Genomic DNA, 56374 nt, shown 5'->3' with positions numbered 1-56374 from the left:
TACGCGCGGACCAGCCGACAGGACGAGCTTGGGACCGAGCGGCTGGAACAGGTCAGCGCCGAAATCGGCCACAAATCCGTAGCTCGTGCGCAGGTCTTGTCGCGCTTCGACGCGCAGCCGGAACCGGTCGGCGACCGGCCAGTATTGCGCGAAAACGCCGGCGTCGGCGCTCCAGTCTATTTCATGCGTTCCCGCTAGACCCGGATCGTCGGATACCGAGCGGCGGCCGCGAATGCCGGCAACCGGCCCCATCTCGATGCCGCCCAGTTCGACCAGCGAGAAGTCGATGTTGTCGTCCGGGGCGCTGAGGCCCGCCGGCTCGCCAACGCGACGAATGTCGAAGGAAGGAATGAAGGTGAAGTCGTCGTGCCTGGCGCCTTCATAAGACGGACCATATTCGGCACCGCCCCCAAGTGTTACGATCCAACCCGTCGCAGGCGTTGCGGCGCCAATTTTCGGTGCGTCGTTTGTGTTACTCTGGGCGAGTGCCGGAACAGTCAGCAACAAGCAGCAAAGCGCGCCTTTTGCGAGGGCCGAAGGGCGAAATGCTGATGAGACCGAACCCCGTCGCATAGTGGACAGAACCGTCCGCAATCCGAGTGCCGGTCGTTGCATGTCGGATCTTGGTTTCCCGCGCCTTCGGCTACAGTACATGACTAACATCAAGCCCGTCTCATTGAGCAGCATCGAGCATCATTTTAATGACGGAAATATGCTCATTCTTATCAGCAACTGTTGCGATCATCAGCGCATGCACAAATGCCTGCGCCGACACCAGATTTTCGTTTGCGAAACGCGCCCGAATTGAACACTGACTTGGCACAAGAACCTGACGGGCGCATTGCCACAAACATACAGAATAGTAAGTATGGCTCACTTACGCCGAGTTGTCGCGCGACCTTGTCACCACCAGCCAAGTCGATCCCTTCACATGCGCTCATCGATGTGAAGAACTGGATCAGACAACCGAACCTGCCGCCATTCTCTGCGCGACACGTATTGGGCTTCGGACCTGACGATCATCCTACTTCATGAGCTTGAGCAATTCTTTTGCGGCCGCTTCCGACGATGCGGGATTTTGGCCGGTCACGAGCTTGCCGTCGACAACGACATAAGAGCCCCAGTCGCCACCTTTCTCGTAAAGTCCACCATTGGCCTTGAGCATGTCTTCGACGAGAAAGGGAACCACGTCAGTCAGGCCAACCGCTGCTTCTTCGGTATTGGTGAAGCCGGTTACACGTTTGCCTGAAACGAGCGGCTTGCCATCGGCACCCTTGGTGTGACGAAAGACGGCTGGCGCATGGCACACGGCGCCGACAGGACGGCCGCTGGCGGCGAAGGTTTCGATCAAGCGTTTGCTGTCGGCACTTTCCGCCAGATCCCACAGAGGACCATGGCCGCCAGGATAGAAGATCGCGTCGAAGCCGTCGGCTTTCACCTCAGACAGTTTTGCGGTCGCGGCCAGCGCCCGTTGCGCCGCCTCGTCCTTCTTGAATCGCCTGGTTGCCTCTGTTTGGGCATCTTCAGCATCGCTCTTTGGGTCGATCGGCGGCTGACCGCCGTTGGGAGAAGCCAGTGTGATGAGGGCGCCCGCATCGCGCAGAACGTAGTAGGGCGCAGCGAATTCCTCGAGCCAGAAACCGGTTTTCTCGCCCGTATTTCCAAGCTTGTCATGCGACGTCAGGACCATGAGGATTTTCACGTGATGACTCCTTGCCTTGATTATTTGGTGTTGCCCACGCGAATGACGCGTTTGCCGAAATTCTCGCCCCTCAGCAGGCCGACAAATGCCTGTGGGGCTTGCTCCAGCCCATCGATGATTTCTTCACGATAGAGAATTTTTCCGGCTTCGACCCATGCTGCCATCTCCTTGGCAAACTCGGGATAGAGGTGGCCGAAATCGTTGAAGATGATGAAGCCGCGAATGGTGATCTGCTTGCGCAGGAGCTGGCCCAGGAACCAATTCATCCGATCCGGGCCGTCGGGCAGGCTTGTGGCATTGTATTGCGAGACGAGACCGCAAAGTGGAATGCGCGCACCCCTGTTGAGCAGCGGCAGTACCGCGTCGAAGACCTTGCCACCGACATTTTCGAAATAGATGTCGATACCTTCGGGTGTTGCGGCCTTCAATTGTTGGGCAAGATCCTCGGATTTGTGGTCGATACAGGCGTCAAATCCAAGCGTTTCGACAGCGTAGGCGCATTTTTCAGCACCCCCGGCAATGCCGACAACACGGCAGCCCAAAAGCTTGCCGATCTGTCCCACTGTTGCTCCGACTGGGCCAGTCGCTGCGGCGACCACGATCGTTTCGCCCTTCTTGGGTGCCCCGATCTGCTTGAGCCCGGCCCAGGCGGTGAATCCAGGCATTCCCATGATGCCGAGTGCCCATGAGGGATGCTTGGGCGCACGCCCCAACGGCAAGACCCCAGTGCCGTCCGACAGCGCATAATCCTGCCAGCCGTTGAAGCTGAGCACCCAGTCGCCTTTGTCGAAACCCTTCAGTTTCGACTCTACGACCTGGGCGACGGTCCCTCCGACCATGACGCCGCCGATTTCGACTGAGGCAGCGTAAGACGGGGCATCGCTCATGCGGCCGCGCATATAGGGGTCCAGCGACAGAAACTCAGTGCGCAGCAGCATCTGGCCGTCCTGCGGTTCGGGGACCTCCACGGACACGAGCTTCAGCGTGTTTTCGTTCGGCTCGCCCTTCGGACGTTCGGCGAGCAAAAAGCGGCGGTTCTTGGTTTCGGACTGTGCCATGATGTTCTTCCTCTTGGGGATGGAAGTGAACTAGTTTGTCTGGGTTCGCCGGTTCATCGCGGAGACGATCTGGGCTGTGAGCCCCTGGTAGTCGCCGTCGAAATGGTGGTCGCCTCCGACCTTCAATTTCTCGACAGCGGTGAGACGCGGATCCTCGCAAGCCGACTCGGTTTCCTCATCGCCATAGACACAGAACACACGATCCTGCGGCAGCGCAGCGATGGCCTGCGCCACATCGCGGTCGCCGCCGAGACCGAGCCAGTTCTCCATCGTCACCTGGAAAGGCGTCGTCTTTTCCGTACCGAGAAGACCTATGAAATCGATACGGCTGCGAATGTCGTCAGGTAGGTGCGGCCAGGCAAAGGGCGTTACATCGGCGCCAAAGGAATAGCCCAGCAGCGCCACCGGCAGCTTGCCGGAGGGATCAGCGTCATGAATGATCGAAGCCATGTCCTTTGCAACCTTGTCGGGCTGACGCTCCGACCAGAAATAGCGCAGCGAATCCACTCCGACGACCTGAATGCCTTGCGCTGCAAGCTGTTCGCCGACACTTTTGTCGATATCTCGCCAGCCGCCGTCACCAGAATAGAACAGCGCGAGGCGTGTCGGGGTTCCCACGGTCGGGATATCGACCACCGGCAGCGACTTGTCGCCGGCGTCGACGGCAGCGATTTCGGCGACCGCATCCACGGCAAGCGACAACCGCTCTTCCGCGGTCGCTGCGGTTTTTGTCTCAAGCCGGAAGCTGCCGGCCGGAGCGCTCGCGGCAGGTGCTGCCATCGTCGGCGCGTCTGCCATGATCATCACCCCCGGAGAGGGCAACGGCGCGTCGAGTGCGTAGCTGAACCCCCCGCCGGCCACGGCCGTCGGCTCCGCGCCCTTGCATACCGGCACTGCCGTCTTCAGCCCCTCTGCGGGATCGATCGACACGGCACCCGCCACGGTCGCGGCCGGCGCGTCAGCCAGTGCCGCGTAAGCAAGTGTCGCACCTTCGCCGACGCCGAGAACGACGGGATGGAGATAATGGTGGCTGTCGAGCAGCCGCTGGGCTTCCTTGGACAGGCCTTCCAGATCGGACCCGAGATAGATGCACTCGCCGGGGTCAGTATTGAGAAGTGGCCGCCAGGCATCGATACCGACCGGCAGGACGGCGATGTCGCGACGTTCCAGCTCACGGGCGAGCTTGGCGGCATGGCCATCGCGGTCGCCGGACCCGGATACGAGGATTGCCAGTCCTTGCAGCTTTCCCAGCGGCGGCTGCATGGGGACATTGTTCAGCCGGCCGTAGCTTACGCTGATGGTCGGCGGCAGATAGCCAGCCTCACGCCGGATTTGCGGCCAAAACCACGCTGCTGCGGCCGCACAGCCGAGAGCGGCAATGCCCGCGATGCCAATCAGGATCAGACGCTTTTTCATAACAAAGCCCCGCATGAAATGAACATTTTGCCGCCTATTTGCGCTTGCCTATGAGAGGCCGGCCACTGATCAGGGTGGTGACGTCGAGAAGTGCCTTGGGTGTATCAAGCGCTGGCGGGCAGATGAGGTAGTTGGCGGTCCACACCGGATCGAACTTGTCCTTGAAGGCACGCAGGCCGTCGAAACGATAGAGGTTCTGGCCCTTCTGGTACATCAGCGACCCGAAACGGTTCCAGCGCGAGGCGACGCGGTGGTCGGTCAGCCCGGACAAGGGCGCGACCCCGAGATTGAACCAGCGATAGCCCTCGGCCTTCGCCACCATCATGATCTTGGTGAAAAGGGCATCCATCATGACCTTGCAGTCGTCCTGCCGGTAGCGCATCAGATCAACGGCAACCTCGTTGCGCTCGCCGCTCCGCCACAAATTGGCGAAGGCGACAATGCGATCGCCGCGCTTCAGCACCGCGACGTCGAACTGGCTCAGATACTCGGCATCGAAAAAGCCGAGCGAAAAGCGTTTTTCGCTACCAGATTTCAGCCGCAGCCATTCGTCGGAGACCGCCCGCAACTGATCAATAATGCCAGGCACGTCCGCCTTCGCAACGATCTCGAAAGTCAGGCCATCCTTCTCCGCGCGGCGGTCGGCATAGCGCAGCGGCTGACGCTTGGCGCCTTCAAGCGTGAACTCGGCGAGATCGACGCGCGCCACCTCGCCAAGCTTCAAGGCGACCAGCCCCATGTCGAGGAACATCGGCAGGCGCTGCGGGCCTACTTCGTAGAACACTGTGCGCAGGCCCGAGCGGTCGGCGAGTTCGTGGAAGTCCCATGCCAGCGCGGTCACCGCCTCTTCGGTGCCGATGGGCTCTCCCATCGAGATCAGGCTGCCGCCCGAGCGCTGGTACATCACGAAGCCCTCGCCACCGGGTGCGACGAGAAAGCGCTTGTCGCCGAGCAGGGCCAATGCCGCCGCCGTCGACGGGGCCCCGGCGACCAGCGCCGGCACGCTTTCGGGCACTCCTCCCAGTGGCGCGAGCGTCAGCACACGGCGGTTGATGAGCGTGTCGGCAAGCACAACAAGAAGCAGCGTGACAAGGACCACGCTGGCACGCAGCATGCGAGGGGCATCGCCGTTGAAGGCGAACTCCCACCAGAGCTGACTACTGTATTCGACGTGGCGGAAGGCGAAAAAGCCGAGCCATATGCAGGCGCAGATCGTCGTGCCGACACTGGCCAGCCAGCCCCAGGAGAGATGCAAGTCACTGCGCAGCGGGCGCCGGTAGAAGGAGTCGCGGAAGACAAACAGTGTCAACGTCATGAGCGACAGCACCAATGCTTCTTCCCAGTCGAGGCCCTTGGCCAGGGAAAAGATGGCACCGCTGATGAAGAGCACCATTGCCGCTAGCCAGGCGCGTCGCAGCCTTTTGACAAGTCCACGGGCAACGATCAGCAACGCCACGGCAACGAAGCTCGCGCCGAGATGGGACATTTCGACGAAGGGCAGCGGGATGAATTCGGACAATGTGTCGATGCGCTCGGCAAGGCTTGGCGTCAGTGCTGAAATCAGGATCACCATCGCGCCGATGAAGGCGATGCCGGCCGAAAGCGGCGGAATCAGCGGCTCGAGCAGCAACGAGGCGGCACCGACAGGACCGGCGAGGCGGTGACGGTGGCGGTGGATTTCGGAGATGACCAGGCCGAGCACCGCAACGGCAAAGGGCAGCAGCGTGTAGACGATACGGTAGGCAACCAGTCCAGCAAGGGCTTCGGAATTGTTGCCCAGACCGAGGCCCGCGATGATTGTAGCTTCAAAGGCGCCGATGCCGCCCGGCGCATGGCTGACGATGCCGAGGATAACGGCAACGACATAGACGAGGATGAAGGCCGAGAAACTTCCCACACTGCCCGCCGGAAGCAGCACATAGAGGCAGGCAGCAGCAGCGGCCAGATCGATAAGCCCGGCTGCGATCTGCACCAGTGCGCCGCGCGAGGACGGCAGCCGGAGCGAAATCCGGCCGAACCCCAGGGTTCGCTCGCCACGCGATAGCCAGACGACGAGCACGGCGATGCCAAGCAGGACGACGACGCCGATGGCGAGATCCAGTTCGGGCCCGAGCGTCGCGAGCCATGGGATCTGGCCCGGTTCGGCGACCATCGCGATCGCTGCCATGATGGCGAAGGCAAACCAGATCGCAAACCACGAGGTGCCCACGATGCGGCCGATATCGGCAAGTTCGATGCCTTGGGCGGCATAGACGCGGTAGCGCAGCGCACCGCCCGTCAGCAGCGAAAAACCAAGCGCGTTGGAGATCGCGTAGCCGGCGGCACCAGCAAGCACGGACACGCGACGCGGGATGCGGCCAGGGGCAATCGTTTCGACGGCCACGACGTCATAGAACGCGACAGCAGCGAAGCTGATGATGGTGAACAAGACCGCCAGCAACAGCGGTTCAAGCGGGAAGCTGCGCAGATCATCCTGAATTTCCGCGAGCGAAATCGCATTGATGTGCTGGCTCAGCACCCAAAATGCAAAGATCGCGACGGCGACGCCAGCAAGCGGCAGGGCGACGGCCGATCGACGTTGCCAAGAGAACAGCTTGCCGCGCTCCGGCTGCATGTCGAGATCTTCGGTCGTAAGCTTGTCCATGCTGTCGCCATTCAATTCGCTGCGCGGAACGCGTCGGCGAGGCGCGAAGAGGCGACGCGATAAGGGCAATTCTGCGGCGGATTTCACCCTGCAATCAACCGCGAACCTTAACTCTTCGTCATGTTCCGCTGCGAGGTAATGGGGCGGGTTTCTGGCTGGTGCATGGCGCCCTCCAGAAGGTTTGCAATTCTACTCGTATCGCTGAAGAATTTTCTATAAATATTTTTAAGTCACCTTTATCGTGATGAAATCAACTTTTTCATACCTGTTTATCTTTGCATGATTTCTCAGAAAAATAACGCGCTCCTCTTTTTTTGAATACTTCAATGCAGCGCAGAATTATTTTTAGCACTCCTGTTATTCGAGTGCCAAAAGGTGTACACAGGGAATGCGGTCCCCTACGCGCCGACTGCAGAAAGAATCCCCATGAAATTCCGACCACTTCACGACCGCGTCGTTATCCGACGCGCCGAAGGCGATCTCAAATCCAAAGGTGGCATCATCATTCCCGACAATGCCAAGGAAAAGCCCCAGCAGGGCGAAGTGGTTGCAGTAGGACCGGGCTCGCGCGACGAAAGCGGCAAGCTGATCCCGCTTGACGTCAAGGCAGGCGACACCGTGCTGTTCGGCAAATGGTCGGGCATCGAGGTCAAGATCGACGGCGCCGATCTCCTGATCATGAAGGAGACCGACATCATGGGCATCGTCGACAATAGCGAAGCGGCCAAAAAAGCGGCCTGATCAGGCTCCGCGGTCTCAAGAACGAACTGGACGAAAAATCATGTCTGCCAAGGAAATCAAATTCTCCACCGATGCCCGCGACCGCATGCTGCGCGGCGTCGAACTCCTCAACAACGCCGTCAAGGTGACGCTCGGCCCGAAAGGCCGCAATGTCATCATCGATCGCGCCTATGGCCCGCCGCGCATCACCAAAGACGGCGTCACCGTCGCCAAGGAGATCGAGCTTTCAGACAAATTCGAGAACATGGGCGCGCAGATGGTGCGCGAAGTGGCCTCGAAGACCAACGACCTCGCCGGTGACGGCACCACCACCGCAACCGTGCTCGCCGCCTCCATCCTGCGTGAGGGCGCCAAGCTGGTTGCAGCCGGCATGAACCCGATGGATCTCAAGCGCGGCATCGACCTTGCGGTCGCGGCCGTCGTCAAGGACGTCCAAGCGCGCTCCAAGAAGGTCAAGTCGTCCGACGAGATCGCCCAGGTCGGCACGATCGCCGCCAACGGCGACGCCACCGTCGGTGACATGATCGCCAAGGCGATGGAAAAGGTCGGCAATGAAGGCGTCATCACTGTCGAGGAAGCCAAGACCGCCGAGACCGAACTCGACGTCGTAGAGGGAATGCAGTTCGACCGTGGCTACCTCAGCCCCTATTTCGTCACCAACACCGACAAGATGCGTGCCGAGCTGGAGGACCCCTACATCCTCATTCACGAAAAGAAGCTCGGCAATCTCCAGGCGATACTGCCGATCCTGGAGGCCGTGGTGCAAAGCGGCAAGCCGCTTTTGATCATTGCCGAGGACGTCGAAGGCGAAGCGCTTGCAACGCTTGTCGTCAACAAGCTGCGTGGCGGTCTGAAGGTCGCCGCCGTCAAGGCGCCAGGCTTCGGCGACCGCCGCAAGGCGATGCTGGAAGACATCGCGATCCTGACCGCCGGCCAAATGGTCTCGGAGGATCTCGGTATCAAGCTCGAAAATGTCACCATCGACATGCTCGGCCGGGCAAAGCGCGTGCTCATCGACAAGGACACGACCACGATCATCGACGGCTCCGGCGACAAGGCGGGCATTGCCGCGCGGGTCGCGCAGTTGAAGATGCAGATCGAAGAAACCACTTCCGACTACGACAAGGAAAAGCTGCAGGAACGCCTGGCCAAGCTCGCCGGCGGCGTTGCCGTCATCCGTGTCGGCGGCGCGACCGAGACCGAGGTCAAGGAAAAGAAGGACCGCATCGACGACGCGCTGAACGCCACCCGGGCTGCCGTTGAAGAAGGCATTGTTGCCGGCGGCGGCGTGGCCCTGCTGCGCGCCAAGACCGTGCTGAAAACGCTTGTCGGCGCCAATGCCGATGTGACCGCTGGCATTTCGATTGTGCTCAAGGCGCTCGAGGCGCCGATCCGGCAAATCGCCGAGAATGCCGGTGTCGAAGGCTCCGTCGTCGTCGGCAAACTGATGGACAGCGAGGATGCCGATCTGGGCTTCAATGCGCAGACCGAAACCTATGTCGATATGATCAAGGCCGGCATCGTCGATCCGGCCAAGGTCGTACGCACGGCCCTGCAGGACGCCGGCTCGATCGCCGCACTGCTAATCACCGCCGAAGCCATGATCTCCGACATTCCGGCGAAGGAAGCATCCAACGGCGGCAACCCAGCTGGAATGGGTTACTGAGCAACGCCTGAACCATCTGGCCGCCATGCGGCTGGATGGTGACTCCCCACCATCAACCAGGAGCGTTACATGGCCATGCAGACCAACCAGAAGCAGTCCGTCGCCGCACGATGGGAGAACTACCAGCCGTCCAAATCGACGCTCGTCTGGACATGCGTCGGCACCGCCGTCGCAACGATGATCATCGGCTTCAGCTGGGGCGGCTGGGTCACCGGCGGCACCTCGCAGACGCTTGCAACGACAGCCGGCGACGTGGCGCGTGGTCAACTCGCCTCGACAATATGCGTCGAGCGGTTCAATGCAGCACCCGATGCTGCGGCAAAGCTGACCGAACTGAAAGCCAAGACAGTCGGCTACGATAGGCAGAAGTTCGTCGAGGCCGGCGGCTGGGCTACCATGCCGGGAGAAACCGCTCCTGACCGGCGCGCCTCGATTGGCTGCGCCACCGCACTCGCGGCCTAAGCGATTCCATCTCGCGCCGGAACGGCCAGTTCCGGCGCGAGTGTCCTCGTTTCCAGTGCCGCGTTTGACCGCCACTCCAACCCGCCGACGGTGCGCTTTTCCTCTCGAACGACATGCTGCCGCCGCCTGGAAATATCCTGGCGGGCGTCTCGGCTTCAGCAGAGAAGGATTTCGACCATGATCAAATTCTCAAAGAAGAACGACCCATTGCCGGCAGAAAGCGATGAAAACCGCTTCGACTTCATCCGCAGGGCCGCAGCCGAGAAACACAGAAGAATCAAGAGCGACGACGACCGCCGCAATGAGCAAGCGATCGAAGACGAGCAACCACAATGAGCTTGAGCTGCTGACAGTCCGCAACCGGTTGCCCGGCAATGGTGGACTCAGATCGCCTTGGTCAGCACGCCGTCGCCAACCAGCCGCTCTTTCAGCATGGCGATGAACATCAGCATCGGCCTGGACAGCGGGGCGTCGCGCAGCGTAGCTACGCCGTAGTCGCTCCACAAAGGGGGCGAGAATGGGCGCATCACGACGCGATCTGATTTCAGCAGGCTGCCGATCAGCGCGGGGATGATCGAAACGCCGATGCCTTCGGCGACCAGCGCGACGCTGGCCTCGACCGAATGGGCTTCGACCCGGCAGCGCACCGCGCCTTGGGCGCGCCGCAGCCGCTCTTCGATGTCCTCGCGACTTGATCTCAGCCGTCCAAGCAGCACCAGATCGGTACCCGACAGATCGTCAGCACTGATGGTTTCGCGCGAGGCCAGCGGATGGCCGGTCGGCAAAACGCACAATTGCCCACTCGACACCAGCGGCATCGTCACCAGACCGCGATCCTCGGTGGGCAGCCGGACAAAGCCGAAATCGACGCTGCGCCCCATTACCGCGCGTTCGATCGTATCGTAGGGCCCAGCCACCAGCTCGATGCTGACCTGGTCCTGGGTGGCAAGAAAATCGGCGACCAGCCTTGGCAAGAGCGTGGTGGTCAGCGAGTGCGGAAACCCCATCTTGATCAGCGTCCGGCCCGAGCGCCCGGCGCTGAGTTCGTCGGTCCGGCGCTTCAGCCGCGCCAACACGTCCGAAAGCTCGCCGACCTCCTGCAGCAGTGCGGTCGCCTCCGGCTTTGGAACCAGCCTGCCCTTTTCGCGGCGGAAAAGCTCGAAGCCGATCTCCTCTTCCAGGCTGCTCAATTGCCTGCTGATCGCCGACTGCGACAAAGCGAGCACGCCCGATGCGCCAATGGTCGATCCGGTCTGCATCACCGCGCGGAACACTTCCAGTTGCTTGAGATTCATCCCGCGCCCCTATTCGCCAAGGCAACGGATCTGCGCCGGCGCCCTTTTTGCATCGAGTAATGCACAAAACTCATAAGATTGCGCGCCTCCCGCCCTCGCTGCTACGTCGCACGACAACAGGCAGTCAACAACTGCCACCGGGAGGAGAGCATTCACGTGATGACCGGGCGCAGCCCTTTCAGGCAAGCCACGCAAGGAGCCACCGCGCGATGACGATCTTCATCATCCGGCGCTTCAGCCAAAGCCTGTTCGTCGTATTCCTGACGTCGGTTCTGGTTTTCGTCGGCGTCTACGCCATCGGCAATCCGGTCGATATCCTGATCCCGGCCGACGCCAGCTTCGCCGAACGCGAGGCGGCGATCCGCGCTCTTGGGCTCGACCGACCGTTGATCGCGCAATACGGCACCTTCCTTGTCAACGCGCTGCACGGCGATTTCGGACGCTCCTTCGTCTTCAACCAGCCAGCGATCAGCCTGATCTTCCAGCGGCTGCCGGCGACGCTGGAACTTTCATTCGTCGCGCTGACCATAGCGCTCGTGCTCGGCATACCGCTTGGCCTTATCGCCGGGCTCAAGCCGCGTACGGTCGCTGATGAAACGATCATGACCGGCTCGATCCTCGGTTTCAGCCTGCCGAATTTCTGGCAAGGCATGATGCTGATCATGATCTTTTCGGTCTGGCTCGGCTGGCTGCCCTCCTCAGGACGTGGCGAGACCGGCGAGATTTTCGGCATCACCACGTCCCTGGCGACATGGGACGGGTTCGCTCACCTCATTTTGCCGGCGACCAACCTCGCCTTGTTCCAGCTATCGCTGGTGATCCGGCTGACCCGTACCGGCGTGCGTGAAACGATGCCGCTCGACTTCATCAAATTCGCCCGCGCCAAGGGCCTGTCCGAGCGCCGCATCATTTCGGTCCATGTCATGAAGAACATCCTCATCCCGATCGTCACCGTGGTCGGCATGGAGTTCGGCTCGCTCATCGCCTTTGCGGTGGTGACCGAGACAATCTTCGCCTGGCCCGGCATCGGCAAGCTTCTGATCGATTCCATCACCGTGCTCGACCGGCCCGTGGTCGTTGCCTACCTGCTGGTCGTCGTCACCATGTTCATCTTCATCAACCTCGCCGTCGACATCGTCTATTCGATGCTCGATCCGCGCATCCGCCTGAGCGACACACAATGACCGCGCTCAGCCACCGTTTCCAGGAAAGCCAGTCGTTTTGGGCGCGTTCGCTGCGCGGCATCCTCGGCAGCCCCAAGGCGACGATCGCGCTTGCGGTCTGCCTGATCCTGATCGCAACCGCCATCTTCGGCCCGTCGCTTGTACCGCAAAATCCATATGATCTCGCCGCGATCGACTTTTTCGACGCGCGCCTGCCGCCGATGTCGGAGAGCATGTCGGGCACAACCTATTGGCTCGGCACCGACGGCCAGGGCCGCGACATGTTCTCGGCGATGGTCTACGGCCTGCGCACATCGATGGGCGTCGGCTTGTTTTCCGGTGTCATCGCACTTGCCCTCGGCACCGCACTTGGCCTCACCGCGGCCTATTATGGCGGCCGCATCGACACGCTGATCATGCGCCTTGTCGACCTGATGCTCGGCTTCCCCACCATCCTGGTGGCACTCATGCTGCTCGCCCTGCTTGGCCAAGGCGTGTGGAAGGTGGTGCTGGCACTGGTCATCGTGCAGTGGGCACAGTTTGCCCGTGCCGTGCGCGCCGCTGCCCTGATCGAACGCGGCAAGGAATATGTCGAAGCAGCCGCCTCGCTTGGCCTTTCCAAGCCGCGCATCCTGTTTGGCCACATGCTGCCCAACTGCCTGCCGCCGATCATCGTCATCGGAACGCTGCAAGTGGCCAACGCCATATCGGCCGAAGCGACATTGTCCTTCCTCGGCATCGGCCTGCCGATCACCGAGCCATCGCTCGGCCTGTTGATCGCCAATGGCTACCAGACGCTGCTGTCGGGCCAATACTGGATATCCGTTTATCCCGGCCTTCTGCTGCTAGCGCTTGTCTTCAGCATCAACATCGTCGGCGACCGCTTGCGTGAAGTGCTCAACCCCCGTCTTTCGGAGCGCTGAGATGACGCTGAAGGTTGAAAATCTCTGCACCTATTTCTTCACCCGGGCTGGCGTCGCCAAGGCGGTGGACGGCGTGTCCTTTGAAGTCGGCCGTGGCGAAATCCTCGGTCTGGTCGGCGAGTCCGGTTCCGGCAAGTCGATCACCGGCTTTTCGATCCTGGGGCTTGTCGATCCGCCCGGCCGCGTCGCCAGCGGCAAGATCCTGTTCCACGGCCAAGACCTTGTCGGCCGTTCACAAAGCGAGATGCGGACGCTGAGGGGCAAGAAGATCGCCATGATCTTCCAGGACCCAATGATGACGCTCAATCCGGTGTTGTCGATCGAGACCCAGATGGTCGAGACCGTGCGGGCCCATGACAAGGTGTCCAAGGCCGAGGCGCGGACCCGCGCGGTTGAGGCGCTCGGCCTTGTCGGCATCCCCTCGCCCGACGAGCGGCTCGCCGCCTATCCGCATCAGTTCTCCGGCGGCATGCGCCAGCGGGTCGCCATCGCCATAGCACTGCTGCACCGGCCGGAACTCATCATCGCCGACGAGCCGACCACTGCGCTCGACGTCACCATCCAATCGCAGATCCTCGCGGTGATCCAGGGGCTGAGCCGCGACTTCGGCATGTCGCTGATCTGGATCAGCCATGATCTTGGCGTCGTCGCCGGCCTCGCCCACAGGATCGCGGTGATGTACGCCGGCAGGATTGTCGAGACTGGCGAGACCGATACCGTGCTCGACAACCCGGTCCATCCCTACACGATCGGGCTGATGCGTTCGGTTCCGGCCAATCTCGAGCGCGGCGAGCCGCTGACGCCCATTCCCGGCATGGCGCCACCACCGCTCGGGCGGCCCGCGGGCTGTCCGTTCCGCCTGCGCTGCTTTGCAGCCACCGCAGCTTGCGAAGCCGAGCCAGAAGAAACCGCAGTCGACGGCCACCGCTGGCGCTGTTTCCACCCGCAGATCGCGAGGGCAGCATGACGCCTCTTGTCGAAGCCACCACCATCTCCAAACGTTTCACGCGCGGGCTCGATTACGCCGAACGGCTTGCACGCTTTCTCGGCGCCAATGTCGAAGAGCGCGTCGTTCATGCCGTCGATGGCGTCTCGCTGAAGATCAACCCCGGCGAAGTTGTTGGCCTTGTTGGCGAATCCGGCTGCGGCAAGTCGACGCTTGGCCGCATCATGGCTGGCATCCTGCCGCAGTCCGACGGTGTCATGAGCTGGGAAGGCAAAGACATGTCGGCGCTGCCGCGCTCGGAGGCAAAGGCTGCGCGGCTAGCCTCGCAGATGATCTTCCAGGATCCGATGTCTTCGCTCAATCCGCGCAAGACGATCCTCGACATCATCGGCGAAGCGCCCGTCGCCCACGGCATGGTGGCGCGTGGCGACGCTGCCGAGATGGTGACCGCGCTGATGTTGCGTGTCGGCCTCGACCCGTCCTACCTCAACCGCTACCCGCACCAGTTTTCTGGCGGACAGCGCCAGCGCATCGGTATCGCGCGTGCGCTGGCGGTGAAGCCGCGCTTCATCATCTGCGATGAATCGGTGTCGGCGCTCGATGTTTCGATCCAGGCGCAGATCCTCAATCTGTTCATGGAGCTCAAGCAGGAGCTCGGCCTCACCTACCTGTTCATCAGCCACGATCTTGGCGTGGTCAAACACATCTCCGACCGCGTCGCGATCATGTATCTCGGCCGCATCGTCGAAAGCGCGCCAGCGGACGCCTTTTTCGCCGCGCCAAACCATCCCTACACGATCGCACTTCTTTCCGAGGTGCCGACGATCAAGCAACGCAAGCGGCAGTTCAATCCGGTGAAAGGCGAAATCCCCTCGCCGCTTCATCCGCCTTCAGGCTGCCATTTCCATCCGCGCTGCCCGCACGCCTTCGATCGCTGCCGCGTCGAGCGGCCGATCTTGCGCGAGATCGCGTCGGGCCATGTCAGCGCCTGCCACCTCAACGATTTGCCGGGCAAGGCGGCTTCGTCCCCTGCCCCAACAACCGCCATTGCATGAACAGAAAAGGGAACACGACCATGCAGATCATCCGTTCGACCTTCGCAGCCTTGCTTTTGGCCAGCAGCCTTTCCACGGCTGCATATGCTGCCGACCTCACCGTGGGCATTTCCGCCGAGCCTTCGGCAATCGACCCGCAATTCTCGCGCACCGGCAACAACCAGAATGCCGCCCAGCATATTTTCGGGCGCCTGGTCGAGCAGGACGAAAACCTGCAGATCAAGCCGAACCTGGCCGAATCCTGGAAGAATACCGATCCGCTGACCTGGGAAGTGAAACTGCGCCAAGGCGTCAAGTTCCATGACGGCTCGCCGCTGACCGCCGAGGACGTGGTCTATTCGCTTGAGCGCGTGTCGACGATTGAAAAGAGCCCGGCACCGTTCACCGCCAATGTCGGTCCCATCGCCAAGATGGAGATCGTCGATCCGACCACCATCCGCTTCACCACCAAGAAGCCGACGCCACAGTTCATGGAACTGGCGGGCATGGTCTACATCGTTTCCAAGAAGGCCTCCGAAGGCAAAGGCATCGCGGACTTCAACAGCGGTGCGGCGACCATCGGCACCGGCCCCTACAAGTTTGTCGAATGGGTGCCAGGCGACCGCCTCGTGCTTCAGCGCAACGACGACTTCTGGGGCGACAAGCCGGAGTTCGAGAAGGTCACCTTCCGTACGATCTCCAATAATGCCGCCCGCGTGGCAGCGCTTCGTTCCGGCGCGGTCGACCTGATCGACGCCGTACCGCCAGCCGACGTCGCAGCGCTGAAGAGCGTCAAGGGCATCGCCCTGCATTCGACGCCCTCGGCACGCATCGTCTATCTCGCGCTCGATACGGCGCGCGACGAAAGCCCGTTCGTTACCGACAAGGCAGGCGCCAAGCTGACGCCGAGCCCGCTCAAGGATGCACGCGTGCGCCAGGCGATGTCGAAGATGGTCGACCGCCAGCTCCTGATCGATCGCATCCTGTCGGGTGCAGGTGCTGCCGCCGGCCAGCTCGTGCCCGAAGGCATCGGCGGCTACTCGGCCAATCTCAAGCCGGAAGCAATCGATCTCGCCGGCGCCAAGGCTCTGCTTGCCGAGGCTGGTTATCCCGATGGCTTCGGCATCACCGTGCATTCGTCCAACGACCGTTTCGCCGGCGACTCCGATGTCGGCCAGGCGCTCGGCCAGCTGTTTGCGCGTGGCGGTCTCAAGGTCAACGGCGTCGTCACGCAACCCTACAGCGTCTATGTCGCAGCGGCCGGCAAGCAGGAATTCTCGGCCTTCGTCTTCTCCTTCGGCACCACGACCCCGTCTTCGGCACCTGGCATGACCAATGTGCTGATGACGTTCGACAAGGAGGCTGGCACCGGCTCGTTCAACCGGGCGCGCTATTCCAATCCTGCCTACGACGCCAAGATGAAGGAAGCCTTGGCCGAATTCGACGTCGACAAGCGCAATACGCTGCTCGCCGAAGCTGCCGACATCGCTTTCGGCGACGTCGCCATCATGCCGCTGTACTGGCCGGTGGTCACCTGGGCTAGCCGCGACGGCATCGCCTTCACCCCTTCAAAGGGCGAAGACACGCTCGCCACCTATGCCCACACGGCGAAGTAAGGCAGTCATGCAAGCAGCAGCCGAAACGATGGATGTCGCATCCTTGCCCGCAGCCGAGCCGGTGAGCCCCGGCGTCGTGGTCCACCGCGATGTGATGGTGGCGATGCGCGACGGTGTCAGGCTCGCTGCCGACATCTATCGTCCGGCAAATGATGGCGGGGTGTCGCAAGACGCCCTGCCCGTCATCCTGGAGCGGACCGCCTACGGCAAGGGCGAGCGCTCGCGTTCGGAAATCGAACTCGGCATGACAAGGCCGATGACACGGGCCGAGGTCGCCAGCCACTTCGTCGCTCACGGCTATATCGTGATCTATCAGGATTGCCGTGGCCGCTATGGCTCGGAAGGCGAGTTCACCAAATACCTCGCCGAAGGCCCAGACGGCTACGACACGCTTGCCTGGATCGTCGAGCAAAGCTGGTCGAACGGCAAAATCGGCACGATGGGCCTTTCTTACGCAGCGCACACGCAAATGGCGCTGGCCTGCCTCAACCCGCCCGGCCTCGCTGCCATGGTGCTGGATTCCGGTGGCTTCTCCAACGCCTTTACCTGCGGCATTCGCCAGGGCGGCGCGTTTGAATTGAAGCAGGCGACCTGGGCCTACAACAATGCCCGCGAGAGCATTACGGCCAAGCAGGACCCAAACCTGCTGCGCGCGCTGGAAGCTGAGGATGTCAGAAGCTGGTTCAACGCCATGCCCTGGTCCGAGGGGCGTTCGCCGGTGCGCTGGGTGCCCGAATACGAGGACTATCTGCTCGAGCAGTGGCGGCACGGCACCTTTGACGACTACTGGAAACAGCCCGGCATCTATGCCGCCGAAAGCTACGATACATTCCCGAACGTGCCGGTCGCGCTGTTGTCGAGCTGGTACGACGCGTACGTCAAGACCACCTTCGAAAACTATGAAGGCCTGGCGCGCGACCGGGACCGTCCCATGGCGCTGCTCATGGGTCCCAATCTGCACGGCAACCGCAACGCCAGCTTCGCCGGCGATGTCGAGTTCGGCGCCGCAGCGCCCTTGGGCGGCAATGTCACCGAGAGCTGGCTGGAATTCCGCCGACGCTGGTTCGACCGCTGGATGAAGGGCGTCGACAACGGTGTTGAGACAGAGCCCCGCGCCCGCCTGTTCCTGATGGGCGGTGGGTCGGGCCGCAAGACCAGCGAAGGCCGTCTCGATCATGGCGGGCGCTGGATCGCCGCGCCCGATTGGCCCCTGCCAGCCTCAGAGGAAACCGTGCTGAACCTGCACGAAGATGGCAGCCTGTCGGCAGAGGCCCCTGCCCCCGGCACGGCCCCGTTCGTTTATGACTTCGATCCGAAGAACCCGGTGCCGACGATCGGCGGCGCATTAACCAGCGGCCAGCCGGTATTTGAAGGCGGTGGTTTCGACCAGCGCGAGCAAGCTCGGTTCTTCGGCTGCGAGGACACCAATCTGCCGCTTTCGGCACGGCTTGACGTGCTGGCTTTCGAGACCGAGCCATTCGCTGAAGACACCGCCGTCATTGGCCCGGTGACTGTCGAACTGTTTGCCGCTACCGATGGGCTGGACACGGACTTCACCGCTAAGCTGATCGACGTCTATCCCCCAAGCGAGGATTACCCGACCGGCTTTGCCATGATCCTGACGGACGGCATTTTCCGCTGCCGCTACCGCGATGGCTTCGACACGCCAAAACCTTGCGTGCCGGGCGAAGTGATGCGCATCACCATCGAACCCTTCGCCACGGCCAATCTGTTTAAGAAGGGCCACAGGCTTCGCCTCGATATATCCTCGAGCAACTTTCCGAAGTTCGACGTCAATCCCAACACCGGTGCCCCGGAAGGTCGGGGCCGCGCCAAGCGTGTTGCCCGCAACATGGTCTATTGTGACCAGGAACGAGCCTCGCGCGTCAGTTTGAGGACACTTCCAGCAGCTATGCTGCAGGGGCTGGTCGAAGCCTAAGCCGTACGATCCCGCGGCTTTTCGTCACCAAGGTCACGTCACCCTTCGCTCACAAGCGTATCCACCACGACCGCCTTTGACCTAGGCTGCTTTGTCATTGACCCATGCTGTTTCAGGCGGACGCCAGGTCCTTCATTTTCGGAGGAAAGCAAGAGTACCCCGCCTTGCGTCAGCGCATCGACCAGCAAATTCTCGGTCGTGCGATGCAAGGCATGGCGATGGCATTCGAAATCCTTGATCGTGCTGCGCGACACGCCGGCGAGCGCTGCCAGCTGTTCCTGCGTCCAGTTGAGCAGGCCGCGCGCGGCCCTGCATTGCTCAGGAAGTAAATTCATCGAATGAAGCCTTGCCGGATCACTACAGAGTCAACCATAATGGGCGAGATCACGCAATAGTTCCCACCACCCAGATGAGTGCCCACGAAGAATGACAGACGGAACATCATTGATATGGATGATCGTCTTGCCTTTCGTGGGAAGCGCCATTGCTGCCCTGTTGCCTACCAATGCACGTAATGCCGAAGCCTGGCTGGCCGGGGCCACAACGCTCGTAACGCTGTTGCTGGCATCTGCCAGTTATCCGGCTGTCGCTGGCGGCGGTGCCATTCGCAGCACCATCGAGTGGATCCCTACGCTTGGGCTCAACCTGTCCCTACGCATGGACGGCTTCGCCTGGCTGTTTGCCATGATGATCAGCGGCATCGGGTTTCTCGTAGTGCTGTATGCCCGCTACTACATGTCACCCGACGACCCGGTTCCAAGGTTCTTTTCGTTCTTCCTGGCTTTCATGGGCGCGATGCTCGGCGTCGTGCTTTCAGGCAACCTCATCCTGCTGGTGGTGTTCTGGGAGCTGACCAGCGTCTTTTCGTTCCTGCTCATCGGCTATTGGCACCACAACGCCAATGCCCGCGATGGCGCGCGCATGGCCTTGACCATCACCGGCATTGGCGGCCTGGGGCTTCTCGCCGGCGTCCTACTCATTGGCCACATCGTCGGCAGCTACGACCTCGACCGCGTGCTCGCCTCGGGCGATCTCATCCGCTCGCACGATCTCTATGTGCCCGCACTTGTGCTCATCTTGCTGGGCACCTTGACCAAGAGCGCCCAGTTCCCGTTCCACTTCTGGCTGCCGAACGCCATGGCGGCTCCCACGCCTGTGTCGGCCTATCTGCATTCGGCAACGATGGTGAAGGCCGGCGTGTTCCTGATGGCGCGGCTGTGGCCGGTGCTGGCCGGTTCCACCGAATGGTTCTGGATCCTCGGCTTTTGCGGAATGATGTCGCTTGCGCTGGGAGCGTATTTCGCCATTTTCCAGCAGGATATCAAAGGCCTGCTCGCCTATTCGACGATCAGTCACCTGGGCCTGATCACGCTGCTGCTCAGCCTGGGCAGCCCGCTGGGCGCTGTCGCCGCCATCTTCCACATGGTCAACCACGCCACTTTCAAGGCATCGCTGTTCATGGCCGCCGGCATCATCGACCACGAATGCGGCACACGTGACATCCGTCGGCTGAGCGGGCTTTTCCGGTTCATGCCGATCACGGCCACGCTCGCCATGGTGGCAAGTGCCGCCATGGCAGGCGTTCCCCTGCTCAACGGCTTCCTGTCCAAGGAAATGTTCTTCGCCGAGGCGATCGAAACCCATGCGATCTCGGTGCTCGATACCGCCGCACCTTATGTCGCCGTGCTGGCAAGTACGTTCGCCGTCACCTACTCACTCCGCTTCATCCACGGCGTGTTTTTCGGCCCGCCGCCCGCAGACCTGCCCAATGTGCCGCACGAGCCGCCATTCCTGATGCGGTTTCCGATCCTGCTCCTGGTTGTCGCCTGCTTGCTCGTCGGAACCATTCCTGCCCTGACGATCGGACCATTCCTGCACACCGCCGTCACCTCCGTGCTCGGCGAGCGTACGCCCGAATACAGTCTGGCCATCTGGCACGGCTTCAACCTGCCCTTGCTGATGAGCGTCTTCGCGCTTGTTGCCGGTGTCATCCTCTATCTGTGCATCAAGAACTACCTTGCGCATTGCGAGGAAGGCCCTCCTTTCTTCCGCCGTCTCAAAGGCCAGCGCATCTTCGAGCGCGCCATGGTCACCGTCTCGTGGCGTTGGGCGCGCTTTGTCGACTACCGCCTCGGAGCGCGCCGGCTTCAGCCGCAGCTCCGCCTGTTGGTGACAGTGGCTTTCATTGCCGCACTGTGGCCGCTCTACAGCCTCGGCTTCGCGTCCGGCCGATTCACCTTGACGGGTGCTGATCCGGTCTTTGCCGGTGTCTGGGTACTTGGCATCGTTTGCGCCCTCGGTGCGGCCTATCAGGCAAAGTTCCATCGCCTTGCCGCCCTCATGCTCCTGTCGGGTGCCGGGCTTGTCACCTGCATCACCTTCGTGTGGCTTTCTGCGCCCGACCTCGCCATCACCCAGCTGCTGGTCGAAATCGTGACCACCGTGCTCATCCTGCTTGGCCTGCGCTGGCTTCCCCAGCGCGTCGAAGACGGCCACGCCACCGCTGCCGCCGTCGTGGGCGCGCGCCTGCGCCGCTTCCGCGATCTTGCGATTGCGGTTTGCGTCGGCGCCGGCGTGACGTTGATTGCCTATGCGGTGATGACGCGCGCGGCCCCGCCCACGATCGCCGACTACTTCCTGGAAAAAGCCTATAGCGAAGGCGGCGGGCGCAATGTCGTCAACGTCATCCTGGTCGACTTCCGCGGCTTCGACACGTTCGGCGAAATCACTGTGCTCGCAATCGTGGCGCTGACGGTGTTTGCCTTGCTGCGCCGCTTCCGTCCTGCCTCCGACAGCGTCGATTCACCCGAACAGCAGCGCATCCAGACCGCCTTCGACGAGGCCCAGCCCGATCGCGAGACCGGCGAGACGATCATCGACTATCTGATGATCCCGGCCGTGATCATGCAATGGATGTTTCCTGTCATCATCATGTTCGCTGCCTATCTGTTCTTCCGCGGCCACGACCTGCCCGGCGGCGGCTTTGCCGCCGGTATCGCCATGGCCGCGGCCTTCATCCTGCAATACATGGCGGCGGGAACCAAATGGGTCGAGGACCGGCTCCGGGTTCTTCCGGTCAGGTGGATCGGCCTTGGCCTGCTCGTTTCGGCACTGACCGGCGCCGGGTCCTGGCTGTTCGGCTATCCCTTCCTGACCTCGCACGCGCGGTATGTCGACCTGCCGCTGATCGGAGAGATACCGCTGGCCAGCGCCATATTCTTTGATCTCGGCGTCTTCTCGCTGGTGGTCGGCGCCACCGTGCTGATGCTGATCGCGCTTGCCCACCAGTCGATCCGCCGGCATCGCATCGTCCGCACCGTGGCTGCCGCAGACGAGGAGACCGCCTGATGGAACTGATCCTGGCTATCGGAATTGGGGTCTTTGTCGGCTCAGGCGTCTGGCTCTTGCTGAGGCCGCGCACCTATCAGGTCATCATCGGGCTCTCGCTCATCGCCTATGGCGTCAACCTCTTCATCTTTTCGATGGGCAGGCTGCAGATCAACGCAGCCCCCGTGCTGGCATCCGGCGCTATCAATCCCACCGACTATACCGATCCGATCCCGCAGGCGCTGGTCTTGACCGCCATCGTCATCGGCTTCGCCACCACAGCCCTGTTTCTGGTCTTGTTGCTGGTTTCGCGCGGCCTCACCGGCAGTGACCACGTCGACGGTCGGGAGCCCAACTGATGGCGTGGGCGAGCCACCTGGTGATTGCACCGATCCTGTTGCCCCTGGTCACAGGGGCTTTCCTGCTGCTGGTCGACGAGCGCCGCCATTCCTTCAAGGCGCTGGTCAGCCTGTTTTCGACGCTGGCCCTGCTGGTCATCGCAATAACGCTCATGACCGTTGCCGACACCACATCGGACGCGGGCGTAGCAGCATCCAAGGTCTATCTGCTCGGCAACTGGAAGGCGCCCTTCGGCATCGTCTTGGTGCTCGACCGTCTGTCAGCGCTGATGCTGGTGCTGACATCGGTTCTGGCGATAGCGGCACTGACCTTCTCGCTCGCCCGCTGGCACAAGAGTGGACCGCATTTCCACACCCTGTTCCAGTTCCTGCTGATGGGATTGAACGGCGCCTTCCTCACCGGCGACCTGTTCAATCTCTTCGTTTTCTTCGAAGTGTTCCTGGCCGCATCCTACGGCCTGATCCTGCATGGATCGGGATCGCTTAGGGTCAAGGCGGGCCTGCACTACGTCGTCATCAATCTTGCTGGCGCATCGCTGTTCCTCATCGGCGTCAGCCTGATCTACGGGGTCACCGGCACGCTCAACATGGCCGACCTCGCCCTGCGCATTCCCATGGTCAGCGCCGACGACCGTATGCTTCTGGAGGCTGGTGCTGCGATCCTCGGCATCGCTTTTCTGATAAAGGCGGGCATGTGGCCGCTCGGCTTCTGGCTGCCCACCGCCTATAGCGCCGCTTCCGCTCCGGTAGCCGCGATCTTTGCCATGCTGAGCAAGGTCGGCATCTATATCCTGCTGCGCCTTTCGCTGCTGTTGTTCGGCGTGGATGCCGGCGCCTCCGCTGGCTTCGGCGAGCCCTGGCTGCTCTATGGCGGCATGGCCACCATCGCCTTCGGCGCCATCGGCGTCTTGGCCTCGCAGGCCATGGGGCGCCTTGCCGGCTCCTATGTGCTGGTGTCGTCGGGTACGCTGCTGGCGGCCATCGGCATGTCCAATGTCTCGGTCACCTCGGGCGCGCTGTTTTACTTGGTCAGCTCGACGTTGACGATTGCCGCCTTCTTCCTGCTCATCGAACTGGTCGAACGCGCCCAGGACCCGGCAGCCGACGTTCTGGCCGTCACCATGGAAGCCTATGGCGATGACATGGACGAAGAAGAGGTCGAAGAAGAAGTCGGCGTCGCCATTCCCGCCACGCTTGTGATCCTAGGCATCTGCTTCACCGGCTGCGCCCTGCTTTTGGCCGGCCTGCCACCGCTTTCCGGCTTCATTGCAAAATTCGCCATGCTGACAGCGCTGTTCAATCCTGACGGACTTGGCGCGAGCGGCGGAGAGATTTCGGTAACGACATGGGCGTTCGTGGCCCTGCTTATTCTGTCGGGCCTGGCAGCGATGATCGCCATGACACGCGCCGGCATCCGCACTTTCTGGGCGCCGATCGAAGGCACGGTGCCGCGCGTGCTGGTCATGGAATTCGCGCCCGTCGCCTTCCTCCTCGTCCTGTGCCTGGGGCTGAGCGTCCAGGGTGGCAAGGTGATGGCCTATATGGATGCCACCGCACGGTCGCTTCATGATCCAAAGAGCTACATTTCAGATGTCATGTCGGCACCCAGTCTGCCCGGCCCCAAGAGCTCGGAGGCCAAATGACACGCTGGCTGCCTTATCCTGTGCTGACGGTATCGCTGCTGGTCATGTGGCTGCTGCTCAACAAATTCTCCCTTGGCCACCTGGTCCTGGGCAGCGTCATCGCTTTTGGTGCATCGCAAGCCATGGCCGCCCTTCAGCCCGCCAAGCCAAGGATCCGGCGCTGGGACAAGATCCCGCAGCTTCTGTGGGTGGTCTTCATCGACATCTGCCGTTCCAACATCGCGGTCGCCGGCATCATCTTGAAGGGACGGCGCAGTCAACGGACCTCGGGCTTCGTCACCATCCCGCTTGAGTTGCGCGACCGCACCGGCTTGGCCGTGCTCGCCTGCATTGTCACCAGCACCCCTGGTACCGCATGGCTCGAATACCATTCCGCCAATGGCAAGCTGTTGATCCATGTGCTCGACCTGGTCGACGAGCAGGAATGGATCGACACGATCAAGCAGCGCTACGAGCGCCTGTTGATGGAGATTTTCGAATGAGCAGCGTCATTTTCATCCTGGCCGTTACGCTGTCGCAGATGCTGCTTGTCGCCGCCATGGCCTGCGCGGTGTGGCGCCTCGTTCGCGGCCCCCGCGCCCAGGACCGGGTGCTTGGCCTCGACGCGCTTTATGTGGCGGCGATGCTGTTGCTGCTGACATTCGGCATCCGCACTGGCACGACCACCTATTTCGAAGCAGCCCTGGTGATTGCACTTTTGGGCTTTGTTTCCACCGTGGCGCTCGCCAAATTCCTGATGCGCGGCGAGGTGATCGAATGAGCCACGCCGCCGATCTTCCGGCCTGGGCCGCCCTGCTCGTTGCCTTCTTCCTGGTCTTGGGATCAGGGCTGACGCTGCTGGGGGCAATCGGGCTTGTGCGGTTTCAAAGCTTCTATGAGCGCGTGCACGCGCCCACGCTTGGAACGACATGGGGTGCAGGCGCGATCCTGATCGCATCGATCATCTGTTTTTCCGTGCTGCAGTCCCGGCCCGTCCTGCATGAAGTGCTGATCACCATCTTCGTGGTCGTGACCACGCCTGTCACCTTGATGCTTCTGGCCCGCGCAGCGCTTTATCGCGACCGTACCGAAGGCAAACCGGGAGTTCCGCAATTCGACTCAATTGCGGAACCTGAGGACGATGTCACCAAACCATCGGAGTGATGGCCTGGGTTAAGCCGCCACCGCGTCGGCGATCGCCTTGCCGCATGCGACGGTGTCGGCTTTGCCGCCAAGGTCGCGGGTGCGCAGGGTCTCGTTTGCGAGCACTTCCTCAATGGCCCTGACGATGGCGTCGGCCGCCTCGCGGTGACCGAGATGCTCAAGCATCATCGCACCGGTCCATATCTGACCGACCGGATTGGCGATGCCCTTGCCGGCAATGTCAGGCGCCGAGCCGTGCACCGGCTCGAACAATGACGGGAATTCCCGCTCCGGATTGATATTGCCGGAAGGCGCGATGCCGATCGTGCCCGTGCATGCCGGGCCGAGGTCGGAGAGAATGTCGCCGAACAGATTGGACGCGACGACAACGTCGAAGCGGTCCGGGTTGAGCACGAACTGGGCCGCGAGAATATCGATGTGGTACTTGTCCCAGCGCACTTCGGGATAGCTCTTCGCCATCTCCTCCACCCGCTCGTCCCAATAGGGCATGGTGATCGAGATGCCGTTCGACTTGGTCGCCGAGGTCAGGTGCTTGGCGTCGCGCCGCTTGGCCAGTTCGAAGGCGTAGCGCAGGATCCGGTCGACGCCGATGCGGCTCATCACAGTTTCCTGGATGACCACCTCGCGCTCGGTGCCGGGGAACATCCTGCCGCCGATGGACGAGTATTCGCCTTCGGTGTTTTCGCGCACGATGTAGAAGTCGATGTCGCCCGGCTTGCGGCCCGCCAGCGGCGAAGACACGCCGGGCATCAGCCTGACCGGACGCAGATTGACATACTGGTCGAACTCGCGCCGGAACTGCAACAGCGAGCCCCACAGCGAGACATGGTCCGGCACCGTATCCGGCCAGCCGACCGCGCCGAAGAAGATGGCGTCGTGCCCGCCGATCTGGGCTTTCCAGTCGGCCGGCAGCATGGTGCCATGCTTGAGGTAGTAGTCGCATGAGGCAAAGTCGAAGGTGTCAAAGCCGATGTCGATCTTGAACTTCGACGCTGCTGCCTGAAGCACCCGCAGACCCTCGGGCACCACTTCCTTGCCGATGCCGTCACCGGCGATGACCGCGATTTTCAATGTGTTGTCGCTCATTTGATGTCGCCTAATGCAGGATCTGGCTGAGGAACAGCTTGGTGCGCTCGTGGCGCGGATGGTCGAAGAACTCGCCCGGCGTGTTCTCCTCGACGATCTGGCCCTGATCCATGAAGATGACGCGGTTGGCGACCTTGCGGGCAAAGCCCATCTCGTGGGTCACGCACAGCATGGTCATGCCCTCTTCGGCGAGGCCAACCATGGTCTCGAGCACTTCCTTGATCATTTCAGGATCAAGTGCCGAGGTCGGCTCGTCAAACAGCATGATGCGCGGGTTCATGCACAGCGAGCGCGCGATCGCCACGCGCTGCTGCTGGCCGCCCGACAGCTGGCCGGGATATTTGTTGGCCTGCTCAGGGATCTTGACCCGGCGCAGGAAGTGCATCGCCTGCTCCTCGGCCTGCTTCTTGGGCGTCTTGCGCACCCAGATCGGCGCCAGCGTGCAGTTTTCCAGGATGGTCAGATGCGGGAACAGGTTGAAGTGCTGGAACACCATGCCGACTTCGCGGCGGACCTCGTCGATCTTTTTGAGATCGTTGGTCAGCTCCTTGCCATCGACAATGATCTTGCCCTTCTGGTGTTCTTCCAGCCGGTTGATGCAGCGGATCATCGTCGACTTGCCCGAGCCCGACGGGCCGCAGATGACGATGCGCTCGCCGCGCATGACCTTGAGGTTGATGTCTTTCAGCACATTGAACTCGCCATACCATTTGTGCATGCCGACAATGTCGATCGCCACATCCGTGTCCGAGATGTGCATCTTGGCCCGATCGACCTCCAGATCGTCAGCCCTCACCTTATTTTCCGCAGCCATTCAAACCTCCTCGATATTCTCTAGGCTCACTCCGGCGCAGTATCGTTGCGCCGGAGAGAGCAGGCTTTCGCGAACGACAGTCGCCGTCAGTAGGCTGGCTGCCCGGCAGAGATCCAATCGGCGGCATCGTTCAGGGTGCGTTCGAACGCCTGCACCATGTCGTCGATCTGGCTTTCCGTGATGATCAGCGGCGGGCAGAAGGCGAGTGTGTCCAAGATGTTGCGGACGATCAGGCCATGGTGGTGGGCCCTGGCGAACACGTAGGCACCGACCTTGCCCGGCACCTCAAAACGCGCCTTGGTGGCCTTGTTGGCAACCAGTTCGACACCGGCGATGAGACCGACGCCACGCACTTCGCCGACCAGCGGGTGCGAGGCGAGTGCGCCAAGCCGCTTCTGCAGGATGCGGCCCATCTCGGCGGCATTCTGGACCAGCCCGCGTTCCTCGATGATCGCGAGGTTTTCCAACGCAACGGCGGTGGCAACAGGGTGACCGGTGGCGGTGTAGCCATGGCCGAAGGTGCCAATCTTGCCGCTGTTGTCGGCCACAGCCTTGTAGATGGTATCCGAGATCATGACAGCCGCTAGCGGCTGGTAGGACGAGGTGATCTGCTTGGACAGGGCCATCAGGTCCGGCTTGATGCCATAATAGTCCGAGCCGAAAGTCGTGCCCAACCTGCCGAAGCCGGTAATGACCTCGTCGGCCACCACCAGGATGTCGTTGCGGCGGCAGATTTCCTGGACCTTCTGCCAGTAGCCCTCAGGTGCCGGAATGACGCCGCCAGCCGACATCAGCGGTTCACCGATGAAGGCGGCGATGGTGTCGGCTCCTTCTTCTGCGATCACTGCTTCGAGCTCGGCGGCCAGACGCTCGACGAACTGCGCCTCGCTCTCGCCCGGCTGACCGAAGCGATAGAAATGCGGGCAGGTCAGATGACGGACCGGGATCGCGGGCAGGTCGAAATCGCGGTGATTGTTCGGCAGGCCGGTCAGGCTTGCGGCAGCGACAGTGACCCCATGGTAGCCCTGGGTGCGTGCCAGAAACTTCTTCTTGGCCGGACGGCCGAGCGCATTGTTGTAGTACCAGACCAGCTTGACGATGGTGTCGTTGGCTTCTGACCCGGAATTGGTGAAGAAGACGTGCGACAGCCCTTCAGGTGCCATCTCGGCGAGCTTCTCGGCCAGTTCGATCGAGGGCATGTGCGATTTGTGGGCGAAGGTGTGGTAGTAGGGCAGTTTGTTGAGCTGCTTGGTCGCGGCCTCGACCAGACGCTTTTCGCCGAAACCGACAGCGACGCTCCAAAGGCCGGCGAGACCTTCGAGATAGCGATTTCCCTGATCGTCGAAGACATAGACGCCCTCGCCGCGATCGATGACGATCGGGCCGGTTTCGGCGTGGCGAACCGCATTGGTATAGGGGTGCAGCTGGTGGGCAATGTCGCGGGCGGCAGTGGAATTTGGTCTCGACATGAAATTACCTCTGTTGTTTCGGTCGCGGCGGCTCCTTGCCGCAGGACGCACGTCGGGGTCGTCGCCCGGCGTGCTGTCGGGCGATCGGGTGGTAAAGCTCTTGCGGGATCGCCCTGTGGGCGTTCAGCTGGGCGGGGGGCTCATGCGCGGTCGTCTTCGGTATGTGCCAATATTCCAAAGCAGCCGATGATATCCTGCAACAACGCTGCCCTGGCGGTGGCGCCATCATGCGCCGCTATCGCGTGAAGTGCTGCTTCATGTGGCGGGATCGCCTCCTTGAGGCGCCCCGGCTCCGCCTTCGCCATCCTGACCGACGGCCCCATGCGCAACCACAGCGGCTCGATCATGTCGAAGAGGATCGGGGAATTGCTCATCCGGGCAATTTCGAGATGGAAGCGCGCATTGGCGCGGAGAAAATGGCTCGCGTCGTTGTTGTTTGCAGCCTTGGCGAGCGCGTTGAAATGGGCCGTCAGCGGCACCATCGCTTCAGGCGTCGAGTGCTCGGCGGCGCGCTCGGCGGAAAGCCCTTCCAGTGCGACGCGAATATCGCGAATTTCGGCCAGTTCCGACGGCGTCAGATTGGGAACGTAAAAGGTCCGCTCCAGCCGCAGCGCACCGATGCTCTCAAGCTTCTGCAAGGCGTCGCGCACCGGCACCGGGCTTGTTCCCAGCGTTGCGGACAGCTTGCGCAAGACAAGACGATCGCCGGGGCGGAACTCGCCCGTGATCAGCTTTTCCTTGAGCTGTCGGTAAATCTGCTCGTTGAGCGTATCCTGAACGAGCGATTTATAGACTTGCTTGCGTTCATCAAGCATTTGGCGTTCCTGCCGAAGACATAAGCCTATTACCTGCGTTCATTGGAGAATTCCTGCTCAAGCCGGCGCGAATGCAAGGACAGGATATAGCAGAACACGAAGAAGGCGAAACCGACAGCCAGATAAGCTTCACGATAAAAGCCCATCCATGTGCCGTCGGCGATGGCACCGCGTGCCCCGCCCAGCACATCTATGAGGCCGATGATGCTGATCAGCGTCGTGTCCTTGATCGATTCGATGAACGTATTGATGATTGCCGGCAAAGCAATGCGGAACGCCTGCGGCAGGACGATGAGGCGCGACACCAATCCATCGTGCAGGCCAAGGCTTTGGGCTGCTTCGGTCTGTCCCCTTGGGACTGCCTCGAGGCCTGAACGGATGGCCTCGGCCAAATAGGCAGCCTGAAACATGATCAGGGCGATCTGGGCGCGCAGGATGGTGTCGATCATGTTGCCGCCGGGAAGCAGCAGCGGCAGCATGGTCGAGGCAACGAACAGCACGGCAAGCAGCGGCAGTCCGCGCACCACCTCGACATAAGCATCGCAGAAATGCTTCACCGGCGCACTCTTTGAGCGCCGGCCCAGTGCAAGCAGCACAGACAGGGGAAGTGCAAGCACGATGCCGAAGGCCGACAGGCCGACGGTCAGCGGCAGGCCGCCCCAACGACTGGTCGATACAGGTTGCAGACCGAAGATGCCGCCGGCCATCAAGACGAGGCTGGTGACCAGCACGACAATCCAGGCGTAGACCAGCGCTGGTTTCCACAATTGCCTGAAGCCGCTGGCTATGAGCACGGCAAGGACCAGGACAACCGCAAGAGCGGGGCGCCAGTATTCGCCGGCCGGATAGCTGCCAAACAGGATGATGTGGTAGCGCTCGGTCAGCATCGCCCAGCAGGCGCCACCTGCCGCGCGGCATTCGTCTGGTGTCGCCGTACCGAAGGTCGCGTCCAGCACCGCCCAGCGCAAGAAGCCCATGAGCCCATAGCCAAGCAGAAGCACGCCGAGCACGGTGATGACCGCATGTGGCCAGGGCTTGAAGTAAGGGCTCAGGCGCGCCTTCAAAGTCGGGCGGCGTCGGCGCGCGACGGTGGCGATGGCAATTTCACTCATAGCTTCACCAGTTGCGCGCGCTTTTCCAGCCGACGGATCAGGACCGAGGTCACCAGGGAGAGCGACAGGTAGATCATGAGATAGATGGTCACGGTTTCGATGGCGCGACCGGTCTGGTTGAGCGCGGTGTTGCCGACCGAAACCAGGTCCGGATAGCCGATGAGCACGGCCAGCGTCGTGTTCTTGATCAGGTTGAGATACTGGTTGGCGAGCGGCGGCAGCATCAGCCGCAGCGCCTGCGGCGCCAGCACCAGACACAATGTCAGGAAGGCGCCGAGGCCGAGCGATGCGGCGGCTTCGGACTGGCCCTTGGGCAAGGCGGCCAAGCTGCCACGCACGATCTCGGCGATGAAGCCGGATGTGTAGAAAGCAAGGCCAAACAGCATCGCCAGATATTCCGGCGTCACGCTCCAGCCGCCACGGAAATTGAAACCGACAAGCGCGGGCTTATCGAGCGTCACGATGCTGGCGGCCCAAAAGCACAAGCCGACAAATGCCGCCGCACATCCAGCCAGAGCCAGCTTTCCGATGCGTGGGAACAGGCCGGTCTCGCTCTTGGAGCGCAGCGATAGCCGCCAGGCGAAATACGTTGCGATGACAAACAGCACCGCCGCAACCAACAGCAGCAGCCCATCGGCGAAGACCGGCAGCGGCACATAGAGACCACGGCTGGATAGGAACAGCCCATCCAGCGGGTTCCAGGCCTGTCGCGGCCCAGGCAAGGCACGAACGACGGTAGCGCAAACCACAAGCACCAGCAGCAACGGGACGTTGCGGGTGAATTCCACATAGACCTTGGCAAAGCGGGTCAGCAGCGGGTGGCCGATCCGCGCGACCAGGCCGATGATCAGGCCAAATACGGTCGCCAGCACGATACTTGCGAGCGCGAGCCTGATGGTGTTGAGCAATCCGGCGACAAGTGCCCTGAAGTAGGTATCGCCGGAACTGTAGGAAATTATCGACTCACCGATAGGGAACGACGTCGCCTCACGCAGGAAGCCGAAGTCGATGGTAATGCCTTTGGCTGCGAGATTGGCGGAGAAGTTGTATGACAGCCACGCCACGACGGCGGTGGCTGCCACAACAAACGTCACACCATGGAGACGTTCCCTTTTGATCATCTCAACGGCGCCGCAAACATAAGGCCGCCCTTGGTCCACAGGTCGTTGAGACCGCGATCGAGCTTCATCGGCGAACCCTTGCCAAGATTGCGCTCAAAGCTCTCGCCGTAGTTTCCGACCGCTGAAACGATCTGCACAACCCAGTCCTCCGAGAGGCCGAGGTCCTTGCCGTTGCCGGGCTTAACGCCGAGCAGCTGCTGGACTTCCGGATCCTTCGAGGACGTAACAAGGTCCTTCACATTGGCCTGGGTGACTTCCAGGCGCTCGCTCTCGATCAGGGCCGACATCACCCAACGCGCGGTGAGGAAGAGTTCCTGGTCATCGCCGTAGACCGACGGGGCATAAGGCTCAAGCGTCAGGAAATTCGGGAAGATGATATAATCGTCGACATTGCCATGGGCGACGCGGGAGCCGGCGAGGTTGCCATAATTGCCGCCGAAAGCATCACAGCGCCCGCCGAAGAACGCGGCGTCAAGCTGCTCCCAGGTGCCAAGCACGAGCGGGGTGTATTTGAGGCCGCGCGACTTGAAGAAATTCTCGGTGTTCACCTCGAAGGTCGAACCCTGAAGAATGCAGACGGTGGCATCGGCCAGTTTTTCGGGGCTGTCGACGCCCAGCGACTTGGGCACCATGAAGGTGTAGCCGTCGAAATAATTGGGGAAGGTGAAGCGTGCGTTCTGGCCGCCTTCACGGTTGAGCGTGGTCGTCGTGTCGTGGGCGAGTACGTCGATTTCGCCGGAAGCGAGCAGGACGAAACGCTCGGAGTAAGACGTCTGCCGGTAGGTAACCTTGCTGGCGTCGCCAAGAATTGCCGCAGCCATAGCCTTGCAGAAATCGATGTCGATTCCGGCGAGCTCGCCGTTGGCGCCTGGTGCCGAGAAGCCTGGAACGGCCTGGCCGACGCCGCAGGTCAAGTTGCCCTTTTGCTTGATGGCGTCGAGCACCTTGCCCGCTTGCGCTTCCACTGGAGCGAGCAGCACCCCGGCCATGGCAATTGCGGCAAGACCGCCCAAGGCACCGCCTTGCATCCTCCATGTAAACGTCATCTCATTCCCTCTCTTATTGTTTGATGATGGTGATTTCTTGCGGCTGGGCGCCCATCGCCCGGCCAGAAGCCTAGGTGGCCTGACGGGGATTCTGAGTCAGGCAGATATATTTGAGGTTCAAGAACTCCTCGATTCCGTACTTTGAACCCTCGCGCCCGACGCCTGACTCCTTGATGCCGCCGAACGGGGCGACCTCATTTGAGATGAGCCCTTCATTGACGCCGACCATGCCTGTCTCAAGCGCCTCGGCCACGCGCCACATGCGATCGAGATCACGGGTGAACACATAGGCAGCGAGCCCCGCTGAAGTGGCGTTAGCCGCGGCAACGACCGCATCCTCGTCGGTGAAGCGGAACACCGGAGCCACCGGACCGAAGGTCTCTTCCTGCGTGAACAGCATGGAATCGTCGACATTAGTCAGGATCGTTGGCTCGAAGAAAGTGCCGCCGAGCTTGTGCGGCTTGCCGCCGGTGACGAGCTTTCCGCCCTTGGCGAGCGCGTCGGCGATATGGCTTTCGACCTTGACCAGAGCTGCGGGATTGATCAACGGGCCCTGCTCGACGTCGTCGGCAAAGCCATTGCCAACCTTCAGCGCCTCGACCGCCTTTTTGAAGCGCTCGACAAAGGCGTCATGGACGGCGTCCTCGACATAGATACGGTTGGCGCAGATGCAGGTCTGGCCGGTGTTGCGGAACTTTGACGCCATGACGTTGTGAACGGCAACATCGAGATCGGCATCGGCAAAGACGATGAAGGGCGCGTTGCCGCCCAGTTCCATCGACACCTTCTTCACCGTTGCTCCCGCCTGCCCCATCAACAGCTTGCCGACGCGTGTCGAGCCGGTGAAGCTCAGCTTGCGGACGATCGGATTTGCCGTCATCTCGCCGCCGATCGCCTGGGCGTTGCCGGTGACGATGTTGAGGACGCCTGCCGGAACTCCCGCACGCGATGCGAGTTCGGCAAGCGCCAATGCGGAAAACGGCGTGAATTCAGACGGCTTGACCACGACCGTGCAACCTGCGGCCAAGGCCGGCGCGCATTTGCGGGTGATCATCGCGCTGGGAAAATTCCATGGCGTGACCGCGGCAACAACACCGACCGGCTGCTTCAGCACCATGATGCGCGACTGCGCCTTGGGGGCCGGAATGATATCGCCATAGACGCGCTTGGCCTCTTCTGCGAACCACTCGACGAAGGACGCCGCATAGCGGATTTCGCCACGGCTTTCGCCGAGCGGCTTGCCCTGCTCCGCCGTCATGATCCGTGCTAGATCCTCGACGTTTTCGTTGATCAGTTCGAACCAGCGGCGCATGATCACCGAACGTTCGCGTGCGGCAAGTGCCGCCCAGTCCTTGCGGACCCGGTCGGCGCTATTGATCGCTCGCGTGGTCTCTGCCGCACCCATGTCGGGGATGGAGCCCAAAGCCGCGCCGGTGGCCGGATCGGTCACAGTGATCGTGGCCTTGCTGTCGGCGTCGATCCATTGGCCATCGACATAAGCCTGCTGCCGCAACAGCGACGGATCCGCCAGCCGTCCGATCAGGGAGTGGTTTGAACTCTGATGCAAGGTCATGCGCGAATTGGTCCCGATACTGCTAACATATGAAATCTGACGTTTGATATATCAAACTCCAAATGTCACAATGTCAAGCCGAGTTCTCGCTGGGCCAATGGTTGGTTTGAGTCTGGCTGGGAACTTTAGCTCTGCGACCGAGCCGCTACTCGGCAAGCCTGCCGGAGCGTCCGGGATGGCGGCGATCTTTCGACCGCAGGAGCGCGTTCAACACTCCAACGGCAGGGCTCGCATGAACGCGCGCGACCTAAGGGTATTGGAGATGACAGGCGCTGTGGCGACATGCAAGCTGGCGTGTTTTGAACGACAACGAAACGATGCAGGAGCCAGCGAGCCGTCGCTGGCTCTATCTCTATCAGGCGCACGAAGGGGCAGTGCGCGTGTTCACCTTTGGGGTCGTGTGCCAGGAAAGGTCACGACCTTGCACTCCTTTTCCACCATGTGTTCGGCGGTCAAGGTGGCATCAATGAGCAAGTTCAAGGCCGCAAGCAGTTTGCACGTCAAGTCGTCGTCACCGGACAGATATTTGCATGCCTGCTCGAGATGACGCCGCGCTGTGGCGAAGTCCGATCGCATCCGATCCTCCTAACGCCTCCTCAGCCACAGCATGCCCCCCGATGATTGTGAAACCGCCAACAAAACCGCTCGGATTTTAGCGAGATGGTGGGTGGCAAGCCGCCGCCGGGAGTGCGACCGTCCCCCGAGCCTGCTTATCGGCGTAAACGCACTGCTATCACAAAGGCCGTGCAACGAGACCCGCACCGACGGTGGATGCGGGCCTCACAGGAGCGCCCGAGTTAGGGTCGAGCGCGATCTCAGGAAAGTCTAAACGGGCCGATCAGACGTGACCGGCAACGTTCTTTGCGCTGTAAGGCGCTTCCATCTCGGCAACATCGGCGTCTGTCAGCTTGATATCCAGCGCGGCGAGCGCGTCGTCGAACTGATGCAGCTTGGAGATGCCAACGATGGGGGCCGAGATGCCCGGCCTGGAAGCGACCCAGGCATAGGCGACCTGCGCCATCGGCTTGCCATGACGTTCGGCGACCTTGCGAACGGCATCGATCACCGCGTCGTCCTGAACGCGCGACCGATCGTAGAGCGCATTGGCCGTGCCGTCGGTCTTGGCACGCAGGGTTGCCGCTTCGTCTTCCTTGCGGCGGCCGGCCAAAAGGCCGCGCGCCAGCGGGCTCCACGGGATAACGCCGACACCTTCGGAGCGGCAAAGCGGCAGCATCTCGCGCTCTTCTTCGCGGTAGATCAGGTTGTAGTGGGGCTGCATCGAGACGAACTGCGCCCAGCCATGCTGGCGCTGCAGGCCGATAGCCCTCATGAACTGCCAGGCATGCATGGACGACGCCCCGAGATAACGAACCTTGCCGGCCCGCACCACATCGTTGAGCGCGTCGAGCGTTTCCTCGAGCGGGGTTTCGTAGTCGAACCTGTGCAGCTGGTAGAGGTCGATATAGTCGGTACCCAGGCGCTTGAGGCTGCCGTCGACAGCCTCGAACACATGCTTACGCGATAGGCCCCGGTCGTTTGGATCGGAGCTCATCGGATTGTAGAGCTTGGTTGCCAGCACCTGCTTGTGACGCGGAATCAACGGCTTCAGCACCTTGGCCACCACCTCTTCGCTGGCGCCATTCGAATACATGTCCGCCATGTCGAAGAAGTTGATGCCGTGCTCGACGGCCTTGGCGATGATCGGGGCCGAGGCTTCCTCATCGAGCACCCAAGGCGCCCATTTTGACGAGCCGAACGACATGCAGCCCAGAGCGATCCGCGATATCTTGAGACCAGAACGGCCCAGATTGACATATTCCATTAGTACACCTCTTGCGTCTTCGATCTGGCTAATCTTCGCATTTGTTGCCACCGCAAGCCGGAAATGTCCATGAAATTTCGATACAACGCGCTTTTCCCCCAAAATCAAAAAATCGTACACAGCCGCAAATTGCCGTCTTGCGAAAAACGACTCTCGTGTTATCGTTGAGTGTATCAATCGAGTAGCACACGTGTTTGCAATCGACGCGTCCAGTATCGACAAGTCCCTGCCCGTCCCCGTCGGGACGCAGCTGCACGGCTTGCTCAACTACTCGCTGTCGTTTGGCGACATTCCGCACGGCACGAAGCTGCAGTCCGTTCGCCAGCTCGCAGCCGAGCTTGGCATCGCGCCGATGACGGTCGCGCATGTGTATCAGCAGCTGCGCGACGCCGGTCTGATCGAGATGCGCCAGGGCCTTGGCGCCTTTGTCGCCCACAGGACCTACAACATCGTTGCCGATAACGCCCCGGCGGCCGCATTGCGCATCGACATTGAAGTCTTGCTGGGCAAGGCCGAGCGTCTCGGCGTACCGACCACGACGCTTGTTTCAATGATCAATGCGCAGTCGCAGCTGCGTAAGCCCAAGGCAGGTCTCAATGTGGTCTTCGTGGCCATCTTCGAGGGCCCTGGATACGACTATATCGAGCAGATCCGCCCGGTCTTTGCTTCTGGCGACACCATCTCGCTGCTGACGCTTGACGGATTGCGTGCCGACGAGGCGACACGGCAGGCTTGCCTGAGTGCCGACCTCGTCTTGACCTTCCTGAACCGCGAGGCCGAAGTCCGCGAGATCGTGCCCGACGCCAATATTCTGGCGTTGCGCTTTCTTCCCTCCGGACAAACCCGACAGGCATTGGCGGTGCTTGATCCGCGTTCGCGCGTGGCGGCGATCGCCCAGCTTCAGGACTACATCGCGGTCATGCGGCCAAGCGTGCGCGAATACGCACCGCATGTCTCCGAGATCAAGGTCACGTGGTCGGCGGCACCCGACATTCGCGAGATCATCGCCGGCTCAGATGCGGTCGTGTACGCCACCGGCGCCGACCACATCGCCGAAATGGTGCGGCCCGGCACCCCGTGTTTCGAATACCGGCATGCGCCCGATCCGGCGTCGGTCGAAAACCTGCTCGTTCCTTATCTGAGCGAGCTCAGGCAGGCGAAAATTGCCGGAAACGAGCATGGCTCCAGCGAGCCGGCCGTAGGCAAATGAGCTGAACGCACACACTCAAAACAAGAAGGTTGGGGAATGAAAACGTTTTTATCGACTGTAAGCGCCGTCGGCCTGGCACTGGCCGTATTTTCAGCTGGCTCCATGGCAGCGCAAGCCGCTGGAACTCTCGTCGTTGGGACCGACGTCGACGCCGGCACGCTTGACCCGCGCCTCGCCCGCGATTCCACCGCCTACCGGGTCGCAGACCTTGTCTATGCCGGCCTGGTGCACATCACGCCCAAGCTGGAACCGGTGCCCGACCTGGCCGAAAGCTGGGAGACCCCGGACCCGCTGACGTTCATCTTCAAGCTTCGGCCCGGCCTGAAGTTTTCCGATGGTTCTCCGCTGACGGCCGATGACGTGGTCTTCACCTACTCGACCGTGCTCAACCCTGAATTCAGCTCGCCGATCCGCGCCCTGTTCACACCGGTCAAGGCAGTCACCGCCGTCGACGCCCAGACCGTGAAGTTCGAGCTCGCCGCCCCTTACGCGCCGCTTCTCACCTATCTCGATGTCGGTATCATCTCGAAGAAGGCGGCCGAAAGCAGTCAGGACATCTCGACCAAGCCGGTCGGTGCCGGCCCGATGAAGCTTGCTTCCTGGAACCGCGGCAGCGACATTACGCTGGAAGCCAATCCCGACTATTGGCGCGGCGCACCAACCATCGACAAGGTCACCCTCAAGGTGATCGGCGACAATTCGGCTCGCGCCCAGGCCTTTGAAGCCGGCGACCTCGATGTCATCCAGTCGCCGCTTTCGCCGCAGGACATCACGCGCCTTGCCGGCGACGAGCGCTTCGCCAACGTCAAGATGGCCGGGCTCGGGGTCACCTATCTCAACTTCAATGCCAAGGACCCGCTGCTTGCCGACCCCAAGATGCGGCAGGCCCTGTCGATGCTTGTCGACCAGCAGACCATCGTCAACGACATCTATCAGGGCGTCGACCAGGTCGCTTCATCCCTGATCCTGCCCTCGTCCTGGGCCTATTCGGCCGATATCAAGCAGCCGACCTTCGACGTCGAAGGTGCAGTGAAGCTTCTCAACGAGCTCGGCTGGAAGGACACCAATGGCGACGGCATCCTGGACAAGGACGGCAAGCCGCTGACGATCACCCTTGCCACCCATAGCGAGGACCCCAACCGCGTCCAGGCGCTCGAATTCATGCAGGCCGTGTTCCAGCAGGCAGGCGTTGAAGCAAAGGCCCAGATCTCCGACTGGCCTAGCTTTTCCACCAACTACGTGCAGCAGGGCAAGCATCAGATCGCCCTGCTCGGCTGGCTGAACATCGTCGACCCGGATCGCCTGATGTACGCCCAGTTCACCACAGGTGGGCCGACCAATTGGGGCGGCTACTCCAACGCGGAAGTCGACACGCTGCTCAACGAAGGACGCTCGACGCTTGACCAGGCCAAGCGCACCGAAGTCTACCAGAAGGCCGCGACCATCCTGGCCAAGGAGCTGCCCTACTTCGTTGTCTCCGATCAGGGCTACCAGATGTTTTACCAGAAGAACCTGCCTACCGAGGTCCAGGCGACCCCGCGTGGCTATCTGCGCGGCCTGATCGGCCTCAACGACTAAGCCGATGGCGTCGGCCAACATCGCGCAAGTGCGTTGGCCGACCGCTTCTTTGGTGACTGGCAAATTCTGCGAATCCGTGCGGCGCGCAGGCGCTGCACGGGCCAGGAAATGGCTGCCTCGCGCCTCGCGCGAACTGACAGCAATGGTCGTCGCCTGATGGGCGGACAAACCGCCTTCAAATGGCTTCGGACAAAGGGACCGACCACATGATCGCTTACATCATACGCCGGCTGCTGCTGCTGATCCCGCTGGCCATCGGCATGGTGGTGGTGACCTTTGCTCTGCTGCTGATCATTCCTGGCGATCCGGCCTCCGTGCTGCTTGGACAGGAAGCAACCCCGGAAGCCATCGCCACGCTTCGCGCCAATCTGGGGCTGGACGACCCCTGGTACATCAGGCTGTGGGACTATTTCGCAGCCCTCTTGCACGGCGACATGGGACAGTCGATTTTCCAAAACCAGCCGGTCTCGACAATCATCGCCGGGCGCCTGGCCGCAACGATCGAACTGGCGGTGGTCTCACTGGTGCTGGCGACCATCCTGGGCCTGGTGCTCGGTGTCATCTCCGCCATCTGGCAAGGGTCGATCGTCGACACCGCAACGATGCTGCTCGCCCAGCTCGGCGTTTCGATGCCGGTCTATTGGCTCGGCCTGCTGCTGATGCTGCTGTTTGCCGTTAATCTCGGCTGGCTGCCCGCTATCGGTCGTGGCGAGCCTCTGCTTGACGCACTGGGTGCAGCTCTGTCGGGACGACCGGAGGTGCTGCTTAAATCGCTCTCGCATATCGCGCTGCCGGCATTCGCGCTGGCGGTCAATTCCGCCGCCATCATCTCCAGGCTTGTCAGGGCATCGATGCTCGAAATCCTGCGCGAGGACTTCATCCGCACCGCATATGCCAAGGGCCTTCGCCGGCCGCGCGTCATTGTCCGCCATGCGCTGCGCAATGCGCTGCTGCCGGTACTCAGCGTCATCGGCCTGCGCTTCGGTGCGCTTTTGGGCGGCGCGGTGCTGACCGAAACGATTTTCGCCTGGCCGGGACTGGGACAGCTGACGATCGCGGCGATCTCGCAGCGCGACCTGCCGCTCATCCAGGGCATCGTGCTGACCTTCGCGATCATCTTCGCGCTGGTCAATCTGATCGTCGACCTTCTCTACGCGGCGGTCGATCCGCGCATTCGACTGGGATAATCCGATGCAGCTACCCAAAGCCCTACGCAACACATCCCTGGTCGTTGGCGCGGCAATCACCCTGACCATCGTCCTGCTGGCGATCTTTGCGCCGGCCATTGCAACGCATGGCGTGGAACAGATGGACATGCGCAACCGCTTCGCGGGGCCGTCGTTCCAGCATTTGCTCGGGACCGACAATTTCGGGCGCGACCTGTGGTCCCGTCTGATCTGGGGGGCGCGCGTCTCGCTCACCATCGCCATCATCGCCGTCGTCTGCTCGGTCATCATCGGCACGATCGTTGGGCTGGTCGCCGGCTATTTCGGCGGCTGGGTCGATCTGGTGCTGATGCGTATCACCGACATCTTCCTGGGCGTGCCGGCGATCGTTTTGGCCTTGGCCATCGTTGCCATCCTCGGGCCGGGCGTCATGAATGTCGCGCTCGCGCTGATCGTGGTTGCCTGGACCGAATATGCGCGCGTCGTACGCGCCACGACATTGGTGCTGCGCGAACAGAACTATGTGCAGGCAGCGCGCGCGCTCGGTGCGCGGCCCTCCCGCATCCTGTTCAAGGAAATCCTGCCGAACGCGCTTGGCCCGATCAACGTGCTGGCGTCGCTTGGCCTGGGCACCGCCATCATCGCGGAATCCGCCCTGAGCTTCCTCGGCTTCGGCCTGCCGCCCCCCACGCCGACCTGGGGATGGACACTCGCCTACGGCACGAAATTCATTCGCGACGAACCGTGGCTTTCCATCATTTCGGGCGCGACCATCATGATCACCGTGCTCGGGTTCAACCTTCTCGGCGACGGCCTCAGGGACGTCCTCGACCCCCGCCAGCTCTCCCGTGGCGGCGGCAAATCCTGACCCACCTTCTCAAAGCCTACATGCAAGGAAAATAACAATGGTCAAACAAATCAATGTGCTGACGCCCAAGTTCACCACCCATGCGGACGGCAGCAATGCCGTGCTGTTCATGAACGAGCTGGTCGGTGAACAGGATGGCCCCACCATTGGTCTGTCAGCCTCGATCCACGGCAATGAAAACGCCGGTTCGCAGGCCATGCTCGAGCTGTTCCGGGTGCTGATGGATACGCCGCTCAAGGGCCGCATCCTGATGCTTCCGGTGGCCAACCCGCGTGCCATGGCGCTCAATCGCCGCTTCACGCCGCTTGATGAACTGAACCTCAATCGCGAATTCCCCGGCAACGCCAGCGGCACCTACTCCCAGCAGCTGGCCAAGGCGATCAGCGATCACTTCCTGGAAAAGATCGACCTGCATATCGATCTACATTCCGGCACCGATCGCCCGACCGTCGACTATGTCTACATCCTTAATGACGAGCCGCTGTCGCGCGCCTTCGGGTCGAAGGTTCTCTATCGCCCGACGGCCTCGAAGGAAGGGACTTCCTTTGACGGCACCACCAAGGCGGTGACCGTCGACAAGCGCGGCATTTCATCGGTGGTCGTGGAGCTGGGCGGCGGCATCGTCGACCAGACGCCCTATGTCCAGCGCACCGTCGACGGCGTGCTCAACATGTTGCGTCACCGCGGCGTCATTCCAGGCGATGTCAAGCCGCAGCCCAAGCAGATTGTCGTCAATGAAATTGCTGGCATCCGCCCGACCCAGGGTGGCTGGCTCGAGCCTTTGTGCCCGGCACTCGGCGAGACGATCAAGAAGGGCGATCTGCTCGGCCGCGTCGTCAGCCCCTATTCGTTCCAGACGCTGGAAGAGATCCCGACCCCTTACGACAACGGGATCATGATCCTCTCGCATCTGTCGCGTAATCTGGTCGAGTCCGGCGACTACGGCTTCATGGTCGGCAATCTGGAAAGCGCCACCGACTGACGGGTGAAAGTCCGGCAAGCGGGGAGCGCGCCTCGTGCGCTTCCCGCTCACCAACAAGGAACGAAGCAAGATGAGCCACACGTCAGCCGCCAGTTCTCAGCCAATGCCCAGCAGGTCGGATCAGCCTATCCTGACGGTCAGCGATCTGGAGATCCGCATTCGAACCGGTCAGGGTTCGTTCGCGGTCGTATCCGACATGGCCTTGTCGGTTGCGCCGGGCGAAACGGTCTGCATCGTGGGCGAGTCCGGTTGCGGCAAGTCGATGACAGCGCTGTCGCTGCTGCGCCTGCTTCCCGAAGCCGCGAGCGTCACTGGCGGAAGGATCGAGATCGACGGTGTCGACCTGCTCAAGCTTGATCAGCGAACCGTCGAGGATTATCGCGGCGAAAAGATCGCCATGATCTTCCAAGAACCGCTGACAGCACTCAATCCTGTCTTGACCATCGGCGAGCAGATCGCCGAAGCAGTGCGTCAGCATCGCAAGCTTGGCCGTCGCCCAGCTTTCGAGCGCGCGGTCGAAGCGCTGCGTCTGGTACAGATGCCCGATCCGCAGCGTCGGGCCCGGCAATATCCGCATGAGCTGTCGGGCGGCATGCGCCAGCGCGCGATGATCGCCCTTGCGCTGGTATGCGAACCGCGCATCCTCGTCGCCGACGAGCCCACCACCGCCCTCGACGTGACCATCCAGGCGCAGATACTGGGGCTGATTTCCGACCTGCAGAAACGTCTTGGCACCGCGCTGGTGATGATCACCCATGACCTCGGTGTCGTCGCCGAGATCGCCGATCGGGTCGTTGTGATGTATGCCGGCCGCCGGATCGAGGAGGCATCGGCCAACGACCTCTTCGACAATCCCATGCACCCCTATACGCTGGGCCTGCTCGGCGCCATTCCGCGCTCGCATGCCGGCGCCAAGGTCGGCGAGCGGCTGGTCGATATCTCAGGCACCGTCCCCCCGCTCTGGGACCTGCCCAAGGGCTGTGCCTTTGCGCCGCGTTGCCCGAAGGCTGCGCCGCGCTGCCATCAAGAACGGCCGGAATTCGAAGAAAAGCAGCCCGGCCATTTTGCCGCCTGCTGGGAGGTCACTCATGCAAATGGCTGAAGCATCCGGACCGCTGCTGGCGGTCAAGGACCTGCAGGTTCACTTCGCAATTCGCAAGGGCGTGTTCAATCGCGTGGTCGGCGCCGTGCGCGCCGTCGATGGCGTAAGCTTTTCGTTGCGGCGCGGCGAAACGCTGAGTTTGGTTGGCGAATCCGGCTGCGGCAAGTCCACCACCGGGCTCGCCTTGCTCGGCTTGCTCAAGCCCAGTGGCGGCCAGGTCGAGTTCGACGGCCAGACCGTTCGTGATTTTCGTGGTTCAGCGCTCAAATCCTACCGCAAGCGCGTGCAGATCATCTTCCAGGATCCGTTCTCGTCGCTCAATCCGCGTCACCGCGTGCGCGACATCATCCGCGCACCGCTCGACATCCACCAAGTCGGCACGCGAGCCGAACGCGACACGCGCGTCGCCGAGCTCATGGAGCGCGTCGGGCTGCGTCCCGATCAGGCCGGCAACTTCGCACACCAGTTCTCCGGCGGCCAGCGCCAGCGCATCGGCATCGCGCGCGCCCTTGCGCTGAACCCTGACATCATCGTCTGCGACGAGCCGGTTTCAGCACTCGACGTGTCAGTGCAGGCGCAGATCCTCAACTTGCTGTCGGACCTGCAGCGCGATCTCGGCGTCGCCTTCCTCTTCATCTCCCATGACCTCGGCGTCGTCGAATATCTCTCCCACCGCGTCGCGGTCATGTATCTCGGCAAGATCGTTGAGATCGCCGACAAGGCGGCGATCTTCGCCAACCCTTCGCACCCCTACACCGAACTGCTCATCGGCTCGGCACCTTCGCTCGATCCGCGCAATCGTCACCAGTTCAAGGCGTCCAACGACGATATCCCAAGCGCCACGAACAAGCCTTCCGGCTGCTCGTTTCACACGCGCTGCCCGCTTGCGACCGATGCCTGCCGCACGACCGAACCGGAACTGAGACTGCGAGACGACGGTCGCATGCTGGCCTGCCACCACCGATAAAACGCCTTCAACCTGCTGACCAATAACTTGCTGAAATGATCCCATGACCCAGAGCTACATCTTCACCGGCGGCAAGGTTCTCGATGCCGCCAAGGGCGTCCTGATCGAGGGACTGTTCGTGCTTGTGCGCAACGGCAGAATTGTCGAGGTTGGCTCATCCATCGCCGCCCCCGCCGACGCGGTCGAGGTAAAACTTGGCGGCAGGACGCTGATGCCTGGCCTGGTCGACTGTCATGTGCATGTGGTGGCGGAATCCCTCGACCTCTGGTCAAACGCCATTGCACCGTCATCGCTTGCAGCACTGCGCTCGGCACGCGTGATGAACGAGGCGTTGATGCGCGGCTTCACCACCATGCGCGATCTTGGCGGCGCCGACCACGGCCTGGTGCGCGCCGTGGAAGACGGGCTGATCGATGGCCCAAGGCTTGTGATCTGCGGCAAGGGCTTGTCGACAACCGGCGGCCACTGCGACCTGCGCCCGCGCACGGACGATCGCCCGGGCATCATGTCAGATCGCCTGGGATCGATGGGTATTCTCGTCGACGGCGTCGACGACGTTCGCCGGGTGTCGCGCGAAATGATCAAGGGCGGCGCGCGCTTCATCAAGGTCATGGCCAATGGCGGCGTGTCCTCGCCCAACGATCCGATCCACTCGCTGCAGTTTTCAAGGGATGAACTGGCCGCGATCGTCGAGGAGGCGGAGAATGCCGGCCTCTATGTTTCGGCCCATGTCTACACCGATGCGGCGATCCGCCGTGTCGTCGAGCTCGGTGTCCATTCGCTCGAGCATTGCAATCTGATCACCGCCGAGACCGCCAGGCTTGCGGCCGACAAAGGCTGCATCGCCGTTCCGACCCTGGTTGCCTATGACGCGCTGGCGCTCGACGGCGAAGAGCTCGGTCTGGGAGAGGCCGAATTCGCCAAGATCGAAGTGGTGCGCCAAGGCGGTTTGCGCTCGCTTGAGATCATGCGTGACGCCGGCCTGCCCATGGCTTTCGGCTCCGACCTGCTTGGCCAGCTACGCAAATATCACTGCATGGAATTCGAGCTGCTCGCCAAGGTGCTGACGCCTGCCGAGATCATCCGCTCGGCGACGATCGTCGGCGCAGAGCTTTGCCGGCTGGAAGTGGGCGTGATCGCAGCGGGTGCCTTTGCCGATCTGCTCGTCGTCGACGGCGATCCGCTGACCGACATCGCCCTGCTTCAGGATGACGGCGCGCATCTGAGCGCCATCATGGCCAATGGCCGGTTCGTCAAGAACCGCTTGCTCTAGTTCAACCGGCCACTGTGCCCGCCACCAGATTGTGAGACATGCCATGCAGTTGGGAAAAGAACTGGCCGGGATCACGGCGGGAATAGACCGGCTCTACCGCAACACACCGCGAAGCGACGGCTTCCTCGATCGCGAGGGGCTTGTTCCGGTTGCCGTCGCCGATGTCGAGCCGACAGCTTTCCGCAGCTATGACGAGGCGGTTCAGGCGCTTGACGATCTGAATGCCCGCTTGCCGCAGGAGGCGAGCGCGCTACGGCAGGGCTACCTCGGCGAAATGATCGACTCGCTTCAAGCGCTGTTGATCACGTTTCAGGAGAAGGAGATTTCCTTCGCCGATCGTGTCCGCCGACAGCTCGGCGTCGACACGCAGATGGTCAGCCAGTCGATCCTGGATGGCTATGCGGTCACGATCCGCGAAAGGCTCGATGAGCTCGGCTATCGCGGTTCTTCGTTGACGGACGACGTTCGCCGCTGGGAGCAAGACAATCGTGTCGCCCCAAGTGCTGTTCTCGACGTGCTCAGCGGTTACGGCGAGGAGGCGCGCCGGCGAACCAGTGCCTTGATGTACGAGATGGGCCAGGAATGGCTCGAACCGGTGGCGGTCGAAAACGTGCCGTTTTCGGCCTATTGCGATTACCCGGGACGGCAGCTTCTGCTCAATCTCGACTTTCCCTACACGCCCTACGCGCTGAAGCATCTGGCGTGCCACGAAGCGTTCCCCGGGCATCTGGTGCATTTGGCTTTGCGCCAGCGCTACGTCGCTGAGCGCAGCATGCCGCTCGACGGCGCGCAGGTGGTGACCAGTTCGGCAAGCAGCGCCCTGTTTGAGGGCATCGCCGACAATGGGCTGTTCTTCCTCGATTGGGTCGACACGCCAGCCGATGAGCTCGCCGTTGCCTTGCAGCGGTTGCGCAGCGCGCTGCGCTGCAACGCGGCCTGGATGATGCACGCCCAAAACATGAAGCTTGACGACATCGCGCCGATCATCGCCGAAGCTGGGTATCAGAGCCTGGAGACGGTGAAGGGGCGCCTCTCGTTCCTGAACCACAATTTGCGGGCGCCTTTTGTCTACGCCTACTGGTGTGGCGAAGTGGCGGTCCACGATGTGTGGAAGACCGTCGAGCGCGAGCGCCGCGCCGAGTTTTGGCATTATCTCTATGCCAACATGCACACGCCGACCACGCTTCGAACATTCTGGAATCAATAGCCGCCGACCTTGTCGTAACCTGACTAGCGCGCACTTGCTGTTTTCGCGATGGGATCGAGCATGACCTGCGACGTGTGGGTCATGCCCGCCTGCGTTCGCGGCAGGCTTTTCTTGATTGTAATACTCAACAATGTTAGACGCCAGCTCCCTAGGGGCAGCTGGCGCGTTCCTCTACGTCCATTCGTACACGCGGCGATCCAAGCGTGCCTGCGCAGGTCAACGACGGAGAAGACAACATGGTTGAAACGACGGGACGGTTCGAGACCGAGCACGGTGCCAAGTACCTTATCCAGCTGTGCAAGCATTTCGCCCACAAGATCGAGGTCAACTACGCCGATCGCCATGGCGAGTGCCACTTTCCATTCGGCAACGCCGTACTCGACGCCAATGACACCGCCTTGACGATCACGGTGGTCGCGCCGGACGCCGAGCAGTTGGCGCGCGCAAAGTCGGTGATCGACGATCACCTCGCGCGCTTCGCTTTCCGCGAGCCCGGTCGCAGTATCGCATGGAACCCTTGAGGCGCCTTGTCGCAGGGCGTGGCCCAGCGGCGATAAAGTCTCCGTGAATGCCTGCCCAAGTCTTGTTTTGCACAGCCAGCTTCTGGTATGCGCAAAACCGGAGTATTTGACGAAGGTTTTATGAAGCCGACGCCATCAGGCAAAGACGGAGACAAAGCATGAAGTATGTTCGGGTCCTGGCCAATCTTGTGGCAGCCCTCGCGATAGCGACGGCACCAGCGGTTGCGGCTGACATCAACACCGCGACGGGTCCGAAAACCATCGACAAGGTTCCCGCCAGGATCGCCGTCTACGACATCGCCGCCATCGACACGCTCAACCGCCTAGGCATCCAGCCTGCCGGCGTTCCCAACAAGCTGTTCGTGCCGGAACTCGCCGATGTCGCCAAGGGCGCAACTGTCGTCGGCACGCTTTTCGAGCCTGATCTCGAGGCGCTGAATGCGCTTGCACCTGACCTTGTGATCGTCGGCGGACGGTCGTCTGCAAAGGCCGAAGCGACCGCTCGCGTTGCCCCCACCATCGACATGACGATGAATGGCGACGACCTTGTTGCCCAGGCCAAGGAGCGGCTTGTGGCTTATGGCGCACTCTTCGCCAAGACCGATGAAGCCGCCGCTGCCAGCAAGGAACTGGACGCTGCCGTTGAAGCTGCCCGGCAGGCAGTGAAGGGCAAGGGCAAGGCCCTGATCTTGATGACCAACGGCCCCAAGATCACCGCTTATGGCCCCGGCTCGCGCTTCGGCTGGCTGCACAAGACGCTCGAACTCGAGCCCGCGGTAGCCAATGTCGAGGCGGCCAACCATGGCGAGGCCATCGCGTTTGAATTCATCAGCAAGGCCAATCCTGATTGGCTTCTTGTACTCGACCGCGCCGCGGCAATCGGTTCCGGCGAGCAAGGCGCGAAGGCGACGCTCGATAACGAACTGGTGGCTCAGACCACAGCCTGGAAAAAAGGCCAGGTGATCTACCTGCCTTCATCCGACTTCTACATCGCCGCAGGCGGCGTCCAGTCCACCCATCGGGTGCTCAAGACAATCGAAGAAGCCTTCGCCAAGGCGCAGTGATGACACTGGCAATGCCCTATGCCAGGCTGGTGGTCGCCACCAGTCTGGTCGGGCTTTTCGCGCTGAGCCTCGGTGTCGGCGTAGACGATTTTTCGCTAGGCAACGTCTTTGCCGATGCAGGGGCGCTTGAGCTTTTGCTGGTCAGCCGCCTGCCCCGGACGCTGGCGGCGGTTCTCGTCGGCGCGGGGCTCGCGATTGCCGGCCTCGTCTTGCAAATCCTCGCGCGTAACCGGTTCGTCGAACCGACGATGACCGGAACCGGCCAAAGTGCAGCACTTGGCATCCTGGCAGTGACGATGCTGTTTCCGTCAGCCTCGATCGGCGTCAAGACACTGGCCGCAAGCGTCACAGCGCTCGCCGGAACCTCCGTTTTCCTGTCCATCGCCCACCGGCTGCCACCGACGCAGCCATTCCTCATTCCACTGTTTGGCCTTGTCTACGGCGGCGTCATTGGCGCGGCTGTGACCTTCATCGCCTGGCAAGCGGACCTGCTGCAATATGTTGATATCTGGACCAACGGCGAATTCTCCGGCGTACTGCGCGGTCGCTACGAGCTTTTGTGGATTCTGGCGGCGATGGTCGCGCTTGCCTTGTGGATCGCCGACCGCCTGACGATCGTGTCGATGGGGCGCGAGGTCAGCGTCGGGCTCGGGCTCAACTATCAGCGCATCGTCCAACTCGGGCTGGTCATGGTCGCGGTGATCTCGTCCTTGGCCGTGGTCGTGGTCGGCATGATCCCGTTTGTCGGCCTTGTGGTGCCCAATCTCGTCTCCCGGCTGATGGGCGACAATCTGAGGAGCGCCCTGCCCTGGGTGGCGATTTCGGGCGCAGCACTGGTGCTCGCTTGCGACATCGTTGGCCGCCTCATCCGCTACCCTTACGAAATCCCTGTCGGCACGGTTCTCGGCGTGGTCGGTTCGGGGCTGTTCCTGTGGATCCTGTTTGGGCGGACGGCACGTGCCTGACAAGCGATTATGGATACTTGGCGCGCTGGCCCTTGCTGCTGCCGTCGCCTTCATGACCGTCGGGCTGCGCGGCAACATCGCCTTCGCGCTCGAGCTGCGCGCATTGCGGCTGCTCACGCTGGTGCAAGTCGGCGTGGCGATCGCCGTCTCGACTGTAGTGTTCCAGACAGTGACGGCAAACCGGGTGCTGACGCCGCAAATCATGGGGCTCGATGCGCTTTACCTGTTCGGCCAGATGGTGCTGGTCGTGGCGCTTGGCAGCGTCGGATTTGTCGCGCTCGACCCGCGTATGAAATTCGCCGGCGAAGCCAGCCTGATGATGGTCATGGCCTTGCTGTTGTTCATGCCCATGCTCAGGCGGCGCTTCGACGTCGGGCTGCTGCTTTTGACCGGCGTCGTGCTCGGGGTGCTGTTTCGCAGCCTTGCTTCGCTGATCGCGCGCCTCATCGATCCCAATGAATTCGCCGTGGTCCAGGGCGCCAGCTTCGCCAATTTCAACACCGTGCGCCCCGACCTGATGGTCATCGGCCTTGTCGTCACGGTGATCGCCACAGTGATCACCTGGCGCAAGCGTCATCTGCTCGATGTGCTGGCGCTCGGTTCCGACAGCGCCATCGGGCTCGGCGTCCACTGGACCCGGGCGCTGACCGGCCTCTTGATGCTCGTCGCTGCACTGGTCGCGGTATCGACGGCCCTGGTCGGCCCCGTCACCTTCTTTGGATTGCTGGTGGTGGCGCTCGCCGAGCGCATCATCAACAGCCGGCGTCACCACCTTTTGCTGCCGGCCGCCATGCTGACGGGGATCATCGTGCTGCTTGGCGGCCAGATGCTGCTTCAGCACGTGCTGGGCGGCGCCTCGACACTGGGTGTCGTCATCGAATTCGTAGGGGGACTGGTGTTCCTGGCCATGCTGATCACAACGAGCAAGCGATGATCGAGATCAAGAATGTTTCACTTAGATATGGCGACACGCAAATCCTGAGCGATGTTTCGCTGACCATGCCCAAGGGCGGGGTGACGGCACTGGTCGGTCCCAATGGTGCCGGAAAATCGAGCCTATTGTCGCTGATCGCGCGGCTGCAGCCGCTGCAGAGCGGCGCGATATCCGTCGACGGCCTGCCGGTGGACACCACGCCAAGCCGCCGCCTCGCCCAGACGCTCGCGATCCTGCGCCAGGACCCTGCCGTGGCGAGCAGGCTCAGGGTGCGCGAACTCGTCGGCTTCGGCCGTTTCCCGCATCAAAATGGCAGCATCGACGCGCACGACAAAAGCTTGATCGACGCAGCCTTGCGGCAGTTCAACCTGGAAGAGCTGGCGGACCGCTTCCTCGACAAGCTTTCCGGTGGCCAGCGCCAGCGCGCCATGGTTGCCATGGCCTTCTGCCAGGGCACCGACTACATGCTGCTCGACGAGCCGCTGAACAATCTCGACATGCTGTTTGCCCGCCAGCTGATGCGCGACCTGCGTGCTGCCGCCGACAACGACAAACGCACGGTGATCGTTGTCTTGCACGACATCAATCAGGCCGCTGTTTATGCCGACCGGATCGTGGCGATGAAGGCGGGACGGATCGTGGCTGACGGGTCACCGGCCGAAGTGCTGCAGCCCAGCGTTTTGGCCGAAGTCTTCGGCTACCACATGAATGTCATCGACGTTGACGGCGCCCCGCTGGTTCTGCATCATCGCTAGCGATTGCTTGCGCGCAACAACTCGTCACGTTGGGCTTACTTCTTGAAGCGCGCCGCTTCTTCCGATCCGCGTGTGGCGTCGCCCGCGCTATAGGAGTGGGCTCCGGCACCGGCGAGTTTGCCGCCGTCGACGATCAGATATTCCTCGCGCATCGGCCGGCCTTCGAACCAGCATTCCAGGATTTCGCGGGTGCCGGCGGCATAACGCGCCTGGGCCGACAGCGACGACCCGGAGATGTGCGGCGTCATGCCGTGATGGGGCATCGATCGCCATGGATGGTCCTTGGGTGCTGGCTGTGGGAACCAGACGTCGCCGGCGTAACCGGCGAGTTGGCCGCTCTCCAGTGCGCGGGCGACCGCGTCGCGATTGCAGATCTTGCCGCGCGCCGTGTTCACCAGATAGGCACCGCGCTTCATCCTGGCGATCATCGCAGCGTCGAAGAGATTTTCCGTCTCGGGATGCAGTGGGGCGTTGATCGTCACCACGTCGCAGACAGGCACCATTTCGGCCGCCGATCTGTGGAAGGTCACGCCCAGTTCCTTCTCGACCGCTTCGGGCAAGCGGTGGCGGTCAGTGTAGTGCAGCTTTACGTCGAACGGCTTCAGCCGGCGCAGCACGGCACTGCCAATCCGGCCAGCACCCACGGTTCCGATCTGCATGCCTTCGACATCGTAGGAACGCGCGACACAGTCGGCGATGTTCCAGCCGCCCTTCACGACCCATCCGTAAGACGGGATGTAGTTGCGCACGAGCCCGAGGATCATCATCACCACATGCTCGGCGACGCTGATCGAGTTGCAATAGGTCACCTCGGCGACCGTGATGCGGCGATCCATCGCCGCCTGCAGGTCGACATGGTCGGAGCCGATGCCGGCGGTGATAGCAAGCTTCAGTCGTTTGGCCTTGGCGATCCGTTCCGCAGTCAAGTAGGCCGGCCAGAACGGCTGCGAGATGACGATCTGGGTATCGGCGAGCTCACGTTCAAAAACGCTGTCGGGGCCGTCCTTGTCCGACGTCACAATCAGACTGTGTCCAGCACCTTCGAGAAATTTCCGCAGGCCCAGTTCGCCCGACACGCTGCCGAGCAGCACGCCTGGTTCGAAGTCGATGGCCTTGGGCGTGGGCAACGTCTGGCCGCCGGGATAGCGGTCGAGTCTGGGCAGGCCATCCCGCGCATATCGCTTGGGATAACCGTCGACCGGATCGTCATAAAGGACGCAAACGACCTTTGCCATTTCCTATCTCCCTTCGTCTGACAGGACGAGGAAGACGCTCGATGCTCGCAAGTAACGACGCCCGGCAGGACGAACTGGTGAAGTAAGCTATTACCAACAGGCGCGTTGCCTGGCGCTTCCTCGTTTGGAAAGTTGCGCGCTATGGCGAATTAGATGGTGGAGCCGAACGCGGTTTCAAGGTCTGCTGGAGGTCGCGCTGGCGCGACCTCCAGGGCTTCCACAAGTGCGGGATAGTTTATCAATATGCCTGTTCATACGTCCCTTGCAGAACGCGCACCATTTCCACCTGATTGAGGCTTGCCCCGAAGATCGGCGTACCGGTGACAAAGCTTCGGCTAGCTGCAAGTTCACCGGCATCGACAGGATCGAAGCCGAGACGGTCGATGAACGCCGCCACCACGTGACGGGCCTGCGCGTCGTCACCCGCAACCGCGAGCGCGCGCCGATCAGGATCTCCGAAGGAGCGCGCTTCTTCTTCGATTTCATGGTAGCCCATGTGATTGAAGCTGCGCACGATCAGCGCCTCGTCCAGATAGTCCTGGATCACCTCGCTGCTTGAGCGATCACCTTCGAATTCGGCCATGGTTCCGTCAGTCGGCGCCCAATAGTTCATGGCATCGACCACAATCTTGCCGGCAAACAATTGGGGGCGAAGATTGCGGTACTTCGACAAAGGCAACGCCAGAACCACGATATCGCTGCCGGCGATCACTGCTTCCGCCGTCTCCGCCTTGGCACCGGGCACCATGATTTCGACCAGCAGTCCGATTTCGGCTGGCGGCCTAGATGTCGCGATCCTGACCTCGTAGCCCGCCGCGATGGCGCGGCGGGCGAGCGCGGTGCCGACACGGCCGGCGCCGAGGATGCCGATGGTCTTCACGTCAGCGGCTTTCATGCTGTTTCTCCTAGATCTTGGTAGTGCCTAGTTCAGCATCCACAAGCGGCTTGACGCGCGTGCCGAGCAACTCGATCGAACGCAGGAACTCTTTCTGCGGCAACTGCCCAACGTCCATCTGGAAGAACTGGCGCGTGTGGCCGATGCTCTTGTGCAAAGCGACGATGCGCTCGGCGATCTCTTCGGGGGCGCCGACAAACAGCGCACCACCACCACTGGCTTCCTTGTCGTAGTGATGACGCGGCGGCGGGGCAAACCCACGGATCTTGCCAAGCGACTCCATTACTGCATGCCAGTGGATCCAGAAGCGCTCCTTCGCTCCAGTGGCGTCATCGCCGATGAAGCCCGGGCTTGCGACCGAAACCTTGATCTGCGCCTCCGGAATGTTCGCCTGTGCTGCGGCACGCCGATAGAGATCGGCGAGCGGGGCAAAACGCGATGCCTGGCCACCGATGATGGCGTAGGAAATTGGCAGGCCGAGCAGCCCCGCGCGCACCGATGAATGCGGATTACCGCCGGTCGCCAGCCAGATTGGCAGCGAACCGCTCTCAGGGCGCGGCACGACCAACGCATCGTTCAGCGCCGGGCGGAACTTGCCGCTCCAGGTGATGGCTTCGCTCTCGTTGATCTTCAGCAGAAGGTCGAGTTTCTCGGCATAAAGCTCGTCATAGTCATTGAGGCTGTGGCCGAAGAGCGGAAAGGATTCCGTCGACGAACCGCGCCCGGCGGTGATCTCGGCACGACCGTTCGACAGGGCGTCCAGCGTCGCGAACTGCTGATAGACGCGCACCGGATCATCGGTGCTGAGAACGGTGACCGCGCTTCCGAGCTTGATATTTTTCGTGGTCGAGGCAGCTGCGCCGAGCACCACTGTCGCAGCGGACGCCGGCATCTCATAGGTGTGGTGTTCGCCGATGCCGAAATAGTCCAGCCCGACTTCATCGGCCAGTTGGATGGCCTCCAAGAGGTTGCGCGTGGCTTGGGCCGTCGAGCCGAGCTTGCCGGTGACAGGATCTTTCTGGACATCACCAAAGCTGTAGACGCCAAGTTCCATGTTCGTTTCTCCTTCGCTGGCGTCGCTCCTTGTGGAGCCATGTCGCCATCAGTATATATTCGTAACCTGGCCTAATATTGTTACTGTCCGAATGGACGCAAGGAGGCACATCCATGTTACCTGAACCGAGCGGCTTGCTTGATATGTGCAGGCCCGTCCGCCAGATCCTTGCGCGGGTCGGCGACAAGTGGAGCGTGCTGATCGTCATGGCGTTGCGCGACGGCCCGCGCCGCTTTAATGAGATCAAGCGCGCCATCGGAACGATTTCGCAGCGCATGCTGACGCTGACGCTGAAAGGCATGGAGCGTGACGGCCTGATCAAACGGACCGTCTTCCCGACCAAGCCGCCACGCGTCGACTATGAGCTGACCGAATTGGGGCATTCGCTGCGCCGGCCGGTGGAAGAGCTGGGCCATTGGGCGATCGCGCACGAAATGCTTATCGCCAAGGCACAACAAACATTCGACCGCGACGCCGCCTGATCGGTCCTCAGATCAGGCCGAGGTGCCCTGCCAGTTCCCGCGCGGCGGCAGCGCCTGCCCTGTTGGCTCCTATGGTCGAGGCGGATGGACCGTAGCCGACAAGATGGATGCGCGGGTCCTTGGCAATTTGGGTCGCCAGGCGACCGGACATGAAGATTCCGCCATTGTCCTCGCGGATTTGCAGCGGCGCCAGATGATCGAGCGAGCTGCGAAAGCCCGTGCACCACAAGATGACGTCGGCCTTCTGCTCGGTGCCGTCAGCCCAGCGGACGCCGTCTTCGGTGATCTCGCTGAACATCGGCAGCCTGTTGAGGATACCGCGTTCGCGCGCAGCCTTGAGCGCGGGCGTCCATGGAATGCCGGTGACCGAGACGACCGAACCAGGCACAAGCCCGCGCCGGACCCTGTCTTCGACGATGGCAACGGCGGCGCGTCCATCCTCAGGGGTGAACGGTGTCTCGCGGAATTGCGGTTCGCGGCGCGTCACCCAGGTAGTGGATGTGACGCGCGAGATTTCGTCGAGCAATTGCAGGGCCGAAATGCCGCTGCCGACGACGATAACGTGCTGGCCGGCGAATTCACCCGCTGTGCGGTAGTCGCGGGTGTGCAACTGGCGGCCCTTGAACTGGTCGGCACCGGGATAGGTCGGAATGTAGGGTGTTTCCCAGGTGCCGGTAGCATTGATGATGCCACGCGCCGAGAAAGTTTCCCGGTCAGTCTCGATCCGGAAGCGTTCATGGCGTTCGCATGCGACCTTGACCGTCACCGGCCGGTAGACCGGCAAGTCGAATTTCTGCTCGTAGGCGGCGAAATAGCGGGGGACCGCAACGGAGGCTTTTACTTCGGCGAGGCCGGTTTCGATGACATCGGCAAACCGCATGCCCGGCAGGTCATGGACGCGGTTGACCGTGCTCAGCGTCAGCGACGGCCAGCGATATTGCCAAGCCCCGCCTGCTTCAGGCGACTTGTCGAGCACCACGTAGCCCTTGCGCGGCACAATGCCGAGCCCCCTGAGATGATAGGCCGAGGAAAGCCCGGCCTGACCCGCACCGATGACGACGATGTCGGTCTTGAGGATGGCGCGAACATCGCGCCTTTCCGAGTGTTCATCGGTCTTCATTGCAGCACGTGCAGAATCTTCAGTGGCCATTCCCGAGCCTGAAATATGGGGCTTTGGATTTCAAGTCGGGCCGTATCCTCAAATCGTGACCCAACGGAATTGACATGGGATGGGTTACATGCAGAAATTGGTCTGACCATTGTACCAATTGGATGTCGAGTTGACCGAAGCCAGCCTTCCCCCGATCCAGGCAACCGCGCGCGACGACGCCGTGCTCAATGCACTCGCCGACTTCGTCATGCAGGAAGACCTGCAGCCAGGCGACCGGTTGCCGACAGAGCGCGTATTGTCGGAACGGTTGAAGGTCAGCCGCACCACGGTGCGCGAGGCGCTGACGCGCTGGGAGGGTCTTGGCCTGGTCGAGCGCCTGCAAGGCAGCGGCACCTTTCTCAAGGCGGCGGTGTCGCGCGACATGCTGCATTTGCCGCTGACATTCGCCTCGGGCAACGACTTCGAAAGCCTGATGCACACGCTTGAAATCCGTCGCGGGCTGGAGGCGGAGGCGGCCGCTTTGTGCGCCTCGCGTGCCGGTGCGGCCGAACTTGCCCTCATCAGGCAGAAGCTCGAGACGATGGAAGAAGCCTTTCACAGCCGCGCCGGCATGTCGTCGGACGAGGACTGGGATTTCCACCAGGCGATCTACCGCGTTTCGGGCAATCCGCTGTTCGAACAGATCATCTCGGCAATGCACGAACTGTTCCACCGCTTCTGGGAACACCCGCTTGGCGTGCGCGATTTCGGCCATGCCAGCTTTCCCTATCACCGTACGATCTACGAGCGCATTGCTGCCGGAGATGCCGAGGGCGCTCGCACCGAGGCCCTGAAACTGATCGCCACCGTGGAGGCCGACCTCAGGCGCGGTGCCGCCAACCTCAAACTTGCGGACAACAAATGAGCAACGATTTCGAGCGGGATTTCATTGCCGAGGCAGCGACATTGCTTGCCCATGACGAGCCCTTTCCCGGTGGCGCCGTCGTGCCGCCGATCTACCAGACCTCGCTGTTCACCTTCGACAGCTATGCCGACATGGCCGATGTTTTTGCCGGCCGTAGCACCAAGCC

Annotated in this window: 53 protein-coding genes (2 of these 53 only partly in view); 33 read left to right on the top strand and 20 right to left on the bottom strand. The window is 61.9% G+C overall.

Annotated elements, in window-relative coordinates:
* The 5 genes from AC1DLV_RS23775 to mprF form a co-directional block, all read right to left on the bottom strand.
* Nucleotides 1–507, bottom strand: the 5' portion of a protein-coding gene (locus AC1DLV_RS23775; protein ID WP_476836262.1) for a MipA/OmpV family protein. 285 nt of this gene lie to the left of the window's left edge; the window shows 507 of its 792 coding nt (coding positions 1–507); the start codon lies at nucleotides 505–507; its stop codon lies beyond the left edge, outside the window.
* Nucleotides 508–1024: 517 nt separating this feature from the next.
* Nucleotides 1025–1702, bottom strand: coding sequence for a type 1 glutamine amidotransferase domain-containing protein (locus AC1DLV_RS23770; RefSeq protein ID WP_476802518.1), 678 nt, complete (start codon nucleotides 1700–1702; stop codon nucleotides 1025–1027).
* A 20-nt stretch (nucleotides 1703–1722) separates the two neighbouring features.
* On the bottom strand, nucleotides 1723–2760 hold the full coding sequence (locus tag AC1DLV_RS23765; RefSeq protein WP_476802517.1) for an NADP-dependent oxidoreductase: 1038 nt from the start codon (nucleotides 2758–2760) through the stop codon (nucleotides 1723–1725).
* 30 nt (nucleotides 2761–2790) lie between these two features.
* Nucleotides 2791–4176 carry an AcvB/VirJ family lysyl-phosphatidylglycerol hydrolase gene (locus AC1DLV_RS23760; protein WP_476802516.1) on the bottom strand — a complete coding sequence of 462 codons (1386 nt, stop codon included), beginning with the start codon at nucleotides 4174–4176 and terminating at the stop codon, nucleotides 2791–2793.
* Nucleotides 4177–4210: 34 nt separating this feature from the next.
* On the bottom strand, nucleotides 4211–6820 hold the full coding sequence (gene mprF / locus AC1DLV_RS23755) for a bifunctional lysylphosphatidylglycerol flippase/synthetase MprF (protein ID WP_476802515.1): 2610 nt from the start codon (nucleotides 6818–6820) through the stop codon (nucleotides 4211–4213).
* Between the two features lie 426 nt (nucleotides 6821–7246).
* Here mprF and AC1DLV_RS23750 point away from each other — a divergent pair, with 426 nt between their 5' ends.
* The 4 genes from AC1DLV_RS23750 (at nucleotide 7247) to AC1DLV_RS23735 (ending at nucleotide 10025) form a co-directional block, all read left to right on the top strand.
* Complete coding sequence (locus AC1DLV_RS23750; RefSeq protein ID WP_476802514.1) at nucleotides 7247–7561, top strand: co-chaperone GroES; 315 nt, start codon at nucleotides 7247–7249, stop codon at nucleotides 7559–7561.
* 40 nt (nucleotides 7562–7601) lie between these two features.
* Nucleotides 7602–9227 carry a chaperonin GroEL gene (gene groL / locus AC1DLV_RS23745; protein WP_476802513.1) on the top strand — a complete coding sequence of 542 codons (1626 nt, stop codon included), beginning with the start codon at nucleotides 7602–7604 and terminating at the stop codon, nucleotides 9225–9227.
* A gap of 69 nt (nucleotides 9228–9296) precedes the next feature.
* Nucleotides 9297–9689: a hypothetical protein gene (locus AC1DLV_RS23740; RefSeq protein ID WP_476802512.1), complete on the top strand. Its 393-nt coding sequence runs from the start codon at nucleotides 9297–9299 to the stop codon at nucleotides 9687–9689.
* Nucleotides 9690–9866: 177 nt separating this feature from the next.
* Entirely contained in the window at nucleotides 9867–10025 is a 159-nt protein-coding gene (locus AC1DLV_RS23735) for a hypothetical protein (RefSeq protein WP_476802511.1), read from the top strand.
* A gap of 47 nt (nucleotides 10026–10072) precedes the next feature.
* Here AC1DLV_RS23735 and AC1DLV_RS23730 read toward each other — a convergent pair whose 3' ends face one another.
* Entirely contained in the window at nucleotides 10073–10984 is a 912-nt protein-coding gene (locus tag AC1DLV_RS23730; protein ID WP_476802510.1) for a LysR family transcriptional regulator, read from the bottom strand.
* A gap of 209 nt (nucleotides 10985–11193) precedes the next feature.
* On the opposite strand from AC1DLV_RS23730, the gene AC1DLV_RS23725 reads away from it, so the two are divergent.
* From AC1DLV_RS23725 to AC1DLV_RS23700, 6 genes are read left to right on the top strand one after another with little or no spacing between them, the layout of a single operon-like run.
* Nucleotides 11194–12168, top strand: coding sequence for an ABC transporter permease (locus AC1DLV_RS23725; protein ID WP_476802509.1), 975 nt, complete (start codon nucleotides 11194–11196; stop codon nucleotides 12166–12168).
* Entirely contained in the window at nucleotides 12165–13070 is a 906-nt protein-coding gene (locus tag AC1DLV_RS23720; RefSeq protein ID WP_476802508.1) for an ABC transporter permease, read from the top strand. The genes AC1DLV_RS23725 and AC1DLV_RS23720 overlap by 4 nt, the downstream gene beginning before the upstream one ends.
* Nucleotide 13071: 1 nt before the next feature.
* Nucleotides 13072–14037 carry an ABC transporter ATP-binding protein gene (locus tag AC1DLV_RS23715; protein ID WP_476802507.1) on the top strand — a complete coding sequence of 322 codons (966 nt, stop codon included), beginning with the start codon at nucleotides 13072–13074 and terminating at the stop codon, nucleotides 14035–14037.
* Complete coding sequence (locus AC1DLV_RS23710) at nucleotides 14034–15071, top strand: ABC transporter ATP-binding protein (RefSeq protein ID WP_476802506.1); 1038 nt, start codon at nucleotides 14034–14036, stop codon at nucleotides 15069–15071. The genes AC1DLV_RS23715 and AC1DLV_RS23710 overlap by 4 nt, the downstream gene beginning before the upstream one ends.
* Before the next feature lie 20 nt (nucleotides 15072–15091).
* Nucleotides 15092–16666: an ABC transporter substrate-binding protein gene (locus AC1DLV_RS23705; protein WP_476802505.1), complete on the top strand. Its 1575-nt coding sequence runs from the start codon at nucleotides 15092–15094 to the stop codon at nucleotides 16664–16666.
* Nucleotides 16667–16673: 7 nt separating this feature from the next.
* Nucleotides 16674–18605 carry a CocE/NonD family hydrolase gene (locus tag AC1DLV_RS23700; protein WP_476802504.1) on the top strand — a complete coding sequence of 644 codons (1932 nt, stop codon included), beginning with the start codon at nucleotides 16674–16676 and terminating at the stop codon, nucleotides 18603–18605.
* Nucleotides 18606–18643: 38 nt separating this feature from the next.
* Here the strand turns inward: AC1DLV_RS23700 and AC1DLV_RS23695 are convergent, their stop codons facing one another.
* Entirely contained in the window at nucleotides 18644–18940 is a 297-nt protein-coding gene (locus AC1DLV_RS23695; RefSeq protein WP_476802503.1) for a helix-turn-helix domain-containing protein, read from the bottom strand.
* Nucleotides 18941–19031: 91 nt separating this feature from the next.
* Here AC1DLV_RS23695 and AC1DLV_RS23690 point away from each other — a divergent pair, with 91 nt between their 5' ends.
* From AC1DLV_RS23690 to mnhG, 6 genes are read left to right on the top strand one after another with little or no spacing between them, the layout of a single operon-like run.
* The gene (locus AC1DLV_RS23690) at nucleotides 19032–21953 is read left to right on the top strand and encodes a monovalent cation/H+ antiporter subunit A (protein WP_476802502.1); all 2922 of its coding nucleotides are present in this window, start codon (nucleotides 19032–19034) and stop codon (nucleotides 21951–21953) included.
* Entirely contained in the window at nucleotides 21953–22291 is a 339-nt protein-coding gene (locus AC1DLV_RS23685; protein ID WP_476802501.1) for a Na+/H+ antiporter subunit C, read from the top strand. Before AC1DLV_RS23690 ends, AC1DLV_RS23685 begins: the two co-directional genes overlap by 1 nt.
* A complete protein-coding gene (locus AC1DLV_RS23680) occupies nucleotides 22291–23934 on the top strand; it encodes a monovalent cation/H+ antiporter subunit D (protein ID WP_476802500.1) in 1644 nt (547 codons plus the stop codon). Before AC1DLV_RS23685 ends, AC1DLV_RS23680 begins: the two co-directional genes overlap by 1 nt.
* A complete protein-coding gene (locus AC1DLV_RS23675; protein WP_476802499.1) occupies nucleotides 23931–24416 on the top strand; it encodes a Na+/H+ antiporter subunit E in 486 nt (161 codons plus the stop codon). Before AC1DLV_RS23680 ends, AC1DLV_RS23675 begins: the two co-directional genes overlap by 4 nt.
* Complete coding sequence (locus AC1DLV_RS23670) at nucleotides 24413–24694, top strand: K+/H+ antiporter subunit F (protein WP_476784422.1); 282 nt, start codon at nucleotides 24413–24415, stop codon at nucleotides 24692–24694. The genes AC1DLV_RS23675 and AC1DLV_RS23670 overlap by 4 nt, the downstream gene beginning before the upstream one ends.
* A complete protein-coding gene (gene mnhG / locus AC1DLV_RS23665) occupies nucleotides 24691–25077 on the top strand; it encodes a monovalent cation/H(+) antiporter subunit G (RefSeq protein WP_476802498.1) in 387 nt (128 codons plus the stop codon). Before AC1DLV_RS23670 ends, mnhG begins: the two co-directional genes overlap by 4 nt.
* 9 nt (nucleotides 25078–25086) lie before the next feature.
* Here the strand turns inward: mnhG and AC1DLV_RS23660 are convergent, their stop codons facing one another.
* The 9 genes from AC1DLV_RS23660 to AC1DLV_RS23620 form a co-directional block, all read right to left on the bottom strand.
* Nucleotides 25087–26163, bottom strand: coding sequence for a tartrate dehydrogenase (locus AC1DLV_RS23660; RefSeq protein WP_476802497.1), 1077 nt, complete (start codon nucleotides 26161–26163; stop codon nucleotides 25087–25089).
* Between the two features lie 10 nt (nucleotides 26164–26173).
* The gene (locus AC1DLV_RS23655) at nucleotides 26174–26977 is read right to left on the bottom strand and encodes an amino acid ABC transporter ATP-binding protein (protein WP_476802496.1); all 804 of its coding nucleotides are present in this window, start codon (nucleotides 26975–26977) and stop codon (nucleotides 26174–26176) included.
* Between the two features lie 86 nt (nucleotides 26978–27063).
* A complete protein-coding gene (locus AC1DLV_RS23650; RefSeq protein ID WP_476802495.1) occupies nucleotides 27064–28446 on the bottom strand; it encodes an aspartate aminotransferase family protein in 1383 nt (460 codons plus the stop codon).
* Between the two features lie 140 nt (nucleotides 28447–28586).
* Nucleotides 28587–29261: a GntR family transcriptional regulator gene (locus AC1DLV_RS23645; RefSeq protein ID WP_476802494.1), complete on the bottom strand. Its 675-nt coding sequence runs from the start codon at nucleotides 29259–29261 to the stop codon at nucleotides 28587–28589.
* Nucleotides 29262–29290: 29 nt separating this feature from the next.
* The gene (locus AC1DLV_RS23640) at nucleotides 29291–30373 is read right to left on the bottom strand and encodes an amino acid ABC transporter permease (protein ID WP_476802493.1); all 1083 of its coding nucleotides are present in this window, start codon (nucleotides 30371–30373) and stop codon (nucleotides 29291–29293) included.
* A complete protein-coding gene (locus tag AC1DLV_RS23635) occupies nucleotides 30370–31467 on the bottom strand; it encodes an amino acid ABC transporter permease (RefSeq protein ID WP_476802492.1) in 1098 nt (365 codons plus the stop codon). Before AC1DLV_RS23635 ends, AC1DLV_RS23640 begins: the two co-directional genes overlap by 4 nt.
* Before the next feature lie 23 nt (nucleotides 31468–31490).
* The gene (locus AC1DLV_RS23630; RefSeq protein WP_476802491.1) at nucleotides 31491–32540 is read right to left on the bottom strand and encodes a transporter substrate-binding domain-containing protein; all 1050 of its coding nucleotides are present in this window, start codon (nucleotides 32538–32540) and stop codon (nucleotides 31491–31493) included.
* A 70-nt stretch (nucleotides 32541–32610) separates the two neighbouring features.
* Complete coding sequence (locus AC1DLV_RS23625; RefSeq protein WP_476802490.1) at nucleotides 32611–34113, bottom strand: NAD-dependent succinate-semialdehyde dehydrogenase; 1503 nt, start codon at nucleotides 34111–34113, stop codon at nucleotides 32611–32613.
* A gap of 838 nt (nucleotides 34114–34951) precedes the next feature.
* Complete coding sequence (locus tag AC1DLV_RS23620) at nucleotides 34952–35935, bottom strand: aldo/keto reductase (protein ID WP_476802489.1); 984 nt, start codon at nucleotides 35933–35935, stop codon at nucleotides 34952–34954.
* Between the two features lie 190 nt (nucleotides 35936–36125).
* Here AC1DLV_RS23620 and AC1DLV_RS23615 point away from each other — a divergent pair, with 190 nt between their 5' ends.
* From AC1DLV_RS23615 to AC1DLV_RS23550, 14 genes are all read left to right on the top strand, one after another.
* Nucleotides 36126–37145 carry a GntR family transcriptional regulator gene (locus tag AC1DLV_RS23615; protein ID WP_476802488.1) on the top strand — a complete coding sequence of 340 codons (1020 nt, stop codon included), beginning with the start codon at nucleotides 36126–36128 and terminating at the stop codon, nucleotides 37143–37145.
* Between the two features lie 36 nt (nucleotides 37146–37181).
* Nucleotides 37182–38723, top strand: a complete 1542-nt coding sequence (locus AC1DLV_RS23610) for an ABC transporter substrate-binding protein (RefSeq protein ID WP_476802487.1) — start codon at nucleotides 37182–37184, stop codon at nucleotides 38721–38723.
* A gap of 206 nt (nucleotides 38724–38929) precedes the next feature.
* Nucleotides 38930–39910: an ABC transporter permease gene (locus AC1DLV_RS23605; RefSeq protein WP_476786181.1), complete on the top strand. Its 981-nt coding sequence runs from the start codon at nucleotides 38930–38932 to the stop codon at nucleotides 39908–39910.
* A gap of 4 nt (nucleotides 39911–39914) precedes the next feature.
* On the top strand, nucleotides 39915–40757 hold the full coding sequence (locus tag AC1DLV_RS23600) for an ABC transporter permease (protein WP_476836261.1): 843 nt from the start codon (nucleotides 39915–39917) through the stop codon (nucleotides 40755–40757).
* A 37-nt stretch (nucleotides 40758–40794) separates the two neighbouring features.
* On the top strand, nucleotides 40795–41739 hold the full coding sequence (locus tag AC1DLV_RS23595) for a succinylglutamate desuccinylase/aspartoacylase family protein (RefSeq protein ID WP_476789312.1): 945 nt from the start codon (nucleotides 40795–40797) through the stop codon (nucleotides 41737–41739).
* Nucleotides 41740–41842: 103 nt separating this feature from the next.
* The gene (locus AC1DLV_RS23590) at nucleotides 41843–42841 is read left to right on the top strand and encodes an ABC transporter ATP-binding protein (RefSeq protein WP_476802536.1); all 999 of its coding nucleotides are present in this window, start codon (nucleotides 41843–41845) and stop codon (nucleotides 42839–42841) included.
* On the top strand, nucleotides 42834–43808 hold the full coding sequence (locus AC1DLV_RS23585; protein WP_476802535.1) for an ABC transporter ATP-binding protein: 975 nt from the start codon (nucleotides 42834–42836) through the stop codon (nucleotides 43806–43808). Before AC1DLV_RS23590 ends, AC1DLV_RS23585 begins: the two co-directional genes overlap by 8 nt.
* Nucleotides 43809–43851: 43 nt before the next feature.
* Nucleotides 43852–45081, top strand: coding sequence for a metal-dependent hydrolase family protein (locus tag AC1DLV_RS23580; protein ID WP_476802485.1), 1230 nt, complete (start codon nucleotides 43852–43854; stop codon nucleotides 45079–45081).
* A 43-nt stretch (nucleotides 45082–45124) separates the two neighbouring features.
* Nucleotides 45125–46288, top strand: coding sequence for a hypothetical protein (locus AC1DLV_RS23575; protein ID WP_476802484.1), 1164 nt, complete (start codon nucleotides 45125–45127; stop codon nucleotides 46286–46288).
* Nucleotides 46289–46524: 236 nt separating this feature from the next.
* The gene (locus tag AC1DLV_RS23570; protein ID WP_476802483.1) at nucleotides 46525–46809 is read left to right on the top strand and encodes a DUF2218 domain-containing protein; all 285 of its coding nucleotides are present in this window, start codon (nucleotides 46525–46527) and stop codon (nucleotides 46807–46809) included.
* Between the two features lie 158 nt (nucleotides 46810–46967).
* The gene (locus AC1DLV_RS23565) at nucleotides 46968–47873 is read left to right on the top strand and encodes a siderophore ABC transporter substrate-binding protein (protein ID WP_476802482.1); all 906 of its coding nucleotides are present in this window, start codon (nucleotides 46968–46970) and stop codon (nucleotides 47871–47873) included.
* Nucleotides 47873–48838: an ABC transporter permease gene (locus AC1DLV_RS23560; protein WP_476802481.1), complete on the top strand. Its 966-nt coding sequence runs from the start codon at nucleotides 47873–47875 to the stop codon at nucleotides 48836–48838. The genes AC1DLV_RS23565 and AC1DLV_RS23560 overlap by 1 nt, the downstream gene beginning before the upstream one ends.
* Nucleotides 48831–49772, top strand: a complete 942-nt coding sequence (locus AC1DLV_RS23555) for an iron chelate uptake ABC transporter family permease subunit (protein WP_476802480.1) — start codon at nucleotides 48831–48833, stop codon at nucleotides 49770–49772. Before AC1DLV_RS23560 ends, AC1DLV_RS23555 begins: the two co-directional genes overlap by 8 nt.
* Nucleotides 49769–50527: an iron ABC transporter ATP-binding protein gene (locus AC1DLV_RS23550; RefSeq protein WP_476836260.1), complete on the top strand. Its 759-nt coding sequence runs from the start codon at nucleotides 49769–49771 to the stop codon at nucleotides 50525–50527. Before AC1DLV_RS23555 ends, AC1DLV_RS23550 begins: the two co-directional genes overlap by 4 nt.
* A gap of 35 nt (nucleotides 50528–50562) precedes the next feature.
* Here the strand turns inward: AC1DLV_RS23550 and AC1DLV_RS23545 are convergent, their stop codons facing one another.
* The 3 genes from AC1DLV_RS23545 to AC1DLV_RS23535 all read right to left on the bottom strand — a co-directional run bounded on the left by AC1DLV_RS23545 (nucleotide 50563) and on the right by AC1DLV_RS23535 (nucleotide 53711).
* Nucleotides 50563–51762 carry an NAD-dependent formate dehydrogenase gene (locus tag AC1DLV_RS23545; RefSeq protein ID WP_476802478.1) on the bottom strand — a complete coding sequence of 400 codons (1200 nt, stop codon included), beginning with the start codon at nucleotides 51760–51762 and terminating at the stop codon, nucleotides 50563–50565.
* Between the two features lie 238 nt (nucleotides 51763–52000).
* Nucleotides 52001–52657, bottom strand: coding sequence for an NADPH-dependent F420 reductase (locus tag AC1DLV_RS23540; protein ID WP_476802477.1), 657 nt, complete (start codon nucleotides 52655–52657; stop codon nucleotides 52001–52003).
* Nucleotides 52658–52667: 10 nt separating this feature from the next.
* Nucleotides 52668–53711 (bottom strand): LLM class flavin-dependent oxidoreductase, encoded by a 1044-nt coding sequence (locus tag AC1DLV_RS23535; protein ID WP_476802476.1) that lies wholly within the window; start codon nucleotides 53709–53711, stop codon nucleotides 52668–52670.
* A gap of 113 nt (nucleotides 53712–53824) precedes the next feature.
* Here AC1DLV_RS23535 and AC1DLV_RS23530 point away from each other — a divergent pair, with 113 nt between their 5' ends.
* A complete protein-coding gene (locus tag AC1DLV_RS23530; protein ID WP_476786126.1) occupies nucleotides 53825–54193 on the top strand; it encodes a winged helix-turn-helix transcriptional regulator in 369 nt (122 codons plus the stop codon).
* Nucleotides 54194–54200: 7 nt separating this feature from the next.
* On the opposite strand, the gene AC1DLV_RS23525 is transcribed toward AC1DLV_RS23530, so the two are convergent.
* Nucleotides 54201–55313, bottom strand: a complete 1113-nt coding sequence (locus AC1DLV_RS23525) for an NAD(P)-binding domain-containing protein (protein ID WP_476802475.1) — start codon at nucleotides 55311–55313, stop codon at nucleotides 54201–54203.
* A 160-nt stretch (nucleotides 55314–55473) separates the two neighbouring features.
* On the opposite strand from AC1DLV_RS23525, the gene AC1DLV_RS23520 reads away from it, so the two are divergent.
* Nucleotides 55474–56208, top strand: coding sequence for a FadR/GntR family transcriptional regulator (locus AC1DLV_RS23520; protein WP_476802474.1), 735 nt, complete (start codon nucleotides 55474–55476; stop codon nucleotides 56206–56208).
* Nucleotides 56205–56374, top strand: the 5' portion of a protein-coding gene (locus AC1DLV_RS23515; RefSeq protein WP_476802473.1) for a PLP-dependent transferase. It continues 1012 nt past the right edge of the window; 170 of the gene's 1182 nt are visible here — the first part of the coding sequence; it begins with the start codon at nucleotides 56205–56207; its stop codon lies beyond the right edge, outside the window. The genes AC1DLV_RS23520 and AC1DLV_RS23515 overlap by 4 nt, the downstream gene beginning before the upstream one ends.

The sequence above is a fragment of the Aminobacter sp. 01T433 genome, assembly GCF_056398585.1.
This window is presented reverse-complemented; position numbering and strand designations above follow the sequence as displayed.

What these genes read in the sequence shown, in the direction of transcription:
- AC1DLV_RS23710 (WP_476802506.1), top strand. Translation starts at nt 14,034, where the DNA reads ATGACGCCTCTTGTCGAAGCCACCACCATCTCCAAACGTTTCACGCGC.
- AC1DLV_RS23640 (WP_476802493.1), bottom strand. Translation starts at nt 30,373, where the DNA reads ATGAGTGAAATTGCCATCGCCACCGTCGCGCGCCGACGCCGCCCGACT.
- AC1DLV_RS23535 (WP_476802476.1), bottom strand. Translation starts at nt 53,711, where the DNA reads ATGGAACTTGGCGTCTACAGCTTTGGTGATGTCCAGAAAGATCCTGTC.
- AC1DLV_RS23610 (WP_476802487.1), top strand. Translation starts at nt 37,182, where the DNA reads ATGAAAACGTTTTTATCGACTGTAAGCGCCGTCGGCCTGGCACTGGCC.
- AC1DLV_RS23670 (WP_476784422.1), top strand. Translation starts at nt 24,413, where the DNA reads ATGAGCAGCGTCATTTTCATCCTGGCCGTTACGCTGTCGCAGATGCTG.
- AC1DLV_RS23760 (WP_476802516.1), bottom strand. Translation starts at nt 4,176, where the DNA reads ATGAAAAAGCGTCTGATCCTGATTGGCATCGCGGGCATTGCCGCTCTC.
- AC1DLV_RS23645 (WP_476802494.1), bottom strand. Translation starts at nt 29,261, where the DNA reads ATGCTTGATGAACGCAAGCAAGTCTATAAATCGCTCGTTCAGGATACG.
- AC1DLV_RS23600 (WP_476836261.1), top strand. Translation starts at nt 39,915, where the DNA reads ATGCAGCTACCCAAAGCCCTACGCAACACATCCCTGGTCGTTGGCGCG.
- AC1DLV_RS23585 (WP_476802535.1), top strand. Translation starts at nt 42,834, where the DNA reads ATGGCTGAAGCATCCGGACCGCTGCTGGCGGTCAAGGACCTGCAGGTT.
- AC1DLV_RS23565 (WP_476802482.1), top strand. Translation starts at nt 46,968, where the DNA reads ATGAAGTATGTTCGGGTCCTGGCCAATCTTGTGGCAGCCCTCGCGATA.
- AC1DLV_RS23560 (WP_476802481.1), top strand. Translation starts at nt 47,873, where the DNA reads ATGACACTGGCAATGCCCTATGCCAGGCTGGTGGTCGCCACCAGTCTG.
- AC1DLV_RS23740 (WP_476802512.1), top strand. Translation starts at nt 9,297, where the DNA reads ATGGCCATGCAGACCAACCAGAAGCAGTCCGTCGCCGCACGATGGGAG.
- AC1DLV_RS23655 (WP_476802496.1), bottom strand. Translation starts at nt 26,977, where the DNA reads ATGGCTGCGGAAAATAAGGTGAGGGCTGACGATCTGGAGGTCGATCGG.
- AC1DLV_RS23575 (WP_476802484.1), top strand. Translation starts at nt 45,125, where the DNA reads ATGCAGTTGGGAAAAGAACTGGCCGGGATCACGGCGGGAATAGACCGG.
- groL (WP_476802513.1), top strand. Translation starts at nt 7,602, where the DNA reads ATGTCTGCCAAGGAAATCAAATTCTCCACCGATGCCCGCGACCGCATG.
- AC1DLV_RS23620 (WP_476802489.1), bottom strand. Translation starts at nt 35,935, where the DNA reads ATGGAATATGTCAATCTGGGCCGTTCTGGTCTCAAGATATCGCGGATC.
- AC1DLV_RS23605 (WP_476786181.1), top strand. Translation starts at nt 38,930, where the DNA reads ATGATCGCTTACATCATACGCCGGCTGCTGCTGCTGATCCCGCTGGCC.
- AC1DLV_RS23650 (WP_476802495.1), bottom strand. Translation starts at nt 28,446, where the DNA reads ATGTCGAGACCAAATTCCACTGCCGCCCGCGACATTGCCCACCAGCTG.
- AC1DLV_RS23595 (WP_476789312.1), top strand. Translation starts at nt 40,795, where the DNA reads ATGGTCAAACAAATCAATGTGCTGACGCCCAAGTTCACCACCCATGCG.
- AC1DLV_RS23685 (WP_476802501.1), top strand. Translation starts at nt 21,953, where the DNA reads ATGGAACTGATCCTGGCTATCGGAATTGGGGTCTTTGTCGGCTCAGGC.
- AC1DLV_RS23530 (WP_476786126.1), top strand. Translation starts at nt 53,825, where the DNA reads ATGTTACCTGAACCGAGCGGCTTGCTTGATATGTGCAGGCCCGTCCGC.
- AC1DLV_RS23690 (WP_476802502.1), top strand. Translation starts at nt 19,032, where the DNA reads ATGACAGACGGAACATCATTGATATGGATGATCGTCTTGCCTTTCGTG.
- AC1DLV_RS23660 (WP_476802497.1), bottom strand. Translation starts at nt 26,163, where the DNA reads ATGAGCGACAACACATTGAAAATCGCGGTCATCGCCGGTGACGGCATC.
- AC1DLV_RS23725 (WP_476802509.1), top strand. Translation starts at nt 11,194, where the DNA reads ATGACGATCTTCATCATCCGGCGCTTCAGCCAAAGCCTGTTCGTCGTA.
- mnhG (WP_476802498.1), top strand. Translation starts at nt 24,691, where the DNA reads ATGAGCCACGCCGCCGATCTTCCGGCCTGGGCCGCCCTGCTCGTTGCC.
- AC1DLV_RS23630 (WP_476802491.1), bottom strand. Translation starts at nt 32,540, where the DNA reads ATGACGTTTACATGGAGGATGCAAGGCGGTGCCTTGGGCGGTCTTGCC.
- AC1DLV_RS23570 (WP_476802483.1), top strand. Translation starts at nt 46,525, where the DNA reads ATGGTTGAAACGACGGGACGGTTCGAGACCGAGCACGGTGCCAAGTAC.
- AC1DLV_RS23750 (WP_476802514.1), top strand. Translation starts at nt 7,247, where the DNA reads ATGAAATTCCGACCACTTCACGACCGCGTCGTTATCCGACGCGCCGAA.
- AC1DLV_RS23730 (WP_476802510.1), bottom strand. Translation starts at nt 10,984, where the DNA reads ATGAATCTCAAGCAACTGGAAGTGTTCCGCGCGGTGATGCAGACCGGA.
- AC1DLV_RS23525 (WP_476802475.1), bottom strand. Translation starts at nt 55,313, where the DNA reads ATGAAGACCGATGAACACTCGGAAAGGCGCGATGTTCGCGCCATCCTC.
- AC1DLV_RS23700 (WP_476802504.1), top strand. Translation starts at nt 16,674, where the DNA reads ATGCAAGCAGCAGCCGAAACGATGGATGTCGCATCCTTGCCCGCAGCC.
- AC1DLV_RS23680 (WP_476802500.1), top strand. Translation starts at nt 22,291, where the DNA reads ATGGCGTGGGCGAGCCACCTGGTGATTGCACCGATCCTGTTGCCCCTG.
- AC1DLV_RS23590 (WP_476802536.1), top strand. Translation starts at nt 41,843, where the DNA reads ATGCCCAGCAGGTCGGATCAGCCTATCCTGACGGTCAGCGATCTGGAG.
- AC1DLV_RS23550 (WP_476836260.1), top strand. Translation starts at nt 49,769, where the DNA reads ATGATCGAGATCAAGAATGTTTCACTTAGATATGGCGACACGCAAATC.
- AC1DLV_RS23695 (WP_476802503.1), bottom strand. Translation starts at nt 18,940, where the DNA reads ATGAATTTACTTCCTGAGCAATGCAGGGCCGCGCGCGGCCTGCTCAAC.
- AC1DLV_RS23705 (WP_476802505.1), top strand. Translation starts at nt 15,092, where the DNA reads ATGCAGATCATCCGTTCGACCTTCGCAGCCTTGCTTTTGGCCAGCAGC.
- AC1DLV_RS23675 (WP_476802499.1), top strand. Translation starts at nt 23,931, where the DNA reads ATGACACGCTGGCTGCCTTATCCTGTGCTGACGGTATCGCTGCTGGTC.
- AC1DLV_RS23720 (WP_476802508.1), top strand. Translation starts at nt 12,165, where the DNA reads ATGACCGCGCTCAGCCACCGTTTCCAGGAAAGCCAGTCGTTTTGGGCG.
- AC1DLV_RS23735 (WP_476802511.1), top strand. Translation starts at nt 9,867, where the DNA reads ATGATCAAATTCTCAAAGAAGAACGACCCATTGCCGGCAGAAAGCGAT.
- AC1DLV_RS23540 (WP_476802477.1), bottom strand. Translation starts at nt 52,657, where the DNA reads ATGAAAGCCGCTGACGTGAAGACCATCGGCATCCTCGGCGCCGGCCGT.
- AC1DLV_RS23545 (WP_476802478.1), bottom strand. Translation starts at nt 51,762, where the DNA reads ATGGCAAAGGTCGTTTGCGTCCTTTATGACGATCCGGTCGACGGTTAT.
- AC1DLV_RS23765 (WP_476802517.1), bottom strand. Translation starts at nt 2,760, where the DNA reads ATGGCACAGTCCGAAACCAAGAACCGCCGCTTTTTGCTCGCCGAACGT.
- AC1DLV_RS23580 (WP_476802485.1), top strand. Translation starts at nt 43,852, where the DNA reads ATGACCCAGAGCTACATCTTCACCGGCGGCAAGGTTCTCGATGCCGCC.
- AC1DLV_RS23715 (WP_476802507.1), top strand. Translation starts at nt 13,072, where the DNA reads ATGACGCTGAAGGTTGAAAATCTCTGCACCTATTTCTTCACCCGGGCT.
- AC1DLV_RS23625 (WP_476802490.1), bottom strand. Translation starts at nt 34,113, where the DNA reads ATGACCTTGCATCAGAGTTCAAACCACTCCCTGATCGGACGGCTGGCG.
- mprF (WP_476802515.1), bottom strand. Translation starts at nt 6,820, where the DNA reads ATGGACAAGCTTACGACCGAAGATCTCGACATGCAGCCGGAGCGCGGC.